Annotated in this window: 55 protein-coding genes and 1 pseudogene (2 of these 56 running past the window's edge); 31 read left to right on the top strand and 25 right to left on the bottom strand. The window is 68.7% G+C overall.

Features of this window, described 5'->3' with window-relative positions:
- Positions 1-864, bottom strand: partial view of a hypothetical protein gene (locus G6N35_RS12745; protein ID WP_163804576.1) — the 5' portion only. The gene continues 246 nt to the left of window position 1, outside the view; the window shows 864 of its 1,110 coding nt (coding positions 1-864); the start codon lies at positions 862-864; the stop codon falls past the left edge of the window.
- 797 nt (positions 865-1,661) lie between these two features.
- Here G6N35_RS12745 and G6N35_RS12740 point away from each other — a divergent pair.
- Together G6N35_RS12740 and purU are read left to right on the top strand one after the other, a co-directional pair.
- Positions 1,662-3,170: a hypothetical protein gene (locus G6N35_RS12740; protein WP_179967353.1), complete on the top strand. Its 1,509-nt coding sequence runs from the start codon at positions 1,662-1,664 to the stop codon at positions 3,168-3,170.
- Between the two features lie 205 nt (positions 3,171-3,375).
- Positions 3,376-4,272, top strand: a complete 897-nt coding sequence (purU, locus tag G6N35_RS12735; RefSeq protein WP_163807650.1) for a formyltetrahydrofolate deformylase — start codon at positions 3,376-3,378, stop codon at positions 4,270-4,272.
- Here purU and G6N35_RS12730 read toward each other — a convergent pair.
- Positions 4,269-5,324 (bottom strand): class I SAM-dependent methyltransferase, encoded by a 1,056-nt coding sequence (locus tag G6N35_RS12730; RefSeq protein ID WP_246224293.1) that lies wholly within the window; start codon positions 5,322-5,324, stop codon positions 4,269-4,271. The genes purU and G6N35_RS12730 overlap by 4 nt on opposite strands.
- A 275-nt stretch (positions 5,325-5,599) precedes the next feature.
- Between G6N35_RS12730 and G6N35_RS12725 the strand changes: the two genes are divergently transcribed.
- Complete coding sequence (locus G6N35_RS12725; RefSeq protein ID WP_163804574.1) at positions 5,600-6,121, top strand: hypothetical protein; 522 nt, start codon at positions 5,600-5,602, stop codon at positions 6,119-6,121.
- A 2-nt stretch (positions 6,122-6,123) separates the two neighbouring features.
- Here G6N35_RS12725 and G6N35_RS12720 read toward each other — a convergent pair whose 3' ends face one another.
- Positions 6,124-7,353, bottom strand: coding sequence for a chloride channel protein (locus G6N35_RS12720; RefSeq protein WP_163804573.1), 1,230 nt, complete (start codon positions 7,351-7,353; stop codon positions 6,124-6,126).
- A 78-nt stretch (positions 7,354-7,431) separates the two neighbouring features.
- Here G6N35_RS12720 and mshB point away from each other — a divergent pair, with 78 nt between their 5' ends.
- Positions 7,432-8,283 (top strand): N-acetyl-1-D-myo-inositol-2-amino-2-deoxy-alpha-D-glucopyranoside deacetylase, encoded by an 852-nt coding sequence (gene mshB / locus G6N35_RS12715; protein ID WP_163807649.1) that lies wholly within the window; start codon positions 7,432-7,434, stop codon positions 8,281-8,283.
- 3 nt (positions 8,284-8,286) lie between these two features.
- Positions 8,287-8,658 (top strand): hypothetical protein, encoded by a 372-nt coding sequence (locus G6N35_RS12710; protein ID WP_163804572.1) that lies wholly within the window; start codon positions 8,287-8,289, stop codon positions 8,656-8,658.
- 7 nt (positions 8,659-8,665) lie between these two features.
- Here G6N35_RS12710 and G6N35_RS12705 read toward each other — a convergent pair whose 3' ends face one another.
- Positions 8,666-9,688, bottom strand: coding sequence for a hypothetical protein (locus tag G6N35_RS12705; RefSeq protein WP_163804571.1), 1,023 nt, complete (start codon positions 9,686-9,688; stop codon positions 8,666-8,668).
- 198 nt (positions 9,689-9,886) lie between these two features.
- Between G6N35_RS12705 and G6N35_RS12700 the strand changes: the two genes are divergently transcribed.
- Together G6N35_RS12700 and G6N35_RS12695 are read left to right on the top strand one after the other, a co-directional pair.
- The gene (locus G6N35_RS12700) at positions 9,887-12,466 is read left to right on the top strand and encodes a bifunctional FO biosynthesis protein CofGH (protein WP_163807648.1); all 2,580 of its coding nucleotides are present in this window, start codon (positions 9,887-9,889) and stop codon (positions 12,464-12,466) included.
- A gap of 22 nt (positions 12,467-12,488) precedes the next feature.
- Complete coding sequence (locus G6N35_RS12695) at positions 12,489-13,103, top strand: hypothetical protein (RefSeq protein ID WP_163804570.1); 615 nt, start codon at positions 12,489-12,491, stop codon at positions 13,101-13,103.
- Here the strand turns inward: G6N35_RS12695 and G6N35_RS12690 are convergent.
- A complete protein-coding gene (locus G6N35_RS12690) occupies positions 13,069-15,093 on the bottom strand; it encodes an NADPH-dependent 2,4-dienoyl-CoA reductase (protein ID WP_163804569.1) in 2,025 nt (674 codons plus the stop codon). The two genes, G6N35_RS12695 and G6N35_RS12690, sit on opposite strands and share 35 nt — an antisense overlap.
- 184 nt (positions 15,094-15,277) lie before the next feature.
- Between G6N35_RS12690 and fdxA the strand changes: the two genes are divergently transcribed.
- Together fdxA and dapC are read left to right on the top strand one after the other, a co-directional pair.
- A complete protein-coding gene (gene fdxA / locus G6N35_RS12685) occupies positions 15,278-15,601 on the top strand; it encodes a ferredoxin (protein ID WP_059017259.1) in 324 nt (107 codons plus the stop codon).
- Between the two features lie 29 nt (positions 15,602-15,630).
- A complete protein-coding gene (gene dapC / locus G6N35_RS12680) occupies positions 15,631-16,719 on the top strand; it encodes a succinyldiaminopimelate transaminase (RefSeq protein ID WP_163804568.1) in 1,089 nt (362 codons plus the stop codon).
- Between the two features lie 48 nt (positions 16,720-16,767).
- Here the strand turns inward: dapC and G6N35_RS12675 are convergent, their stop codons facing one another.
- Both G6N35_RS12675 and G6N35_RS12670 read right to left on the bottom strand, forming a co-directional pair.
- Positions 16,768-17,406 carry a porin MspA gene (locus G6N35_RS12675; RefSeq protein WP_163804567.1) on the bottom strand — a complete coding sequence of 213 codons (639 nt, stop codon included), beginning with the start codon at positions 17,404-17,406 and terminating at the stop codon, positions 16,768-16,770.
- A gap of 212 nt (positions 17,407-17,618) precedes the next feature.
- Complete coding sequence (locus G6N35_RS12670; RefSeq protein ID WP_163804566.1) at positions 17,619-19,175, bottom strand: PucR family transcriptional regulator; 1,557 nt, start codon at positions 19,173-19,175, stop codon at positions 17,619-17,621.
- An 83-nt stretch (positions 19,176-19,258) separates the two neighbouring features.
- On the opposite strand from G6N35_RS12670, the gene pruA reads away from it, so the two are divergent.
- Together pruA and G6N35_RS12660 are read left to right on the top strand one after the other, a co-directional pair.
- On the top strand, positions 19,259-20,893 hold the full coding sequence (gene pruA / locus G6N35_RS12665) for an L-glutamate gamma-semialdehyde dehydrogenase (protein ID WP_163804565.1): 1,635 nt from the start codon (positions 19,259-19,261) through the stop codon (positions 20,891-20,893).
- Positions 20,887-21,867, top strand: coding sequence for a proline dehydrogenase family protein (locus G6N35_RS12660; RefSeq protein WP_179967463.1), 981 nt, complete (start codon positions 20,887-20,889; stop codon positions 21,865-21,867). Before pruA ends, G6N35_RS12660 begins: the two co-directional genes overlap by 7 nt.
- Before the next feature lie 21 nt (positions 21,868-21,888).
- Here G6N35_RS12660 and G6N35_RS12655 read toward each other — a convergent pair whose 3' ends face one another.
- Genes G6N35_RS12655 through G6N35_RS12645 form a run of 3 tightly spaced genes read right to left on the bottom strand, consistent with a single transcriptional unit; the run spans position 21,889 to position 25,663 of the window.
- Positions 21,889-22,368, bottom strand: coding sequence for a hypothetical protein (locus G6N35_RS12655; protein WP_163804563.1), 480 nt, complete (start codon positions 22,366-22,368; stop codon positions 21,889-21,891).
- Positions 22,365-25,184, bottom strand: a complete 2,820-nt coding sequence (locus G6N35_RS12650) for an MMPL/RND family transporter (RefSeq protein WP_163804562.1) — start codon at positions 25,182-25,184, stop codon at positions 22,365-22,367. Before G6N35_RS12650 ends, G6N35_RS12655 begins: the two co-directional genes overlap by 4 nt.
- Before the next feature lie 35 nt (positions 25,185-25,219).
- Complete coding sequence (locus tag G6N35_RS12645) at positions 25,220-25,663, bottom strand: MmpS family transport accessory protein (protein ID WP_163804561.1); 444 nt, start codon at positions 25,661-25,663, stop codon at positions 25,220-25,222.
- A 175-nt stretch (positions 25,664-25,838) separates the two neighbouring features.
- Between G6N35_RS12645 and G6N35_RS12640 the strand changes: the two genes are divergently transcribed.
- Complete coding sequence (locus G6N35_RS12640; protein ID WP_163804560.1) at positions 25,839-26,351, top strand: MarR family winged helix-turn-helix transcriptional regulator; 513 nt, start codon at positions 25,839-25,841, stop codon at positions 26,349-26,351.
- 9 nt (positions 26,352-26,360) lie between these two features.
- On the top strand, positions 26,361-27,119 hold the full coding sequence (locus G6N35_RS12635; protein ID WP_163807647.1) for a sulfite exporter TauE/SafE family protein: 759 nt from the start codon (positions 26,361-26,363) through the stop codon (positions 27,117-27,119).
- Here G6N35_RS12635 and G6N35_RS12630 read toward each other — a convergent pair.
- The 3 genes from G6N35_RS12630 to G6N35_RS12620 all read right to left on the bottom strand — a co-directional run bounded on the left by G6N35_RS12630 (position 27,085) and on the right by G6N35_RS12620 (position 29,484).
- Positions 27,085-28,371, bottom strand: coding sequence for an acyltransferase family protein (locus G6N35_RS12630; protein WP_163804559.1), 1,287 nt, complete (start codon positions 28,369-28,371; stop codon positions 27,085-27,087). The genes G6N35_RS12635 and G6N35_RS12630 overlap by 35 nt on opposite strands.
- A gap of 9 nt (positions 28,372-28,380) precedes the next feature.
- Positions 28,381-28,884, bottom strand: a complete 504-nt coding sequence (locus G6N35_RS12625; protein ID WP_163804558.1) for an Rv2253 family sensor-like surface protein — start codon at positions 28,882-28,884, stop codon at positions 28,381-28,383.
- Positions 28,885-28,995: 111 nt separating this feature from the next.
- Positions 28,996-29,484, bottom strand: coding sequence for an NUDIX domain-containing protein (locus tag G6N35_RS12620; RefSeq protein ID WP_163807646.1), 489 nt, complete (start codon positions 29,482-29,484; stop codon positions 28,996-28,998).
- Positions 29,485-29,558: 74 nt separating this feature from the next.
- Here G6N35_RS12620 and G6N35_RS12615 point away from each other — a divergent pair, with 74 nt between their 5' ends.
- The 4 genes from G6N35_RS12615 (at position 29,559) to G6N35_RS12600 (ending at position 32,181) form a co-directional block, all read left to right on the top strand.
- Positions 29,559-30,965, top strand: a complete 1,407-nt coding sequence (locus tag G6N35_RS12615; RefSeq protein ID WP_163804557.1) for an acyl-CoA synthetase — start codon at positions 29,559-29,561, stop codon at positions 30,963-30,965.
- Positions 30,956-31,303, top strand: coding sequence for a VOC family protein (locus tag G6N35_RS12610; protein ID WP_163804556.1), 348 nt, complete (start codon positions 30,956-30,958; stop codon positions 31,301-31,303). Before G6N35_RS12615 ends, G6N35_RS12610 begins: the two co-directional genes overlap by 10 nt.
- Before the next feature lie 47 nt (positions 31,304-31,350).
- Entirely contained in the window at positions 31,351-31,629 is a 279-nt protein-coding gene (locus G6N35_RS12605; protein WP_163804555.1) for a hypothetical protein, read from the top strand.
- An 81-nt stretch (positions 31,630-31,710) separates the two neighbouring features.
- Complete coding sequence (locus G6N35_RS12600; protein ID WP_163804554.1) at positions 31,711-32,181, top strand: DUF5078 domain-containing protein; 471 nt, start codon at positions 31,711-31,713, stop codon at positions 32,179-32,181.
- Between the two features lie 25 nt (positions 32,182-32,206).
- Here G6N35_RS12600 and dapD read toward each other — a convergent pair whose 3' ends face one another.
- Positions 32,207-33,151, bottom strand: coding sequence for a 2,3,4,5-tetrahydropyridine-2,6-dicarboxylate N-succinyltransferase (dapD, locus tag G6N35_RS12595; protein WP_163804553.1), 945 nt, complete (start codon positions 33,149-33,151; stop codon positions 32,207-32,209).
- 47 nt (positions 33,152-33,198) lie between these two features.
- Between dapD and dapE the strand changes: the two genes are divergently transcribed.
- The gene (gene dapE / locus G6N35_RS12590; protein WP_163804552.1) at positions 33,199-34,272 is read left to right on the top strand and encodes a succinyl-diaminopimelate desuccinylase; all 1,074 of its coding nucleotides are present in this window, start codon (positions 33,199-33,201) and stop codon (positions 34,270-34,272) included.
- Between the two features lie 7 nt (positions 34,273-34,279).
- Here the strand turns inward: dapE and G6N35_RS12585 are convergent.
- Positions 34,280-35,428: pseudogene (locus G6N35_RS12585) on the bottom strand (AAA family ATPase); the annotation flags it as partial.
- A 75-nt stretch (positions 35,429-35,503) separates the two neighbouring features.
- On the opposite strand from G6N35_RS12585, the gene G6N35_RS12580 reads away from it, so the two are divergent.
- From G6N35_RS12580 to G6N35_RS12550, 7 genes are all read left to right on the top strand, one after another.
- The gene (locus tag G6N35_RS12580; protein WP_163804550.1) at positions 35,504-36,073 is read left to right on the top strand and encodes a cytokinin riboside 5'-monophosphate phosphoribohydrolase; all 570 of its coding nucleotides are present in this window, start codon (positions 35,504-35,506) and stop codon (positions 36,071-36,073) included.
- Positions 36,074-36,111: 38 nt separating this feature from the next.
- Complete coding sequence (gene fadD6, locus G6N35_RS12575; protein ID WP_163804549.1) at positions 36,112-37,896, top strand: long-chain-acyl-CoA synthetase FadD6; 1,785 nt, start codon at positions 36,112-36,114, stop codon at positions 37,894-37,896.
- Between the two features lie 93 nt (positions 37,897-37,989).
- The gene (gene folP / locus G6N35_RS12570; protein WP_163804548.1) at positions 37,990-38,865 is read left to right on the top strand and encodes a dihydropteroate synthase; all 876 of its coding nucleotides are present in this window, start codon (positions 37,990-37,992) and stop codon (positions 38,863-38,865) included.
- On the top strand, positions 38,862-39,797 hold the full coding sequence (locus G6N35_RS12565; RefSeq protein ID WP_163804547.1) for a glucosyl-3-phosphoglycerate synthase: 936 nt from the start codon (positions 38,862-38,864) through the stop codon (positions 39,795-39,797). The genes folP and G6N35_RS12565 overlap by 4 nt, the downstream gene beginning before the upstream one ends.
- Before the next feature lie 92 nt (positions 39,798-39,889).
- Positions 39,890-40,234, top strand: coding sequence for a DivIVA domain-containing protein (locus G6N35_RS12560; RefSeq protein ID WP_163804546.1), 345 nt, complete (start codon positions 39,890-39,892; stop codon positions 40,232-40,234).
- Positions 40,231-40,815: a DNA-3-methyladenine glycosylase I gene (locus G6N35_RS12555; protein WP_163804545.1), complete on the top strand. Its 585-nt coding sequence runs from the start codon at positions 40,231-40,233 to the stop codon at positions 40,813-40,815. Before G6N35_RS12560 ends, G6N35_RS12555 begins: the two co-directional genes overlap by 4 nt.
- Before the next feature lie 161 nt (positions 40,816-40,976).
- Positions 40,977-41,144, top strand: coding sequence for a DUF3117 domain-containing protein (locus tag G6N35_RS12550; RefSeq protein ID WP_003931055.1), 168 nt, complete (start codon positions 40,977-40,979; stop codon positions 41,142-41,144).
- Positions 41,145-41,192: 48 nt separating this feature from the next.
- Here G6N35_RS12550 and glgA read toward each other — a convergent pair whose 3' ends face one another.
- Positions 41,193-42,356 carry a glycogen synthase gene (gene glgA / locus G6N35_RS12545; protein ID WP_163804544.1) on the bottom strand — a complete coding sequence of 388 codons (1,164 nt, stop codon included), beginning with the start codon at positions 42,354-42,356 and terminating at the stop codon, positions 41,193-41,195.
- 149 nt (positions 42,357-42,505) lie between these two features.
- On the opposite strand from glgA, the gene glgC reads away from it, so the two are divergent.
- Together glgC and G6N35_RS12535 are read left to right on the top strand one after the other, a co-directional pair.
- Positions 42,506-43,720, top strand: coding sequence for a glucose-1-phosphate adenylyltransferase (gene glgC / locus G6N35_RS12540; protein WP_163804543.1), 1,215 nt, complete (start codon positions 42,506-42,508; stop codon positions 43,718-43,720).
- A 13-nt stretch (positions 43,721-43,733) separates the two neighbouring features.
- Positions 43,734-44,651 carry a DUF732 domain-containing protein gene (locus G6N35_RS12535; RefSeq protein WP_163804542.1) on the top strand — a complete coding sequence of 306 codons (918 nt, stop codon included), beginning with the start codon at positions 43,734-43,736 and terminating at the stop codon, positions 44,649-44,651.
- A 6-nt stretch (positions 44,652-44,657) separates the two neighbouring features.
- Here the strand turns inward: G6N35_RS12535 and G6N35_RS12530 are convergent, their stop codons facing one another.
- The 7 genes from G6N35_RS12530 to G6N35_RS12500 all read right to left on the bottom strand — a co-directional run bounded on the left by G6N35_RS12530 (position 44,658) and on the right by G6N35_RS12500 (position 51,593).
- The gene (locus G6N35_RS12530) at positions 44,658-45,242 is read right to left on the bottom strand and encodes a DUF4126 domain-containing protein (protein WP_163804541.1); all 585 of its coding nucleotides are present in this window, start codon (positions 45,240-45,242) and stop codon (positions 44,658-44,660) included.
- Positions 45,243-45,252: 10 nt separating this feature from the next.
- Positions 45,253-46,881: a CocE/NonD family hydrolase gene (locus G6N35_RS12525; protein ID WP_163807645.1), complete on the bottom strand. Its 1,629-nt coding sequence runs from the start codon at positions 46,879-46,881 to the stop codon at positions 45,253-45,255.
- Positions 46,882-46,954: 73 nt separating this feature from the next.
- Positions 46,955-47,629 carry a methyltransferase family protein gene (locus G6N35_RS12520; protein ID WP_163804540.1) on the bottom strand — a complete coding sequence of 225 codons (675 nt, stop codon included), beginning with the start codon at positions 47,627-47,629 and terminating at the stop codon, positions 46,955-46,957.
- 2 nt (positions 47,630-47,631) lie between these two features.
- Positions 47,632-49,248 carry an ABC transporter permease gene (locus G6N35_RS12515; RefSeq protein WP_163804539.1) on the bottom strand — a complete coding sequence of 539 codons (1,617 nt, stop codon included), beginning with the start codon at positions 49,246-49,248 and terminating at the stop codon, positions 47,632-47,634.
- A complete protein-coding gene (locus G6N35_RS12510) occupies positions 49,245-50,165 on the bottom strand; it encodes an ABC transporter ATP-binding protein (protein ID WP_163804538.1) in 921 nt (306 codons plus the stop codon). The genes G6N35_RS12515 and G6N35_RS12510 overlap by 4 nt, the downstream gene beginning before the upstream one ends.
- Positions 50,134-50,808, bottom strand: coding sequence for a TetR/AcrR family transcriptional regulator (locus G6N35_RS12505; RefSeq protein ID WP_163804537.1), 675 nt, complete (start codon positions 50,806-50,808; stop codon positions 50,134-50,136). The genes G6N35_RS12510 and G6N35_RS12505 overlap by 32 nt, the downstream gene beginning before the upstream one ends.
- A gap of 119 nt (positions 50,809-50,927) precedes the next feature.
- Positions 50,928-51,593, bottom strand: coding sequence for an O-methyltransferase (locus G6N35_RS12500; protein ID WP_163804536.1), 666 nt, complete (start codon positions 51,591-51,593; stop codon positions 50,928-50,930).
- 219 nt (positions 51,594-51,812) lie between these two features.
- Between G6N35_RS12500 and sigE the strand changes: the two genes are divergently transcribed.
- The 4 genes from sigE (at position 51,813) to tatB (ending at position 55,109) form a co-directional block, all read left to right on the top strand.
- Complete coding sequence (gene sigE / locus G6N35_RS12495; protein ID WP_163804535.1) at positions 51,813-52,586, top strand: RNA polymerase sigma factor SigE; 774 nt, start codon at positions 51,813-51,815, stop codon at positions 52,584-52,586.
- Positions 52,587-52,716: 130 nt separating this feature from the next.
- Positions 52,717-53,121, top strand: a complete 405-nt coding sequence (rseA, locus tag G6N35_RS12490) for an anti-sigma E factor RseA (protein ID WP_163804534.1) — start codon at positions 52,717-52,719, stop codon at positions 53,119-53,121.
- A gap of 79 nt (positions 53,122-53,200) precedes the next feature.
- A complete protein-coding gene (htrA, locus tag G6N35_RS12485; RefSeq protein WP_163804533.1) occupies positions 53,201-54,697 on the top strand; it encodes a serine protease HtrA in 1,497 nt (498 codons plus the stop codon).
- 4 nt (positions 54,698-54,701) lie between these two features.
- Entirely contained in the window at positions 54,702-55,109 is a 408-nt protein-coding gene (tatB, locus tag G6N35_RS12480) for a Sec-independent protein translocase protein TatB (RefSeq protein WP_163804532.1), read from the top strand.
- A gap of 55 nt (positions 55,110-55,164) precedes the next feature.
- Here tatB and G6N35_RS12475 read toward each other — a convergent pair whose 3' ends face one another.
- Positions 55,165-56,352: an Mrp/NBP35 family ATP-binding protein gene (locus tag G6N35_RS12475; RefSeq protein WP_179967351.1), complete on the bottom strand. Its 1,188-nt coding sequence runs from the start codon at positions 56,350-56,352 to the stop codon at positions 55,165-55,167.
- On the bottom strand, positions 56,291-56,615 hold the final stretch of the coding sequence (locus tag G6N35_RS12470; RefSeq protein WP_163804530.1) for a VC0807 family protein. It continues 359 nt past the right edge of the window; the window shows 325 of its 684 coding nt (coding positions 360-684); its start codon lies beyond the right edge, outside the window; it ends in the stop codon at positions 56,291-56,293. The genes G6N35_RS12475 and G6N35_RS12470 overlap by 62 nt, the downstream gene beginning before the upstream one ends.

The following is a 56,615-nucleotide window of genomic DNA, read 5'->3' as shown; positions in this document are numbered from 1 at the left end:
CCGGGCGACGACCCGCGGTGTGGTGGCGGCGCGATTGCGGCCGCTCTGGGCGACGCTGGTGGTTGCCGCCGGACCGCTCGGATCGCCGGTGGGAGTGGCCCCGGTGCCGCCGGTGCCCGCGGGGGCGGTACCGGTGTCCGTTCCCGGCGTTCGGCTCGCAGCCGGCGGCGGGGTCGGGGTCAGCGGGATCGACGGCTGACCGGTCAGGCTGTCGATGAAGCCCTGCAGACCGCCGATCAGGATCTGGCCGGGACCGAAGAAGGCCTTGATCGCATCGACGATGGTGTTCAGCGCCGAGACCAGATCGCCCTTGATCAGTGCCACGATGGCCTTGACGATCAGGCTGGGCGTGTTCACCAGGACGTCGACCGCGGCGTAGGCGGCCTCGACGACCTTGCTGCCGAGGTAGGTGGTGTCCTGAACCAAGCTGGTGACGACCTGCTGGACGTCGGCGACGCCCGCAGCCGGGAGCATCGCCGCCGCAGCCGCCGCGGACGGGGTGCCGTTCGGCGGGACGAACGGCGTCTCGGCCGGTGGGGGCGGATAGGCAGCGGCGGTGAGCGCGGCCGGGGGCACCGGGGCCGCCTCGAAGCCGGTGGAGTTGACGTCGTTGCCGATCCGGTCGGCCTCGGCGGCCAGTGCGCCCAGGATTTGGGCCAGCGCCGAGCCGAACGGCGCCGACTGCTGGGAAATCGAATTCAGCAGCGACTTGTCGAAGGGGATGAGGGCCTGGGGGCTGGTGGACAGCTGCGTGGTGGAGATCTGCATGTCCCTGATCGGAGGCGCGACAGGGTTGGCGACCACCACTGCGGCCGCCACCAACGCCACTCCTGTGGTCAGGATTGGCCCCATCGCCTTACGCACGCCGTCTCCTCCCGCTGTCGCGGCCCGGCTAACGGCAACCATACCTGAGAGCAGGCTGATAAGTCCGCAGACTGATCCTGAGAATCTGAACCGGTCTGCGGTGCCTACCCCCCGGCCGTCCGGAGAAAAAGGCCTGACAGTAGCCCTGGTGCCGGCGGATCCGTGGCTGAGCGACTGCTGAGTGATCGCGGCCCACGACGAAGGCTAAGAGTCGGGGCCGCCGACGTGTCCCCGCAGTGCGGGTGGGGGATGGGCTTGGCGTGCTGGTTTGTCGCGATACAAAGGACGGGGCACCGGCTTGGGGGAGGCGCCAGCAACTACCCGAAATTTCCCGCATTAATTGGCGAAAGCGATAGTTTGTCGCAATTGTCAATTTACCAAGACCGGTTTGCCTATCGCTTATGTGGGACTTCTCGCCACGGTGCCGAACGCAACGATTCGGCGCCCGCCGACATGGGCCCGAATCGAATCTCAGCGACGTTTTCTCCCTGAGGAGATGCTGATAAAAGACCACGACGGTTCGCTGCTTTGCCAAGTCGTGCAAGCATGGCAAGCGGTTGACTGAGCTGTAAAAACATTGCAGCAGCTGCCTTTTCGGTCCGAAGCAGCACAGTCTTCAGCGAAATCCCGTTTCTGGTGTGCGATTCTCAGCGGTATTTTGCAGGGGAAACAATCGGCTATTTTCGACCCGAAACTACTTCAGTTTTGGGCGCCGAAAAATATCGCTTCCGGAGAGTCCCCGGTGTTACGTTGCTGCTGCTTGGATTTCGAGCACGATTGAAGGGAGCTCTTCCTACATGTCCATCCATTCAGAAACAGTCACCAGCAAGCGACGCGCTCGCCCGCTGATGGCGACGGCGGCCGCAATCGGCGGCGCCGGAATGATCCTGGGCGCTCCGGCGGCCGGGCTTCTGCTCGCCCCAGCTGCTCAGGCCGCGCCGATCGTGGCGCCGCAGGCTCCGCTGGACAACCTGCTGGGCAGCTTCGGCAGCATCTTCGGAGCCGGCGCCTCGTCGCCGTCCCCGAACGCGCTGCTGGCCGTCGCGGTCGATCCGTTCAATCAGATCTCGAACGGGTTCCTCGACATCGCCGGTGCCATCCCGATCCTGAACATCTTCATCGGGAACGGGGCCGACGGGAACGCCCTGCATCCGAACGGGTACGACGCGGGCTTCTTCGCCGGTAACGGCGGCAACGGGCTCAACGGCAGCTACAACCCGCTCACCCAGACCTCCACCAACGGTGGCAACGGTGGCAACGCCGGTCTCTTCTTCGGAAGCGGCGGCAACGGCGGCAACGGCGTCAGCGGCGGCTACTCGGCCACCGGCAAGGCGGTCGAGGCCACCAACGGTGGCGCCGGTGGCAACGCGTCGTTCTTCATCGGCAGTGGTGGCCAGGGTGGCCAGGGTGGCGCAGGTCGTCCGGGCCTCAACGGCCAGAACCCGAGCGTGCTGGACCTGCCGCCGAATCCGAATGTCTCCAACGGAACGCCGGGCCTCCCCGGCGCGGTGTTGCCGCCCGCCCAGGCTCAGGCCGGTGGCGTCGGTGGGACCGCAGGCGGCAACGGTGGCGACGGCGCTGCCGGGCTACCCGCGCCCACCGGGCAGCAGGGTGGCAACGGTGGCGACGCGACCGCCGGCGGCGGTAACGGCGGCAACGGCGGTGCCGGCGGCATCGGCCTGGTTGGTGTCGGTGGCGCTGGTGGCAACGGTGGCAATGGTGCCGCGTCGACGGCTAATGGCCAGGACGGCGGCAAGGGTGGCAGCGGCGGTGCCGGTGGCACCGGCGGCCTGATCTTCGGCACCGGTGGTAGCGGTGGCAACGGTGGTCAGGGCGGCCAGGGCGGCAACGGCGCCAATGGTGGCAACGGTGGGGCCGGCGGTGCCGGTGGCCTCGGAGTCACGGGTGTCGGTGTCGGCGGTAACGGCGGCAACGGTGGCACCGGCGCCGACGGCGGCAAGGGTGGCGACGGCGGTAACGGTGGTGCACCGGGTGCCGGCGGGTTCCTGCCCTTCTTCACCTCGCCCGGTAACCCGGGCATCGGTGGTGGCGGCGGTGGCGGCGGTGCCGGCGGCAACGGTGGCAGCGGCGGCAAGGGCGGCTCCGGAAGCACCGTTGGCACCGACGGCACTCCGGGCACCGGTGGAACCGGCGGTGCCGGCGGCAAGGGTGGCCTGAGCGGGTCCGGCACGGCCGGCACCTCGGGCGGCACCGGCTCGGCCGGTAGCGCACCGTCGCCGGGATCGACTGCCGGTGGCACCGGTGGAACCGGCGGTAACGGGGGTACGGGCGGCGGCGCTGCCTAACACCGCTCGATCCGGCTGGGATCTGGGAGGAATCTCAGCTGGCTCGGCCCCGGGAGCGTCGGTGTTCCCGGCGCTCCCGGGATGCCCGTAACTGCACTGTCAACAGACACCGGGCCCACTTCGGTGGGCCCGGTGTTCTGTATTCTTCGCCCGACACACGAGGGGAAAGTTGATGATTGCCAACGCTGCCGTCAGCATCAACGGCATGTCGACGCTCGAATACCCGCACGGACCGGACGCGCTGGCGGCCAAGGACGTGGGCCGCCTGCTGCTCCGCTGTGCCGACCGTCCCGGTCTGGTCGCGGCGGTCAGCGCATTCCTGGCCGGCGCAGGAGCCAACATCGTGTCGCTGGATCAGCACGCCACCGCCGCGGCCGGTGGAATATTCATGCAGCGGACCATCTTTCACCTGCCCGGTCTGGCCGCCGCCCGGGATGCGCTCGAACGTGACTTCACCGAGCAGGTCGCGGGGCCGTTCGACATCGACTTCCGGCTCACCGAGGCCAGCAAGCCCAAACGGGTGGCGATCCTGGCCTCCAAAGAAGACCACTGCCTGCTCGACCTGCTGTGGCGCAACCGCAGGGGTGAACTGGACATGTCGGTGGTGATGGTGATCGCCAACCATCCCGACCTGGCCGACCAGGTGCGGCCGTTCGGCGTTCCGTTCATCCACGTCCCGGCCACCAAGGACATCCGCGAAGAGGCCGAACGCCGTCAGCTCGACCTATTGCGCGGCAACGTCGACCTGGTGGTGCTGGCCCGCTACATGCAGATCATCACCCCGGAGTTCCTGACCGAGGTGGGCTGCCCGCTGATCAACATCCACCATTCGTTCCTGCCCGCCTTCATCGGCGCCGCGCCGTACCGGCGCGCCAAGGAGCGCGGCGTCAAACTCGTTGGGGCGACCGCCCACTACGTCACCGATGATCTGGACGAAGGGCCGATCATCGAGCAGGACGTGGTCCGGGTGGATCACCGGCACGGTGTGGAGGACCTGGTTCGGCTGGGTGCCGACGTCGAACGTGCGGTGCTGTCCCGTGCGGTGTCCTGGCATTGCGAGGACCGGATCATCCGCTACGGCAACCAGACCGTGGTGTTCTAGACCGCGATGCGGTTGGGTAACTCGTAAACCAGCCAGCGCATTTCGATGGGCCGGTCTTCCCGGGCGACGTCGAAAACGTCCTGCCCGCTGACCCATTCCGGGTACCACCCGGTGGGTGGCCAGGCGCCGTCGGGCAGATTGGCCCGCTCGTAGTCGTAGACTCCGACGTCGGACACCAGGGTCAGCGGGAAGCCGGCCAGCGCGGCGGCCATGTCCGGTTGGGTGAACAGGGTGCTGTAGCACTGTTGGGCCATCTGGACCGCGGCGGCATCGGGAAGGTAATCCCGGTGGGCGACAAACGCGTTGAACACCAGTCGGCCACCAGGTGCCAGGCAGCGCGATGCCAGTTCGAAGACTGCCCTCAGCTGGTCGGCCGACCGGAAGTCCGACACCACCTCGGAGAGCACGATCAACCGGTAGTCCTGGCGCAGATCGTCGATGGTTGCGAAGATGTCGCGTTCGATGACGTTGACCGGCAATGACTCTCGCTCGGCGTCGGCCCGGATGGCCTGAGCGAACGATGAGGTCATCTCGACGGCGTCGACGGGGTGTCCACGCCGCGCCAGGGCCAGTGCATTACGGCCGGTGCCGGCGCCGAGGTCGAGTATCGGGAACTCGGCGGGATCGGTTGCCTCGCCGGCCAATGTCGACACTCGCGCATCGGGCTCGGAGCCGAACAGGGGAGGCTGGCGGGTGGCGACCCAGTTCTCGTAGGCGCCCTCGACGGTGAACCACTGCCCGTTGACGTGATAGTTGAGCACCGTGCCGACGGGTGCGTTGTAGGTGATCACGATGTTCGACCGGGGCGAGGCGCGGTAGGCCTCGGTCAATTGCCCCTCGAGTACCGAGCGCAGATGGCCCAGCTGGTCTTCGGTGAACGGTCGGCCCACGGCGCCAAAGATCTTGGCGCACATTGCGACATACTCGTCGATGAGTCCGGGGACGGCAGGCAGGGTGATCTCACCGTTGACGGTCGAACGCCGATGCAAACGGCGTGCCATCGCCGCATGAAGCAATGGCGTCTGAATGACTTTGAGCGGTTGAGAGTCCACAGAGTTCTTCTACACGACTGCGGCACTGTTGTCAGGTACGGCCGGAACAACGGCCGCGGTCTTGGCGCCAATCCCGCTGGCGGGCAAAGTATTGTGCGGACGTCGGATGCGGCGCTGAATACCTGATCAGGCCCCGCAGGCGTCGGCAATCTTGCCTGCCAGCAATGCGCAATTAGCGCCGAATGCAATGAAATCGATTGAATGGCAATAATTTTCGCGCGCGCAAATGTGGGTAGATTGTTCAATTCGCGATTACCGGCCGCTATCATCAGCTCATGCCGGATACCACTGAAGATGTCCAAACCCATTCTGCCCCGGTGTACCGGGTCCCGACCGTGTGGCAGCGTGTGTCGCGCTGGGGTGTTCCGGTCGCAATCGTGCTGGGCGTCGTCGCCGTCGCGGTGTCGATCTGGGCGCTGACCGCCGCAGGGTCCAAGGGCTCGACCACCTCCGCGCTGCCGGGAGACCCGAAGATGCGCGTCTGCAACGCCTTCGACACGGTCAGCCGCGGGGTGGCGCTGCAGACCCACAACGACCTGGGGCAGGATCCGGTGGCGCAGGCAGCTGTCGCCGGCAACGCCAGGCTGGCACTCGTCGGAGGTGGCGATTACCTGATGCGCCAGCTTGATTCGTCGACCCCGTCCCAACTTGCCGATGCCGTCAGCGCGTTCGCCCGCGATCTGCAGGACATCGGGATCAACGCGCTGGCCGGTGTGCAGAACAGCGATCCCGGTCAGGCCGCCCGGCTGGCCGAGGGGGATTCGGCCCGCAAGCAGGTGGCCGACCTCTGCAAGTAGGTCTACTCGCTCGCCGTTGCGCCGCGCATCTGCTGGTTCAGCAGGTGCGCGGCGGTCGCTGCGGCCAGGAAGACGATCAATAGCCACAACGGCGGGCGGGCCAGCTCCCAGACGAACAACGCTGCCCACAAGGGTGCCCCCTGGGTGATCGCCAGCACGCCGGCAGCGCACGCCAGTGCGACGGCGGGCACGCTGACGTGCAGCGGCGTCCAGGTGTTGAGTGCCAGTGCCACCACCGATCCCAGCGCGGCTCCGGTGGCCAGTGCCGGGGTGAGCATGCCGCCCACGGCGCCTGCGCGCAGGAAGACCGCCGTCAGCAGGGGTTTGAGGATGACGAGGGCCAGCGCAGAGGTGAGGGTCAGGCTGCTACTCACGCTGATGGCCAGCACGCTCTTGCCGTTGCCCGGAAGTTCTGGCCACTGCCGCGAACACAGACCCACGAGCAGGCCCGCGGTGGCGATGGCCGGGATCAGCACCCACGAGTCGCCGACCGCATGGCCGCGGGCGTAGGCCATCAGCCGGTTGAAGCCCCGCCCGACCGCCACGGCCAGTGGGGCCAGCAGGATGGCGAATGCGGTCAGCAGGTAGGACAGGTCCGGATCGGGCCAGGACAGCGGTGTCTGCAGGTGTGTGATGGGTGCGGCCACCGCGGTGGCCAGTGCCGAGGTGAGCAGTGCCGTGCCGACCGCCCGCAGCTGCCAGGTACGCAGCACGATCTGCACGGCGAACAGCGCACCGCCCATCGGCACGCTGTAGACCGCGGCCAGGCCGGCCCCCGCCGCGCAACCCAGCAGGATCTCCCGATCCTGCGGCGTCAGGGCCCAGCGCGAGGTGCCCAGATCGCCCAGGGCAGCGGCTAATTGGCGGGGGGCGCCCTCGCGGCCCAGTGAGGCGCCGCTGCCGACGAGCAGTACCTGCAGCCCGGCGTCCAGTGACATCGCCAACCGGGGGATCGGCTCGTGACTGAGGATCGCCGTCGTCAGCGACGGGATTCGGGCCCGTCGGCGCAGCAGCCACCAGCCCAGGCCGGCCAGCGCCCCGCCGATCATCGGTCCGAGCACCCGCCGGACCGGGCTGGCCCCGGTCACACCATCCAGCAGCGTGCCGAAACTGTAGTGGTAGGTGAGGTGCTCGATCCAGTGCAGCAGCAGCGTTGTGGCGGCGCCCGCGACCCCGGCCAGCAGGCCGACGAGGACAACCCCGCAGCCGAACTCGAGGGTGCGCCGGTTCACGCGCCGAATGTAGCCGGATTCGGCGCGGCCCGACACCGCTCGATCCCGCGGTGTCCTCGGTAGGGTGGCGCGGTGACCTTGCAGGAGACTCCGCGGCTGCTGTTCGTGCATGCCCACCCCGATGACGAGACGATCAACAACGGGGTGACCATCGCCCGCTATGCCGCCCAGGGCGCCGACGTCACCGTCGTCACCTGCACGTTGGGTGAAGAGGGCGAGATCATCGACGATCGGTGGTTGCGGTTGGCGGTGGATGAGTCCGACCAGCTCGGCGGCTACCGGATCGGCGAACTCACCGCTGCGCTGGGCAAGCTCGGGCTACCTGGTCCCCGCTTCCTGGGCGGTGCCGGCCGCTGGCGTGATTCGGGGATGCCCGGGACCCCGCCGCGCCGGCACGGACGGTTTGTCGACGCCGACGTCGACGAGGCCGTCGGCGAGCTCGTGGCGGTCATCGACGAGCTGCGCCCGCACGTCGTCGTCACCTACGACCCCAACGGAGGCTACGGCCACCCCGACCACATCCAGGCGCACCGCATCACCACCGCGGCGGTGGCAGCCGCCGGGTGGCAGGTGCCCAAGTTCTACTGGACTGTGATGAGCGCCAGGGCTTTTCGGGCCGGTGTCGACGCGCTGGGCGATTCGGATGCGCTGGCGGACTGGATCTGGCCGCCCGCCGAGCTGGAGTTCGGCTTTCCCGACGACGACGTCACCGCGGTCATCGAGGCCCCCGAGCACGTGGCTGCCAAGGTAGCCGCCATCGCCGAGCACGCCACCCAGATGCTCGTCGGACCGACCGGCCGGGCCTTCACGCTGTCCAACAAGATGGTGCTGCCGGTGCTGGCTGCCGAACACTACGTGCTGGTGCGTGGCGAGCCCGGCCCCACCGACGAGCGGGGCAGGGAGACCGACCTGCTGGCCGGGCTGACCTGACCCGTGGAGGATCCCGCCATCCGCACGGTCGTGCTGGCCCTGCTGGCCGTCGACGGTGTGATCTCGGCGCTGGTCGGCGCGCTGCTGCTCCCGATCTACCTGGGGTCGGTGCCGTTTCCGATCAGCGCACTGATCAGTGGTCTTCTCAACGCGGTGCTGGTGTGGGCGGCCACGTACTGGGCTGACTCGACCCGGCTGGCGGCGCTGCCCCTGATCACCTGGTTGTTCACCGTCGCCGCCCTGACCCTCGGCGGGCCCGGGGGAGACATCGTGTTCGGCGGCCCGGGCCTGATGGCCTACAGCGTGTTGCTGTTCCTGGTGCTCGGCGCGGGTCCGCCGGCCTGGTTGCTCTGGCGTCGTACCAGCACCGGCTAGGCCGGAGCTAGTTGTCCGAGGACTTCGACGCCTTCGCCTTGTGCATGGCGCGTCCCGATCCGCCGGTGGCACCCGAGTTCTTGGCGGTGCCGCCGGATGCCGCGCTGCCGCCGTTGTTCGATGAGTTACCGCCGGTCTTCGGCGTATCCGGCGTCGCATCGGACGTGGTGTCCGGCGTGGTGTCGGATGCCGTGGTGGACGTGGTCGTGGAGGTGGAGTCCGGCGTGGTGCTGTCCGGTGTACTGGTAGTCGACGAGCTGGCGGCAACCTGGGCCGAGGAGGCCGCCACCGACGGGGTGTCCTTCACGGCGATGACGCGCGCGGAGTGGCCGGTGGCGGCCGTAGCCGGGGCGGTGGTCTCGGTCTTGGTGTCCGCCGGCTTGCCGCCGGCGGCAGCTGCGGCCGCCGGAGAGGTCAGCGCGGCACCCGGCAGCGGCGGGAAGGGCGGCAGCGGTGGCAGCGGCACCAGGCTGCCGATCCACGCGAGGCCGTAATTGACGAAGTTGACGGCCGCCTGGTTGAGCCCGGCGGCGAGCTCGGGCCCGATCGCGCCCCAGTTGCCGTCGATCAGGTAGGCGAAGCTGTACACCAGGCTCTGCACAACTGGTTCGACGGTGTAGTAGGCGAGGCTGATGCCCGGTGCCAGCCACCACAGCCCGGGTATGAAGCCCAGGGCGTACTGGCCGAGTGCGAAGCCATAGGCAACCCACGGTTCGATGGCGTTGTAGGCATTGATGATCACCGAGCCCGCCGATGTTGCCGACGCCGTCGCGGCCGCCTGTGGCGTCGAGCTGCCCGCGATAGTCGTGGTAGCCGCCGCCGGCTTCGGCTGCACAGGGGCGTCGAGCACGCCGAGCACTGCCGCGGCGGCGGCGGTCGGCTGCACCAACGGCTGCACAGCGGCACTGAGCCGGACCGCGGCGGCCGTGATCGAGGTGGCGGTCGGAACGTGCACCGGCGCGACGACGAGGGCACTGGCTGCCATCGCGGCCATACCGGCGGTCAGGTAGGAACGGACGGACACGGTCATGGTGCAAACTCCCAGAATCTCGGCAGCGAACATCCCTAACTTACGTTCTCGTCAGGCTGTTGTGACAACTTCGGCGGCGAGTCTCGGCGCCCGATCATCGGCGCGCAACCGGGTACTACGCTATGGACATGTCAGCTGCCCGAATTTCAGATAGTGAGACGTGCGGATGATTTCTCTGCTGCCAATGGTTACCGGGGAGTGGCCCTGAACCCGCAGCATCCCAGTCCGCTGCCCACCCCCGTGGTTCCTCCGCGGACTGATACTCCTTCTCCCGCCGCGATCAGACGTGTGCTCCGGCGTGCCCGCGACGGGGTAACCCTCAATGTCGACGAGGCCGCGATCGCGATGACGGCGCGCGGCGAGGACCTGGCCGACCTGTGCGCCAGCGCCGCCCGGGTTCGCGACGCCGGGCTGGAGTCGGCGGGTCGGCGCGGCCCCGGTGGCGGCCTTCCGGTCAGCTACTCGCGCAAGGTCTTCATCCCGGTGACGCACCTGTGCCGGGACACCTGCCACTACTGCACGTTCGTGACGGTGCCCGGCAAGTTGCGCGCCGAGGGTCGTGGGATGTATCTCGAGCCCGACGAGATCCTGGCAATCGCCCGTAACGGGGCCGAACTGGGTTGTAAGGAAGCGTTGTTCACCCTCGGTGACCGCCCGGAGGCGCGGTGGCCGGAGGCGCGCCAGTGGCTCGACGAGCGTGGTTACGACTCGACGCTGGACTACGTGCGGGCCATGTCGATCCGGGTGCTCGAAGAAACCGGACTGCTCCCGCACCTGAACCCCGGGGTGATGAGTTGGACGGAGCTCTCCCGGCTCAAGCCCGTCGCGCCGTCCATGGGCATGATGTTGGAGACCACGTCGCGGCGTCTGTTCGAGACCAAGGGGCTGGCGCACTACGGCAGCCCGGACAAGGATCCGGAGGTCCGGCTGCGGACGCTGACCGATGCGGGTCGGCTGTCCATCCCGTTCACCACCGGACTGCTGGTCGGGATCGGGGAGAACCTGACCGAGCGGGCCGAGACGCTGCACGCGATCCGGCGGCTGCACAAGGAGTTCGGGCACATCCAGGAAGTCATCGTGCAGAACTTCCGGGCCAAGGACCACACCGCGATGGCCGCCGCGCCGGACGCCGAGTTCGACGACTTCGTGGCCACGGTCGCGGTCAGCCGGCTGGTGCTCGGTCCCGGCATGCGCATCCAGGCGCCGCCGAACCTGGTGTCGCGCGCCGAGTGTCTGGCGCTGCTGGGCGCCGGTGTCGACGACTGGGGCGGCGTGTCGCCGCTGACCCCAGACCACGTGAATCCCGAGCGGCCATGGCCGGCGCTGGACGAGCTGGCCGAGGTCACCGCCGAGGGCGGTTTCGAGTTGGTGCAGCGGCTCACCGCCCAGCCGCGCTACGTCCAGGGCGGTGCGGCCTGGATCGACCCGCGGGTGGCCGCACATGTCGCGGCCCTGGCCGACCCGGCGACCGGCTTCGCCCGCGACGTCAATCCGAGCGGACGGCCGTGGCAGGAGCCCGACGAGACCACCGAGTCGCTGGGGCGCACCGATCTGCACACCGCCATCGACAGCGAGGGTCGACGCACCGAGACCCGCAGCGATCTGGGCAGCGCCTTCGGCGACTGGGAATCGATCCGCGCTCAGGTCGGGGAACTGGCCGCCCGCGCCCCGGAACGCATCGACACCGACGTGGCCGCCGCCCTGCGCGCCGCCGAACGCAACCCGGGCGGCTGCACCGACGACGAATATCTCGCGCTGGCCACCGCTGACGGTCCTGCTCTGGATGCCGTTGCAGCACTGGCGGATTCGCTTCGCCGCGACGTCGTGGGCGACGATGTGACCTACGTGGTGAACCGCAACATCAACTTCACCAACATCTGCTACACCGGCTGCCGGTTCTGCGCGTTCGCCCAGCGCAAGGGGGACGCGGACGCGTTCTCGCTGTCCACCCAGGAAGTGGCCGACCGGGCGTGGGAAGCCCACGTCGCCGGTGCCACCGAGGTGTGCATGCAGGGCGGTATCGATCCCGAGCTGCCGGTCACCGGTTACGCGGACCTGGTCCGCGCGGTCAAGGCGCGGGTGCCCTCGATGCATGTGCACGCGTTCTCGCCGATGGAGATCGCCAACGGAGTCACCAAGGCGGGCTTGAGCGTTCGCGACTGGCTGACCGGACTGCGGGAGGCCGGCCTGGACTCCATCCCCGGTACCGCCGCCGAGATCCTCGACGACGAGGTGCGCTGGGTGCTGACCAAGGGCAAGCTGCCCACCTCGCTGTGGATCGAGATCGTCACCACCGCGCACGAGGTGGGACTACGGTCGAGCTCGACGATGATGTACGGCCACGTCGACACCCCACGGCATTGGGTGGGGCACCTCAATGTGCTGCGCGGTATCCAGGACCGCACCGGGGGCTTCACCGAGTTCGTGCCGCTGCCGTTCGTCCACCAGTCCTCGCCGCTGTACCTGGCCGGGGCATCCCGGCCGGGGCCGACCCACCGGGACAACCGTGCGGTGCATGCACTGGCCCGAATCATGTTGCACGGCAGGATCTCCCAGATCCAGACCAGCTGGGTCAAACTGGGCGTCGAGCGCACCCAGGTCATGCTCAACGGGGGCGCCAACGATCTGGGTGGCACCTTGATGGAGGAGACCATCTCCCGGATGGCCGGCTCCGAGCACGGCTCGGCCAAGACCATCGCCGAGCTGACCGCGATCGCCGAAGGCATCGGGCGCCCGGCGCGGCAGCGCACCACGACGTACAGCACGCGTGCTGCCTGAGGGGACGAATCGTCCGCCATTGATGGCGGGGATCGCTTTCGCTGTTCTGTCGATCGCGGCACTGCTGATGGCACCGCCCGGCGGGGCGGTTGACCAGTTGGGCAGCCATGCGTCGGCGATCCGGTTCCAGGCGTTGCTGACCGCGCTGAGTCTGCTGGCCGTGGTGGTGGTGTTCGGTTTCGCCCGCCAGCGCCTGGACGGCCCCGCCGCGCACATCTTCACCGTCGGTGCGGCGGCACTGGTCACTCAGGTCAGCATCCGGCTGTGGTTCACCGCCGGTCTCACACTGCACGGCGGCGGCCTCGAGCCGCCCACCGCGCGCGCCCTGATGGACGTCGTGGCGATGTCGGGACCACTGCTGACGGTCGCCGACCTGATGCTCGCCGGGCCGATCGTCTGGGCGGCCCGGCAGGGCCGATTCCCGCAGTGGCTGGCCGTGATCGCTGCGGTGTTCGCGGTCGAGCATCTCGTCGAACTCGTCACCGTCATCGGTCCGGTGGGGAGTTTTATCGCCCCGGGCGGTCCGATGAACGTCTTCCTCGGTGGGGCGCTGTTGGTGGTATTCGTCGTCGCGCTCGGTGCTGCGATGGCGTTACCGGTGCCTACAGCGCCGCCGCCACCTCGGTCCCCTGCCTGATCGCCCGCTTGGCGTCCACTTCGGCGGCCTGTGCCGCCCCACCGACCACCCTGGGTTCGATACCCCTGGCGCGCAGCGCATCCGCGAGGTCGCACACCGATTCCTGGCCGGCGCAGATCACGATGGAGTCGACCGCCAGCACCTGCGCTCGCCGACGCCTGGCGCCGAAGCTGACGTGTAGACCCCGGTCGTCGATGCGCTCGTAGTTCACCTCGCACAGTTGATGAACACCCTTGCCCCGCAACGATGCCCGATGTACCCAGCCGCTGGTTCTGCCCAGGCCGCTACCCTGCGGGGCTTTCCCGCGCTGCAGCAGCCACACCTCTCGGGCCGGCGGCGCAGGCAGGGGCGCAGCCACCCCGCCGCGTGCCTCGGCGGGGTCGACGACACCCCACTGTGCCTTCCACTGCCCCAGATCCAAGGTCGTCGACGCGACGGTGGTCAGGAGCTCGGTAACGTCGAATCCGATTCCGCCGGCCCCGATCACGGCCGCGCGCGGGCCCACCGGCCTGCTGCCGGTGATCGCCTCGGGATAGCTGAGCACCATCGGGTGGTCGACGCCGGGGATGTCGGGAGTCCGCGGCCGTACCCCGGTGGCCAGCACCACGTCGTCGAATTCGGTGAGGTCGCCGGCGTCGACACGGTGGCCCAGGCGCACCTCGACCCGGTGCTTGGCCAGCATCGTGGTGAAGTAGCGCAGCGTCTGGCCGAACTCCTCCTTGCCGGGGATGCGACGGGCCAGGTCGAATTGGCCGCCGATGGTGTCGGCGGCCTCGAACAACGTCACCCGGTGACCGCGCTGGGCGGCGCCGACGGCCGCGGCCAGACCGGCAGGCCCGGCGCCGACGACCGCCACCGACCGCGCCGCCCTGGTGGGGGAGAGCACCAACCGGGTTTCGTGGCAGGCCCGCGGATTGAGCAGGCAGGACGCCGTGCGGTGCGCGAACACATGATCCAGGCAGGCCTGGTTGCACGCGATGCAGGTGTTGATCTCGTCGGGTCGTCCGGCCCGGGCCTTGGTCACCCAGTCCGGATCGGCCAGCAGCGGGCGTGCCATCGAGATCGCCGAGACCGCGGTGTCGGCGAGGATCGCCTCGGCGGCCTGCGGCATGTTGATCCGGTTGCTGGCGATCACCGGGATCCCGACGTGGCGGGCCACCGCTGCGGAGAGGTCGACGAATGCCGCGCCCGGCACGGAGGTGACGATGGTCGGCACCCGCGCCTCGTGCCAGCCGAAGCCCGAGTTGATCACGTCGGCACCGGCTGCTTCGATTTCGCTTGCCAGCGAGAGGATTTCGGTCCAGTTCTGGCCGTCGGGAACATAGTCGGCCATTGATATCCGGTAGCAGATGACGAAGTCCGCGCCCACGGCCGCACGGGTGCGCCGGATGATCTCGACCGGCAGCCGCCGGCGGTTCTCCGGGGTGCCGCCCCAACGATCGGTGCGCCGGTTGGTGCACGGCGTCAGGAACTGGTTGAGCAGATAGCCCTCACTGCCCATGATCTCGACCCCGTCATAGCCGGCTTCGCGGGCCAGCCGCGCGCAGCGCACGAAGTCCTCGATGGTGCGGCGCACCCCGCGATCGGTCAGCGCCCGCGGCCGAAACGGGTTGATGGGGGCTTTGATCGACGAGGCGCTGACCGACAACGGGTGGTAGGCGTAGCGGCCGGCATGCAGGATCTGCAGCAGGATCCGGCCGCCCGCGTCGTGCACCGCGCCGGTGATCCGCCGGTGCCGACGGGCCTGCGCCGTGCTGGTCAGCTGCGCACCGAACGGCAGCAGCCAGCCGGTGCGGTTGGGCGCGTAACCACCGGTGATGATCAGGCCGACTCCACCGCGGGCCCGCTCGGCGAAGTAGTGCGCCAGCCGGTCGGTGTGTGCGGCGCGGTCTTCCAGCCCGGTGTGCATCGAGCCCATCACCACGCGATTGGGCAGGGTGACCCGGCCCAGCCGTAGCGGGGACATCAGCGTCGGGTACGACTCGCTCATCGGTCCCTACCGTATTCCGCTCGAACTCCGAGACCGGGGATGGCTAATATACGCAACGTCTAGTATCAGTAACGCGCCGAAGTTAGGGCACACTGAGTCAGCATTCGGGGTGCGGACGTCGGATACTGGGCCCTCAGTACCGCGCGAGAGACCTACAGCCACCTGCAGATCGAGGAGAACGTTCGTGACGTACACGATTGCCGAACCCTGCGTCGACATCAAAGACAAGGCATGTATCGAGGAGTGCCCCGTCGACTGCATCTATGAGGGTGCACGCATGCTGTACATCCACCCCGACGAGTGCGTCGACTGTGGTGCCTGCGAGCCGGTCTGCCCGGTCGAGGCGATCTACTACGAGGACGACGTCCCGGATCAGTGGTCGCAGTACACCCAGATCAACGCTGACTTCTTCGCCGAGCTGGGCTCGCCGGGCGGCGCCTCGAAGGTCGGCCAGACCGACAACGACCCGCAGGTGATCAAGGATCTGCCGCCCAAGGAAGAAGACTGACGGCTCACATCCCGTTGCGCGCCCGGCGGGTGTCGGGACGGCTTCCGGTCTTCCCCTGGGACACCCTCGCCGAGGTGACCGCCACCGCCCGGGCCCATCCGGGCGGCATCGTCGACCTCTCGGTCGGCACGCCGGTGGACGAGGTGGCTCCCGTCATCCGCGCGGCCTTGGCCGCCGCCAGCGGCGCACCGGGTTATCCGACGACGGCCGGCACGGCGGCCCTGCGTGCGGCCGCGGTGACTGCACTGCAGCGCCGCTACGGCATCACCGGATTGGCCGAACCGGCCGTGCTCCCGGTGATCGGCACCAAGGAACTGATCGCCTGGTTGCCGACGCTGCTCGGTCTGGGCTCCGATGACCTGGTCGTGGTGCCTGAGCTGGCCTACCCGACCTACGAGGTGGGTGCGCTGCTTGCCGGTGCACAGGTGCTGGCTGCCGACTCGCTGACCCAGCTGGGGCCGCAGTCGCCGACGGTGGTGTTCATCAATTCGCCGAGCAACCCGACGGGCCGGGTGCTTGGCGCCGACCATCTCCGCAAGGTGGTCGAATGGGCGCGCGACCGTGGCGTGCTGGTGGTCTCCGACGAGTGCTATCTGGGTCTTGGCTGGACCGGGCAGCCGGTCTCGGTGTTGCATCCCGACGTCAGCGAGGGCGACCACACCGGTCTGCTGGCGGTGCACTCGCTGTCGAAGAGTTCCTCGCTGGCCGGCTACCGGGCCGGCTTCGTCGCCGGTGACGCCGAGGTGGTGGCCGAGCTGCTCGCGGTGCGCAAGCACGCCGGGATGATGGTGCCCACTCCGGTGCAGGCGGCGATGGTCGCCGCTCTGGACGACGACGAACACGAGCGCGAGCAGCGCGAGCGCTACGCGCGGCGTCGCGAGGTCCTGCTGGCCGCCTTCCGGTCGGCCGGGTTCACCGTCGATCACTCCGAGGCGGGCCTGTATCTGTGGGCCACCCGCGGTGAGCCCTGCCGGGACACCCTGGCCTGGCTTGCGCAGCGCGGCATCCTGGTGGCGCCGGGCGAGTTCTACGGCCCGCGCGGCGCCCACCACGTGCGGGTGGCGTTGACCGCCACCGACGAACGCATCTCCGCCGCGGCGGAGCGGCTGGGCCAGTAGTCGCAGGCCCAACCGCCCCGCGCGAGAAGCGGAGTCAATGCGGTTGTGTCAGTTCATGTTCCAGGGTTCGCCGTAGGTGGTGACGGAGTCACCGGCCTTGGAGATCAGGCGGGCGAACGGACGCAGCAGCACACCGCCGGCCGCACCGGTCACGGTGCCGTGGGCGTTGGCCACGGCGACCGAGCCGTTGGGGCCCGAGACGTCCACCGAGAAGGTGGCTACTTCCTGGATGCCGGGGCCGTTGCCCAGGTCAGCGCTGATCGACACACCCGGGAACAGGTTCGGGGTGATGATCGAACCCAGCGGGTTGAAGCCCGTCGGGGAGATGTTGGCGTCGTCGAGCAGGATGTTGGGGGTGGTGTAGCTGAAGTTGATGCCCACACCCAGTGACCACGGGAAGCCGACCTGGTAGCCCAGCTCCAAGGTGCCCGCGAACTCGTCGGCACCGGGGCCCACGACGCTGTAGACAGCCTTGCCGGAGTGGAACCACTCACGGGTCAGCCGGTTGCGGTCCAGGGGGAACACGCCGTCCAGGAAGGTGTCCCACTGCTGAACCGTCAACGTGCGGCCACCGCCGTCGACCAGACTCAGCTGATTGTCCAGCCCCGCATTCGAGGTGCCGTTTCCGACGAACAGTGCCGCCATGGCGGCGATCAACGCCACCAGCACTCGACCCATGTATTTCATGCTGACCCCTTAGTGCTTCGACGGTGAGTCGGAGGGCCCCGCGTCACCGAGATTTCTGGTTCTGCCCGGACGCGACCATGGACCTGTGGCGCGGATGGACAGCCGCGTGACAGGACTCACAGCCAGTCATGACAACAGCCTCATCGACACCAGTGACCACATCGTTACCACTGCCCGGGAAATTCTCCGCACTGCCCTCGGGGCGGTTCTCCTCAGGCGGTAGCCCGCAGGCTCAGCGCCAACAGCAGCCGGACGTCCGGATCGGCCAGCGAGGTGGCCATCGCCTGCTCGATCCGGCGCACCCGGTAGCGCACGGTATTCGGGTGCACGTGCAGCGCGGCTGCCGCCGCGGCGATATCGCCGAAGCTGTCGAGATAGGCCTCCAACGTGGCGGCGAGCACCGGCTCACGTTCCCGCAGCCGGCGCACCCGCGGGTCGACCAGCCGCTCGTTGGCCCCGACCATGGTGACGATCTCGTCGAGCAACACCGTGGTGCGCGCCTCGGCCAGAGTGGTCACCTGCCCGATCGCCACCGGATGGCGCTCGGCACTGTCGAGCACCCGGTCGATCTCGCGGCGCGCCGCGGCTACCGCGGCCAGCCCGGCGACTGGCGCGGCGATCACCGCCCGCAGTTCCAGCCCGAGTTCGGTGCGCAGGGTGGCGATCGTGCCACGGATCCACGACACCACCGGGCCTGTCCGTCCGGAATCGGGCAGCAGCACGTACACCCGCGACCCGTTCGAACCGACTTGGGCGTCGGGCCGAAAAGCGCTGGCGCTCAATGCCAATACGTCGACAAGTCGAGGGTGTTCGGTGCGGGTGTCGAAGCCGATCACCGCCGCACGGCCCTGCGCCGGCACCGCGAGCTCGCGCGCCAGCTCGGTGACGTCGGTGTCGGTGTCAGCCAGCCCGAGCACCTGCTGCACGGCCAGCAGATGGGCCGACGGGCGGGCCGCCAGCCGGGCCATGATCCGGGCGGCCAGCACCGCTGCGCCGCGCAGTACGTCCTCGGCGTCCTCGGCCAGCGGCCGGGAGCCCTGCTGGACCCAGATGGTGCCCATGAACCGGGCGTCGGACCGGTGGATCCCGATTGCCAGGCGTGGCTGAAGGCCGAGGGCTGGCCGCGCGTCGACGCGCACCACCTCGCTGCCCGCACGCAGGATGTCGAAGATGCCCCACTGGGCGATCCACTGCAGATGCGCCGGTGGCCCGGCCCGGCCCAGGATCGACAGCCGGCGCAGTTCGTCGGCCTCGTCGTTGGACGCCGAATAGGCCAGCACGTGGGACTGGTCGTCCTCGATGCTGACCATCCCGTGTGTCCGGTCGGCGACCGACTGGGCCAGGGCGAACAGGTCGGTGCCCGAATCGGATACCGGGTCGGCGCGGCGCGCTTCGAACACATGGTTGACCAGGCGATACAGCCGTTCCCAGCGGGCCTTGGGGTCGACAGCCACCACGGCGGCGCCCACCGCGGTGGCGCGGGCGACGACGGCGTCCGACGGTTCCTTGACGAAGACGGCTGTCGGGGCGCGGTGCGCAGCGGTCTGTCGGTCGATCCACCGGACGACGTCCGATTCGCCGATCCCGAGCAGGAAGAACACATCGGCCGACCCGGCGCTCACCGACAGGCCCAGCCGGACATCGTCGGCGTCGATCAACGCCGCCGACCGCACCGGCACGTCCAGCCCGCGGGGCGCCTCGATCAGCCGGACCAGCGTCGCGTCCAGCGCCAACACCAGTTGGCCCAGTCCGACACCGGAAGACCGCATGTTGTCCGATTCTACTAGCTCAGGTGGCCATCCTTGGCCGATCAGCCAACAGTTCGGGCGGCTGGCCAGGCGATCCTTGTCGCATGGACGCCCGCACCGATGTTCCCGCCCCGGCCAACGAGCCGGTCCACGACTACGCGCCGCACTCCGCCGAACGCACCCGCCTGTCTGCCGCGCTGCGTGACCTTGCCGCCACCCCGATCGATCTGCCGCACGTCATCGCAGGCCGCCACCTCATGGGGGACGGCGAGCGCATCGACGTGGTCGCGCCGCACCGGCACGCGAAGCGGCTGGGCACCCTGACCAACGGCACTGCTGCCGATGCCGCCGCCGCCGTCGAGGCGGCGATGGCCGCCAAGGCCGACTGGGCGGCGACCTCGTTCGACGACCGCGCAGCGGTATTCCTGCGCTCCGCCGACCTGCTGGCCGGGCCGTGGCGGGAGAAGATCGCCGCGGCCACCATGCTCGGCCAGTCCAAGACCGCCTACCAGGCCGAGATCGACGCGCCCTGCGAGCTCGTCGACTTCTGGCGGTTCAACGTCGCCTTCGCCCGGCAGATCCTGGCCCAGCAGCCGGTCAGCGGCGCCGGGGTCTGGAACCGCACCGACTACCGGCCGCTGGACGGGTTCGTCTACGCCGTCACGCCATTCAACTTCACCGCCATTGCCAGCAACCTGCCGACGGCTCCTGCGCTGATGGGCAACACCGTGGTGTGGAAGCCGTCGATCACCCAGACGTTCGCCGCCTACCTGACCATGCAGCTGCTGGAGGCAGCCGGCCTGCCGCCCGGTGTCATCAACCTTGTGGCCGGCGACGGCTACGCGATCTCCGATGTGGTGCTCGCCGACCGGCGGCTATCCGGTATCCACTTCACCGGGTCGACTGCCACCTTCCAACACCTGTGGCGCGAGGTCGGCGCCCGCATCGCCGACTACGACGGCTATCCGCGGCTGGTCGGCGAAACCGGTGGCAAGGATTTCGTGCTCGCCCACACCTCGGCCGATCCGGAGGTGTTGCGCACCGCGCTGATTCGCGGTGCCTTCGACTACCAGGGCCAGAAATGCTCGGCCGCCTCGCGGGCGTTCATCCCGCGTTCGGTGTGGCAACGGATGGGCGACGACTTCCTGGCCGCCACCGAGGCGCTGTCGTACGGCGACGTGACCGACCTGGCCCACTACGGCGGCGCGGTGATCGACGCCCGTGCCTTCGCCAAGAATGCCCAGGCGATCGACCGTGCGAAGAGTGCGCCGGGAGTCACCGTCGCCGTCGGCGGTGAATGTGACGACAGCGAAGGGTATTTCGTGCGCCCCACCGTGCTGCTCTCCGACGACCCGGGCGACGAAGCCTTCAGCACCGAGTACTTCGGCCCGATCCTGGCCGTGCACGTCTACCCCGACGAGAAGTTCGACGACATCCTCGACGTGGTCGACGGCGGCTCGCGCTACGCACTGACCGGTGCGGTGATCGCCGACGACCGGGCGGCGGTGGCCACCGCCGCGGATCGACTTCGCTTCGCGGCGGGCAACTTCTACGTCAATGACAAGCCCACCGGGGCGGTCGTGGGCCAGCAGCCGTTCGGTGGCTCGCGCGCATCCGGCACCAATGACAAGGCCGGCTCGCCGCTGAACCTACTGCGCTGGACCTCAGCGCGCTCCATCAAGGAGACCTTCGTCCCACCCACCGATCACCGGTATCCGCACATGGAGGTTGAATCGTGAGTGGCCTCTTCAGTCGCACCGCTCGGCCGGCCATCCTGGCAGCCAGTCGGTCACATCGGTTGCGGCACAGCGCCGAACGGATGCCCGTCGCCCGCGACGTCGTCCGCCGGTTCGTGCCGGGGGAGTCCGTCGCCGACGCCCTGTCGGCGGTCGGCGGGTTACGCGACTCCGGCCGGCTGGTCAGCATCGACTATCTCGGCGAGGACGTCACCGACGCCGACACCGCTGACGCGACGGTCGCCGCCTACCTCGATCTGCTCGACGCGCTGGCCGCCGGCTTCGACACCGCCGGGCTCGACACCGGCGGGGTGATCCGCCCCCTGGAGGTGTCGCTGAAACTGTCCGCACTGGGGCAGGCGCTGGGCAAGGACGGCGACAAGATCGCCCACGAGAACGCGCATACGATCTGCGCGCGCGCCGAGCAAGTGGGTGCGTGGGTGACAGTGGATGCCGAAGACCACACCACCACCGACTCGACGCTGTCGATCGTGCGGGACCTGCGCGCCGACTATCCCTGGCTGGGCACCGTGCTGCAGGCCTACCTGCGCCGCACTGAGGGCGACTGCGCCGAGTTCGCCGCGTCCGGCGCCCGAATCCGGCTGTGCAAGGGGGCCTATGACGAGCCGGCCGTGGTGGCCTACCGGGACCCGGTCGGGATCACCGAGTCCTACCTGCGTTGCCTGCGCATCCTGATGGCGGGGTCCGGCTATCCGATGGTGGCCTCGCACGACCCCGCCGTCATCGCTGCGGTGCCGGGCCTGGCCCGCGAATTCGGCAGAGGCACAGACGGATTCGAGTATCAGATGCTGTACGGAATCCGGGACGGCGAGCAGCGCCGGCTCGCAGACACGGGCAATCACGTGCGGGTGTACGTTCCGTTCGGCTCGCAGTGGTACGGCTATTTCGTGCGTCGGCTTGCCGAGCGCCCCGCCAACCTGATGTTCTTCCTGCGAGCATTGGCCCACCGGAACTGATCCCGTCTACGCCCGGGGCGCTCACCCGGTGGGCAACAGCTCCTCGGGCTCCGCAATGGCGGCCTTCGCCAACCGCTTCGTCAAACGTGCGCTCTTGCGCATCTGGATGACGAGGTTGGTCGACGTGACCATCGGAATGACACCGAGAAAGGTGCGCTCCGAGGGGGTGTGTCCGTGCAGATACTCCAAGCTGCCCAGGATGTAGAAGATGCCGATGGTCATGAACGCGGCCGGCACCGAGTAGGCCAACGGAGATCGACGGATGTCGATGATCCGCTCGGCGAGATTCCACTCGTCGGATGACATCGGTTCATTCCTGCGGAGCTTGCGCAGCGCCTTCTGGTAGCTGTTGAGATCGTCGCCGAGCGGCAGGGCCCGCAGCCTCAGCAGGCGCCGGGTGTAGACGAACGCCAGGCTCGCGAACACCACCTCGAAACCCAATGCGATGAACATCAACAGGCCCCACAGGCCCAATCCCGTCGTGTGAGTGCTCAGGTTCATCGCCGCACCCCCACGAAATCCGCTGCCGTGCGCGGTGGCAACGGACGGCTGCGGACCAGGGTCGGCCACCAGAACCATGGGCCGAGCAGCCTGATCAGGGCCGGCACGACGAACGATCGCACGACAAGGGTGTCCAGCAAAAGGCCGATGCAGACGGTGGAACCCACCTGGGCGATCGTCCTGAGGTCGCTGGCCAGCATCGCCAGCATGGTGAACGCGAACACCAGACCGGCTGATGTCACCACCCCACCGGTGCTGCCGAGGGCGCGGATCAAACCGGTGTGCAATCCAGTGGTCTGGTACCCGACCCCGATCTCCTCCTTGACCCTGGCGATCAACAGCAGGTTGTAGTCCGAGCCGACGGCCACCAGGATGACGAACGTGATCGGTAGGACCAGCCAATGCAGGTGGAGCCCGATCAGGTGCTGCCACAACAGGATTGAGAGACCGAACGCCCCGGTGAACGACAGGGCCACCGTTCCGGGGATCACGATTGCGGCCATCAGGCTTCGAGTCAGAACAAGCATGATCAGGAAGATCAGGATGAACGCGGCGATGGCGACGATCTTCAGATCCGATGCCGCGTACTCCTTGATGTCTTTGTTGTTCGAGGCCGCGCCGCCGATGTAGATCTTCGACCCGGCCAGTGAGGTCTCCTTCAGCGCCGCCCGCACCGCGTCCGGGAAGGCGTTGACGTGGTCGATGCCCTCGGGAGCCATGGCGTTGCCCTCGTGGGTGATGACGAACCGCGCCGCCTTCCCGTCCGGCGACATCATCAACTGCATGCCGGTCTTGACGTCGTCGTTGTCGAACGCTTCACGGGGCAGGTAGAAGTAGTCATCGCTGCGAGACGCGTCGAAGTCGTTGCCGACGTTGATCTGGTCCTCGAACGTCTGGTTGATCTGGGTGGCCTGGAGATGCGCAGGGCCGTAGGAGTTCACGATGACCGCACGCAGTGACTGGGTGTTGTCCAGCATCATCTTCAGCTGGGTGATCAACTGCGGCAGCAGTGCGTCGACGGCTTGCAGATCACCGGTGAGGGTGTGGATTTGGCTGTCCAAACCGTCGATCCCGTCCAGGCCGTCGAACAGCGACCGCAGCGACCAGCACAGCGGGATATCGAAACAGTGTGGCTCCCAATAGAAATAATTCTTCAGGGGCCGGATGAAATCGTCGAGGTTGGAAACGTCGTCGTTGATCTGATCGGTCACCTGTTCCAGGTTCTCGGCGGTCAGCACCGTTGCATGCAGGTCGTCGGACATCTTCTGCGTCAGGTCGATCGTCTTGCTCAGCACGGCGAGGGATTCGGTCTGGATCTGCGCCTGTTGGTCGGTGTCGGAGTTTTGCTGCTGTGTGAAGGGCAGCTGTTGGCCGTTCGCGCCGCCCTGGGTGGTGAACAGGTACGGGATGTTCGCGTGATCCAGAGGTCGGCCAAGTGGGCGGGTGATGCTTTGCACCATGGCGACACCGGGCAATCGGATCAGGGCTTTCGCCACGCGGTCCAGTGAGATGAAGTCGGCCGAATTACGCATGTCGTGGTCGGATTCGATCATCATCATCTCGGTGAACAGCTTGCTGGGCGGGAAATGCCGGTCCGAAGCCGTGAACCCCTGGTTGGCCGCGCCGCCGGCCGGCTGGTAGGCCCGATCGTCATAGCTGACGCGATAACCCGGCACGAATATCGTCCCGAGCACCACCACGGCGGTGCTTGCGGCAAGGATCGGCACCGGCCAGCGCACCACACTGGCGCCGATCCGGCGGTACAGCCGTCCGCGCCGCAGCTGCCTGGGATCGAACAGTCCAAACAGGGTGCCCAGTGTGAGCAGCGCCGGAGCCAGCGTCAGCGCGGCGGCGATGGTGAACAGCATGCTGATCGCGACGGCTGGCCCCATGGTGTGGAAGTAGTCCAGGCGCGCGAACGTCAGGCAGAAGCACGAGCCGGCGATCGTCAACCCGGAACCGATGATGATCGGGGCTACACCCCGATACGCGGTGTAGTAGGCGTCCTCGCGGCTTTCGCCCGTCTGCCGGGCTTCGTGATAGCGGCCGAGTAGGAAGATGCCGTAGTCGGTGCCCGCGCCGAGGGTCAGTGAGACGACGATGTTCACCGCGAACGACGACATCGGGATCACCCCGTAGTGCCCGAGCGTGGAGACAATGCCTTTGGCGATGAGGATTTCGAACAGCACGCTGTACATCGGAACGGCGACGTTGGTCAGCGAGCGATACACCAACAGCAGCATCACGAAGATCAGGACGACGGTGACGATCGTGATGTTGTTCAGGCTCGAGTTGGCGATGGACAGGGTGTCCGATGCCATCGGCGCCGAACCGCTGACGTAGACCTTCAGCCCCTGCGGCGGGCTGACGTTCTTGACGATATTCCGGACGGCCTCAACGGATTCGTTGGCCTGGATCTGACCGACGTTGCCGGCAAGCCGCAGTAAGACGTACGTCGCCTTGCCGTCGATGCTCTGGGCGCCCGCCGCCGTGATGGGCTTGCCCCAGAGGTCCATCACGTACTGGACGTGCCGGGTGTCTTGTTCGAGGCGTGTGACGAGGTTGTCGTAGTACTCGTGGTCCTGTTCGTCGAGCGGGTGGTCGGCTTCCAGGACAACCATGGTCAGGCTGGTGGAGTTGGACTCCTCGAATTTCTCACCGATGTGCAGCAGCGCCAACTGCGAGGGCGCGTAGGTGGGAATCTCGGGTCCGGCGAGTTCGGTGGCGACGTCTTCCACCTTCGGCACGAAGGTGTTCGTGACAACCGCCAGCAGTGCCCAGAAGATGATGATCGGAATGGCCAGCAGCCGAACCATTCTCGGGAAGAATGGGCGGTTCGCCTGGTGCGCGCTCACGCGGACTTGACCCTGCAGGTGACGTCGGCATCTTCGCGGCTGGCCGATTGTTCGTCCCGCACAACGTCATTGACCAGCATCCGGCACCCCACATGCGTGCCGTGCACATGCGCCGAGATGCTGCCGGACACCACGGTCAGCGTGGTGGTCTCGGTATGCGTCCACGGCAGTTCGGTGAGATCGACCTCGTGGGGGTGCCCGTCGATGTCGATGTAGTCGAGCATTCCGCCGGAGCCCAGGTCACCGAACAACTCGTAGGTCAGCCGTTTGGGGGTGAACTCGGCGGGCGCTTGCGGCGGGCTGACGGTCAGGACCGGACCCGGCGCCGACGACTGATGCACCTTCCACATGCACAGCCCCCCGATGCTCAGCGCGATCAGCACCACCGCGGGCAGCCATGCGCTGGCCAGTACAGCTCGACCCTTCACGCGGCGCGGCACCGTTGCATCCTATGCAGAATGTAGTTGCTTGATGCAAGCCGAGGAGGGCTCGTGCCACCTTGAGGCTTCCTGTGAGTATTCGAACTGTTGAAGAGCTATCTACAAGCAATTGGGTCTGAACATCGATGACCCGCGAATTATTCCCTATATATCACTTTAGTGATATAAAAATCTGATGGAGCTCACGGTTGCCGACGGCGTTGAGTCGGTCTCGGAGATGCTGGCCCTGGCGACGGACACCATGTGGCGCTACCTGATCAACCGCGACGACCTCAGTGCCAGCGCGGCATTGGTGCTCAACAGGTTGTCCCACGAAGGTCCGATGCGCCTGACGGCGCTGGCAGCGGCCGAGGGTGCCAGCCAGTCGGGCATGACGCAGCTGGTTCAGCGACTGGAACGGCAGGGTCTCCTGGAACGGGTGAGTGACCCTGACGACGGGCGAGCCTCGCGAGTCAGGCTCGGAGAAGCCGGTAAGCGGAATTGGGAAGCGCGTGCCGAATTGCGCAGGCAGCGCATTGCCGACTGGATGCCGTCGGTGTCCGACGATGATCAGGTTGCCCTCTGGCTTGCCTCGAAAGTGATTGTCCGCGTGCTCAGTCACATGCGGGAGGCGCAAGCGGGTAAGCCCGAGGCCACGGCTACTCTCTCTCCAACCCCTGAAACAGGCGAGCCCACCGATCGGAACTGAGAAGGCACCCTGAGCGCACTGGACGCCGTCACCCTGGTGATCGCCGGTGTACTGGGTGGATTGGCAGGCAGCATCGCCGGGTTCGCCTCGGTGGCCACCTATCCGGCGCTGTTGGCAGTCGGACTGCCGCCGGTGGCGGCCAATGTGACCAACACCGTGGCCCTGGTGTTCAACGGGATCGGCTCGGCGTGGGGGTCACGGCCCGAGCTCGCCGGGCAATGGGGCTGGCTGGCCCGCAGTGCCCCGGTGGCCGCACTCGGCGGTGGCGCGGGTGCGACGCTGCTGCTGACCACTCCCGCCGATGCCTTCGAGAAGCTGGTCCCGATCCTGCTCGGCGTGGCGTCGGTGGCGATCGTCATCCCGCGCCGGCCCGGGCCCGCCGGCGGTGCGCGGCGCCGCGGAGCGGTTGCCGCCGAATTCCTCGCGATATTCGGGATCGCGCTCTACGGCGGCTATTTCGGTGCCGCCGCCGGGGTGTTGTTCCTGGCGATGCTGCTGCACCTCGGCTCGGCCAGCCTGGCCCACGCCAACGCCGCCAAGAACGTCCTGCTCGGTCTGGCCAACACCGTGGCCGCCCTGATCTTCGTGGTCCTGGCGCCGATGCACTGGCCACAGATGATCGCCCTCGGTGCCGGGGGACTCCTCGGGGCCCGGCTCGGCCCGATCGTGGTGCGGCACACCCCGGCCACGCCACTGCGCATCCTGATCGGGGTGGCGGGACTGGTGCTGGCGGTCAGACTCGGTCTGCAGGCGTATCGCGCGGGGTGAGCGCGATCAGCGCCACACCCGTGGCGAACCATCCCGCCGTCGCGATCGGCAGCTGCCCGCCGGGTGCGAAACCGTCGATGGCGATCTTCGTCAGCGCCGCGGCCACCGCCATGGTGCCCGTGCCCATCGACACCCAGCCCACCCACGGCGGAACCGGCACGCCCACAGCGGGAACCGGGGCGGCGAAGAACGCCCGCCCCCGCCACAGCAGCAGCAGTTCCACCGCGGCGACCACGGCCAGGATTGCCACCCACGCCAGCCGGAACCACCACCAGGCTGCCGTCCCCGGCTCGGGCTGTGGCAGCAGCCCGGTCGGGTAGCCGACCAGCGCCACGATCACCACCGGAACCATGTGCCACAGGTACAGCGCCATCACATTGTCGTTGGCGACGGCCAGGAACCGTTGCGCCCGAGCCGAATTCAGCGCCCGGTTCACCGTCGGTGCAATCGCCAGCACCAGCCCGGTCTGGGTGAGGCCCAAAGCCAGCAGCGCCAGGTTGGGCGGCGAGGTGTTGTTCAGCGTCTGCCCGGGCACCCCGATCATGCTGATCGGATACGGCCCGACGGTCACCAGCAGCACCAGTGCGACCGCCGACGCAATCGCCAGCGGCACCTCGTGGCGGGCCCGCAGCGCGCCGTCCTGCCAGGCGATGCCGAGCTGGTAGAGCGCTGCCCACGGCAGCAGGTAGTTCAGCCAGTCCAGGTACGGCACGCCGGCGCCGATGGTCGCCGCGTCGACGGCGGCCACCGCGATCACCAAGGCCACCGGCACCCACAGTCCCCACCGGCGGTGCGCGGCCACCGCGACCGGCGTCAGCGCGATCACCAGGACGTAGATGCCCAGGAACCACAGGTGCATGGCCACCGCCCAAGCACCGAAATCCAGTTCGGCCCCGGGCACTCCTACGGCGGCCAGAGCGGCGACGACCAGAAGCACGATCAGCACGTACACCGCCGTCGGCCCCAGTGGCCGGGTCAGCCGGTGCCGGATCCAGGTCTGTCGCGACGGTCCGTCGTCGGCCAGCCGGCCCCACGACACCGCGCTGGCGTAGCCGGCCACCACGAAGAACACCGGAACCACCTGGAACAGCCAGGTGAGCCACTGCGTCCAGGGCAGCTCCACCAGCGGGTTCTGCCGGTAGAACGCACCATCGCGGTAGGTCAGGGCCGCGGTGATCCAGTGCCCGATGACGACCATCACCAGCGCGAGGACCCGGTACAGGTCGGCGGCGTGGTTGCGGGCGCTCGGCATGGTCTCAGGTCAGGCCGGGACCGCCACGACCGGCATCACGACGCTGCCGCGGCACGGGCCCGAGGCGATATCGGTGTGCCAGGTGCCGCGCAGCGATCCGTCGGGCTGCGGTGCGTAGAACGCCCACGATGTCGCCGGGCTCCACTGCTTCTGGTAGCCGTCGCCCAGGAAGCAGTCCCACGCCCAGTCGTAGGTGGTGGTCCACTCCGAGCCGTTCCAGGTGTAGCGGGTCGGCTGCGGGATGGTGGGGTTGCTCGGGGCCGGGCCGTCGACGACGGTGGCCACGCAGGTGCCGCCCGAGCAACTCGTCGACAGTGTGAAGGTGGCGCCGAAGTCGTTCTCCTTCTGGCGCGTCGCCGGGCTGGTGCCGGCCTTCTGCGAGGCGTACGTGGTCATCTGGTAGCGCCCGTTCCAGGCCAGCGGCGCCCCGTGCGCCGATGCCGGGCTGACCAGCCCTGCCGTGCAGGCGGTCGCCACAGCGACAATCGTGACTCCCAACCGGCCGGTCCCCATGTCCCCTCTTACGTCGGCTTCGTCAGGAATCACCCTAGGCGTCAGTAAATGCCGAACCGGTGCTGCGCCAACGGGAGTCGTTGCGATCGTGATCCAACCATGACCGGACCGTTACCGGCCTTCGGCGAGCAGCAGCAGCGCGTAGGCCGCGATGGACTGGGCGTCGGTGACCTCACCGGCGCGGATCATCTCCTCGAACCGCGCCCGGGTGAACCAGTCGAAGTGCATGTCCTGCTCCTCGTGCTCGCGGTCCGGGTCACCCTCGGTGATGTCGGTGGCCAGGAATGCCCACCCGCGCTGACTGCTCATCCCCGCGGCGATGTCCAGGCGGCCCAGCGCCGTCAGCGAGCCGGCCCGCAGTCCGGTCTCCTCGCGCAGTTCGCGGACGGCCAGTTCGGCGGGGTCGAGTTCGGCGCGGCCCGGCGCGGTGCCCTGGGGAAACTCCCAGCGCCGCTCGCCGAGCGGATAGCGGAACTGCTCCACCAGGGCCACCCGATCACCGTCGACCGCGATGATCAGGGCGTAGGACGGCTTGTCGACGACGCCGTAGATACCGGTGGACCCGTCCGGGCGGCGGATGACGTCCTCGCGCACGGTCATCCAGGCGTTGCGGTAGACCTCGCGGGAGGAGATCGCGGTGATCGGCTGCACGGCGCAAGAGTAGCCTCGGCGACGTGCTGCTGGCCTCGCTGAACCCGGCCGCCGTCGCTGCCGGAGCGGATATCGGCGACGCGGTGCGCATCGACGCAATGACCCTGTCCCGCAGCGATCTGGTGGGCGCCGCCACCTCCGTGGCCGAACGGGTCGGCGGTGCGCAGCGGGTCGCGATCCTGGCCACCCCCACTGCCGCGACGGTGCTCGCGATCACCGGCTGCCTGATCGCCGGCGTGCCGTTCGTGCCGGTGCCCGCCGACGTCGGGGTGGCCGAGCGCACCCACATGCTCATCGACTCCGGTGCGCAGGCCTGGCTGGGGGAGGCGCCCGCCGACCCGGGCGGCCTGCCGCACGTGCCGGTGCGCCTGCATGCCCGATCCTGGCATCGTTACCCCGAACCGGCGCCGCAGAGCACCGCGATGGTGATGTACACCTCGGGCACCACCGGGTTGCCCAAGGGTGTGCTGATCAGCCGGGCCGCGGTAGCCGCCGACATCGACGCGTTGGCCCAGGCCTGGCAGTGGAGCCCGGACGACACGCTGGTGCACGGGCTCCCGCTGTTCCACGTGCACGGGCTGGTGCTGGGTCTGCTGGGGTCGTTGCGGGTGGGAAATCGCTTCGTGCACACCGGGAAACCCACGCCGCAGAGCTATGCCGCAGCGGGCGGAACGCTGTACTTCGGGGTGCCGACGGTGTGGTCGCGGGTGGTCTCCGAACCGGCCGCCGCGGCGGCGCTGGCTGGCGCGCGGCTACTGGTCTCCGGATCGGCGGCGCTACCCGTGCCGGTGTTCGATCGGCTCACCGAACTCACCGGGCACGCCCCGGTCGAACGCTACGGCTCCACCGAGTCGCTGATCACCATCTCCACCCGGGCCGACGGGGAACGGCGCCCGGGCTGGGTGGGCCTGCCGCTGACCGGTGTGCAGACCCGGCTGCGCGGCGAGGACGGCTCATCGGTGCCGCACGACGGGGAAACCATTGGCAGCCTTCAGGTTCGGACGCCAACGCTGTTCGACGGCTACCTGAACCGGCCGGATGCCACCGCGGAGGCGTTCGAGTCCGACGGCTGGTATCGCACCGGGGACGCCGCCGTCATCGACTCCGACGGCATGCACCGGATCGTCGGCCGGGAATCGGTGGACCTGATCAAGTCCGGCGGCTACCGGATCGGGGCGGGGGAGATCGAGACGGTGCTGCTGGGCCATCCCGGGGTGTCGGAGACGGCCGTCGTCGGGCTGCCCGATGACGACCTGGGGCAGCGCATCGTTGCGTTCGTGGTCGGCGACGCCGCGCCCGAGGATCTGATTTCCTATGTCGCCGAACAGCTTTCGGTGCACAAGCGACCGCGAGAGGTGCGGCTTGTCGACGCGCTGCCGCGCAACGCCATGGGCAAGGTGGTCAAGAAGGAGCTGATGACATGGGGCTGAGATTCACCGAGGTCTGCATCGACGCCCACGACATCGAGGCGTTGTCGGCGTGGTGGTCGGGTGTGCTGGGCTGGCCCGCCGAGCCGACCGACGACGGCGACGTGGCCCTGCGCGCACCCGTCGGCGCCGGCCCGGACTGGCTGTTCCTGGCGGTCCCCGACGACAAGGTGGTCAAGAACCGCATCCACTTCGACTTCACGCCCACCGATCAGCAGGCCGAGGTCGACCGGGTGGTCGCACTGGGGGCGCGCCGGATCGACATCGGCCAGGGGGAGCAGAGCTGGGTGGTGCTCGCCGACCCCGAGGGCAACGAATTCTGCATCCTGGCCGCGCAATAGCGGGGGCCGCCGTTTGACTGTCATCGCCGCCGGATATGAAATGGGGCATGACCTTCTTCACCCGTGCGCTGTCCGCTGTCGTGGTCGGAGGCGGCCTCGCGGCCGGTCTCCTCGGGCTGGGCGCCGGCCCGGCCGTCGCCGATCCGGCGCCGCCCCCACCGCCCGCGTTGGGCGAAGAACCCCCGGCCTGGGCGCCGCCGAAGCCCGCACAGGTCTGGGACGGCCAACCGGTGGTGTGGACGTCCATGTGGGGCGGACGCTGGGGTGTGTGGATCAACGACGGGTTCATCACGCTGACGTCGAACCCGGTCACCAACGGTGGGTGACCGCGGGACGGGTTGCGCCCGGCGATATAGTGAGCAAGGCTAATCGTTCAAAGGCTGCGGAACGCTGAGGTAGGAGACATCATGACTGGACTTCCGGGTCGCGCGACACGAGCGACTCTCACCCTCGCCGCCGCGGCCATCGCGGGCCTGGCGGCGGCCGGCCCGGCCGCCGCCGACGCCAGCGACGACTATCCGATTCCGCATCGGATGATCATCACGCAGTGCGACGCCGAGCAGTACATGGCCGCAGCCCGGGACACCAGCCCGGTCTACTTCGAGCGGTACATGATCGACCGCAGCAACCGGCCGGCCGACATCCAGCAGATGGCCGAGGACCGTATCCACTGGTTCTTCTCGCTCGACCCGACCGCGCGCCGGCAGTACTCCGAGGACACCGCCACCAACATCTACTACGAACAGGTGGCCACCCACTGGGGCAACTGGGCCAAGCTGTTCTTCAACAACAAGGGCGTGGTGGCCAAGGCCACCGACGTCTGCATGAACTATCCGCGCGGTGACATGTCGGTGTGGGACTGGGCCAGCGCCGGGTAACGACGGCGACTCTGCGCGATGAGCGTCAGTTGGCGTGCAGTGCCTCGTTGAGTGCGATGCCCTGACCGTCGCGGCCCACCACCTCGACTGCGCCGGTGATCGAATTGCGCCGGAACAGAAGGTTGTTCGCGCCGGATAACTCCCGCGCCTTGACGGTCGCGCCGTCCGGTGTGGTGACTTTCGTGCCGGCCGTGACGTAGAGCCCGGCCTCGACGATGCAGTCGTCGCCCAGCGAGATGCCCAGCCCCGAGTTCGCCCCCAGCAGGCAGCGCTTGCCCACCGAGATCACCTCGGTTCCGCCGCCGGACAGGGTGCCCATGATCGAGGCGCCGCCACCGACGTCGGAACCGTCGTCGACCACCACACCCGCCGAGATCCGGCCCTCCACCATGGAGGCGCCCAGCGTGCCGGCGTTGAAGTTCACAAAACCCTCGTGCATCACGGTGGTGCCCGGCGCCAGGTGCGCGCCCAGGCGCACCCGGTCGGCGTCGGCGATCCGCACGCCGGTGGGCACCACGTAGTCGACCAGCCGGGGGAACTTGTCGATGCCGTACACCGTCACCGGTCCGCGGGCGCGCAACCGCAGCCGCGTCTGCTCGAACCCCTCGACGGCGCACGGGCCGTAGTTGGTCCACACCACGTTGGTCAGCGTGCCGAAGATGCCGTCCAGGTTGCAGCCGTGCGGTTCGACCAGCCGGTGCGAGATCAGGTGCAGGCGAAGGTAGCCGTCGTAGGTGTCGGCCGGCTTGTCGTTCAGGTCGGCGATCACCGTGCGCACCGCGATCACCTCGACGCCGCGGTCGGCGTCCGGCCCGCTCAGGGCGGCGAACTCGTCGGGGGCGTCGGCCTCCGACAGCCGGGTGGTGCCCGCCGGGCTGTAGGCGCCCAGCTCGGGGTCCGGGAACCAGGTGTCCAGGACGGTGCCGTCCTCGGTGATGGTGGCCAGTCCGATGCCTGCAGCAGAAGTCACGGTGCTAGAGGGTAGTCCATCGCGACCGCCCGCTAGCCTGGGAAGTTGTGCCGGACGCTTTGGACCTGAGCGCGGATCCGATCGCGCTGACCGCCGCCCTCGTCGACATCCCCAGTGAGTCGCGCGACGAGGCGCGCATCGCCGACGCGGTCGAGGCCGCCCTGCGCGAGCAGGCTGCCGGCTTCGAGGTCATCCGCAACGGTGATGCGGTGCTGGCGCGCACCCACCTCGGCCGCCCGTCACGGGTGCTGCTGGCCGGTCACCTCGACACCGTGCCGATCGCCGACAACGTGCCGTCCCGGGTCGATGGCGACCACCTGTTCGGCTGCGGCACCTCGGACATGAAATCCGGTGACGCGGTCTTCCTGCACCTGGCCGCCACCGTCGCCGACCCGGTGCACGACATCACCCTGGTGATGTACGACTGCGAGGAGATCGAGGCCTCGGCCAACGGCCTGGGCCGCATCGAACGCGAGCTGCCGGACTGGCTGGCCGCCGACGTCGCGATCCTCGGCGAGCCCTCCGGCGGTTACATCGAGGCCGGCTGCCAGGGCACCCTGCGGGTAGTGATCTCGGCGACCGGCACCCGCGCACATTCCGCCCGATCCTGGTTGGGCGACAACGCCATTCACAAACTCGGCGCCGTCCTGGACCGGCTGGCCGGCTACGACGCACGGATCGTCGACATCGACGGCTGCACCTACCGTGAGGGCCTGTCGGCGGTGCGCATCGACGGGGGAGTGGCCGGCAACGTCATCCCGGATGCGGCGTCGGTGACGGTGAACTTCCGGTTCGCCCCGGACCGTTCGCCGCAGGCCGCCCTCGACCATGTCCGCGAGGTGTTCGACGGCCTCGACGTGACACTGGAGCAGACCGACGTGGCCGCCGGCGCGCTGCCCGGGCTGCACCACCCGGCCGCCGCCGCGCTGGTCGACGCCGCCGACGGCATGGTGCGCGCCAAGTACGGCTGGACCGATGTGGCGCGCTTCGCCGCGCTGGGCATCCCGGCGGTGAACTACGGCCCCGGCGACCCGAATCTGGCGCACAAACGCGACGAGCGGGTCGCCGTCGCGCAGATCACCTCGGTCACCCAGGTGTTGCGCGCGTATTTGGGCGGTTAGATCAGAGTTACTGGCCGGCAAGGGCATTCGCTTGCCGGTCGGCGTCGGCGGCGACGCCCACCATCCCGATGCCGGCGAAAGCCGCCGACGCCGCGAGCAGTCCGGCGGCGTCCCGTGCGCGCAGCGCCCTGGCGTAGTCGAGGGTGAGACGTCCGACGACGGTGTCGCTGGCCAGCCGATCCAGCGCCTCGGCGGCCCGGGTGTCACCGAGGCGCACCGCGTCGAGCCACGCGCGCAGCGCCACGGCCGTCTGCCCGCCGCGTTCGGCGGTCTTGGCGGCGGCGCGCGCGGCGCTGATCGCCTCCGCGCCGTCCCTGCGGGCGGCGGCCGTCCACGCCTTCGCCAGCTCCAGTTCCGGCGCGAACAGCATCGATTTCAGGCCGTGCTTGGCCTCGGCACGGGCGAGGATGCGGCCGGCGTCGGCGAGGCGGCCGGCCTGGGCGACCGCGCGGGCCAGCAGCATCCAGGCCAGCGGTCCCCAGGAGTAGCCGGTCGGTGCCAGTGCGGCGGCCGCCTCCCCGAGCAGGTCGGCGGCCGCGGCGGGATCCCCGCGGGCGATCAGCACGTCGGCGAGCAGCACCGTGCCGATCGCGTGTGCGGGTTGCGCGCCATGAGCGTCGTCCACCAGTTGCTGCGCAAGCGCCTGCGCCCGATCCAGCTCACCGGAGAGCACCAGCGCCGTCGTCTGCCCGAAGGCGGAGGTGAATCGCAGCAGCCCCGGATGCCCGGCGGCGATGGCCCGGTCGGCGAGCTCGTCGACGTCGGCGAACGCGCCCATCCGCGCGGTGCACAGCGCGGCCGCCGCGGCCGCCCACCCGACGGCCTGATCGTCGGCGTCGGCGGACGCGAGCACCGCACCGGCCAACTCCATCGCACGGTGCGGACTGCCGGCGTTCATCGCGAACGTGCCCAGCAGGGCGTCGACGGTGGCGACCGACGGACCCGAGGACACCCGGGCGCGCAGGCTGCGCAGGAACGCCGTCGCGCGTTCGGGCTCGTCGAGCATCCAGAACTGGTTGGCCGCCCGCGGCAGCGCCCATGCCATCAGCTCGGACTCGGTGAGCGTGGCCGGATCGACGCCGGCCAGCACGTCGGCCGCCTCCCGGCCGAGGCCCTGCCACGCCAGCTCCTGTGCTTTGGCGAGCGTGGCTTCCAGCGACAGTGACACTGCCGCAGTGTAGGGCGCGGCCACCGGTGGGCACGGCGAAATGCTGCGCGCTAGGTTTCTCGGGTGCAGCCCCACTCTGATTCCGGTTCCGAATGGGCGGTGTGCGTCTACTGCGCCTCCGGCCCGCGTCATCCCGAATTGCTCGACCTGGCTCGCCGGGTGGGTGCGGGGATCGCCGCGCGCGGCTGGACCCTGGTCTCCGGCGGCGGCAACGTCTCGGCGATGGGGGCGGTGGCCGACGGCGCCCGCCACGGCGGCGGCAAGACCGTCGGCGTTATCCCCAAGGCGCTGGTACACCGCGAGTTGGCCGACGTCGACGCCGACGAACTCATCGTCACCGACACCATGCGGCAACGTAAACAGGTGATGGAGGACCGCAGCAACGCGTTCATCACGCTGCCCGGCGGAATCGGCACGCTCGAGGAACTTTTCGAAACCTGGACAGCTGGGTACCTGGGAATGCATGACAAGCCGGTGGTGCTGCTCGACCCCGCCGGCCACTATGACGGCCTGCGGAAATGGCTGGCATCCCTGGTCGACACCGGCTACGTCGCACCTGCGGCGCTCGACCGGCTCCTGGTGGCCGACGACGTCGACACCGCGCTGGATCTCTGCTCCGGCGGCCGCGGCTAGGCTGGCCGGCACCCCCAACCACGAAAGAGGTGGCGCACGTGTCCGGTGACGACGCTGGTTCGCACAAACACTCGGTCGGGCTGCTCGACCTGGCGACCCGGTTGCCATCGGTGGTGATGGACGCCCCCGTGATCGTGCGCGGCGCGCTGACCGGGCTGCTGGCCCTGCCCACCTCGAAGGCCTCGATCGGCAAGGTGTTCCAGGATCGTGCGGCCCGCTACGGCGACCGGGTCTTCATCCGGTTCGGTGCCCAGAAGGTCACCTATCGGGAGGCCAACGCGACCGCCAACCGCTACGCAGCGGTGTTGGCGGACAAGGGAGTTCGCCGCGGCGACGTGGTCGGGATCATGCTGCGCAACTCGCCCGACGCGGTGCTGATGATGCTGGCTGCGGTCAAGTGCGGTGCGGTAGCCGGGATGCTGAACTATCACCAGCGCTCAGATGTGTTGGCGCACAGCATCGGACTGCTCGAGGCCACGGTGGTGGTGGCCGAGTCCGACCTGATCGAGCCGATCACCGACAGCGGCGCGCAGGTCGCCCAGTTGATGACCATCGAGGAGATGCGCGAGCAGGCCACCGGCAAGCCGACCGGTAATCCGGCATCGGCCGCCGAGGTGCAGGCGCGCGACACCGCCTTCTACATCTTCACCTCGGGGACCACCGGGCATCCGAAGGCCAGCGTGATGACGCACCACCGCTGGCTGCGGGCACTGGCCGCGTTCGGCGGGCTGGGCCTGCGGCTCAAGAGCGACGACACCCTGTACTGCCCGCTGCCGCTCTACCACAACAACGCGCTCACGGTCGCGGTGTCGTCGGTGATCAACGCCGGCGGCACCCTGGCGCTGGGCAAGTCGTTCTCGGCATCGCGGTTCTGGGACGAGGTCATCGAGATGGAGGCCACCGCCTTCATCTACATCGGCGAGGTGTGCCGGTATCTGCTCAACCAGCCGGCCAAGGACACCGACCGGGCGCACAAGATCAGGGTGATCGCCGGCAACGGACTGCGCCCGGAGATCTGGGAGGAGTTCACCCGCCGGTTCGGCATCGGCCGGGTGGCCGAGTTCTACGCCGCCAGCGAGGGCAACGCGGCGTTCATCAACATCTTCAACATCCCGAAGACCACCGGCATCAGCCCGCTGCCGCTGGCCTATGTCGAGTACGACGCGGAGACCGGCGAGCCGGTGCGCGACGAGAACGGCCGGGTGCGCAAGGTGCCGGCCGGTAAGCCCGGTCTGCTGCTGAGCCCGGTGACCAAGCTGGCACCGTTCGACGGCTACACCGACAAGGCGGCCAGTGAGAAGAAACTGGTGCGCAACGCCTTCAAGGAGGGCGACGTCTGGTTCAACACCGGCGACGTGATGAACCCGCAGGGCATGGGGCACGCCGCGTTCTCCGACCGGCTCGGGGACACCTTCCGGTGGAAGGGCGAGAACGTCGCCACCACCCAGGTCGAGGGTGCCCTGGGGGAGGACGGGAACGTCGAGGAGGCGACGGTCTTCGGCGTCGAGGTACCCGACACCGGCGGACGGGCCGGGATGGCGGCGGTCAAGCTGCGCGAGGGTGCCCAGTTCGACGGCAAGGCGCTGGCCGCGACGCTGTACGGCACGTTGCCCGGCTACGCGGTGCCGCTGTTCGTGCGGGTGGTGGAGTCCCTGGAGACCACCTCGACGTTCAAGAGCCGCAAGGTGGACCTGCGCAAGCAGGGCTACGGCGAGGATGTCAGCGACCCGTTATACGTGTTGAACGGCCGTGAGGAGGGCTACGTGCCGTTTTACGACTCGTACCCGGCCGAAGTCGCCGCAGGTCAGCGACCTAAGGGCTGACCTGCGGGTTCGCCGAAACGTCGGTTTCGCCGAGGAATCGCGAGTGGGGCACACCATTTCGTCGATCTCGGCGTGACCAGGCACCATGGTGGGGTGAAGTCGACGTTCTGCGGACGGCCGGTGGCCGGTGATCGCGCCCTGATCATGGCGATTCTGAACCGCACCCCCGACTCGTTCTACGACCGGGGCGCGACGTTCACCGACGAGGCCGCCAAGGCCGCTGCCTACCGGGTGATCTCCGAAGGCGCCGACGTCGTGGATGTCGGCGGTGTCAAGGCCGGTCCGGGCACCCTGGTCGACGCCGACGAGGAGGTCGCCCGCGTCGTGCCGTTCATCGAGTGGCTGCGCGCGGAGTTCCCCGACCAGCTGATCAGTGTGGATACCTGGCGCGCCTCGGTGGCCAAGCAGGCCTGCGCGGCCGGCGCGGACCTGATCAACGACACCTGGGCCGGTGCGGACCCAGGCTTGCCCGAGGTGGCCGCCGAGTTCGGGGCCGGGCTGGTGTGCTCGCACACCGGCGGTGCGGTGCCGCGGACGCGGCCGTTCCGGGTCAACTACGGCACGACGGTCACCGGCGTGCTCGACGACGTCATCGCCGAAGTGACCGCGGCCGCCGAACACGCCGTCGCCGTGGGGGTGGCCCGCGACTCGATCCTGATCGACCCGACGCACGATTTCGGCAAGAACACTTACCACGGCCTTACTTTGTTGCGTCATGTGAACGATCTCGTTAAGACCGGATGGCCCGTCCTGATGGCGCTGAGCAACAAGGATTTCGTCGGGGAGACTCTGGGTACGGAGTTGACCGAACGGCTGGAGGGGACACTGGCGGCAACGGCGCTCGCCGCCGCCGACGGTGCCCGGATGTTCCGGGTGCACGAGGTGGGTCCCACCCGCCGTGTTCTGGAGATGGTTGCGTCGATCCGGGGGGATCGTCCACCGACGCGCACGGTGAGGGGACTGCAATGACTGATCTCGCGGCCAATGACACGCTTCCCGGTGATACCTGGCTCGCCGACCACAGCTGGTCGCGCCCGACCTGGACGGTCGAGGAGTTGGTGGTCGCCAAGCGGGGCCGCACCATCTCCGTGGTGCTGCCCGCCCTGAACGAGGAAGAGACCGTCGGATCGGTCATCAAGACCATCAGACCGATGCTGGGCACGCTCGTCGACGAACTCATCGTGCTCGACTCCGGATCCACCGACGACACCGAGATCGTCGCCGTCGCCGCCGGTGCCCGCGTGGTCAGCCGCGAACAAGCCCTCCCCGAGATCGAGTCGCAGCCCGGTAAGGGCGAGGTGCTGTGGCGCTCGCTGGCCGCCGCCACCGGCGACATCATCGTCTTCGTCGACTCCGACCTGATCGACCCAGACCCGATGTTCGTACCCCGGCTGGTCGGCCCCATCCTCACCGGCCGGGGGATTCACCTGGTCAAGGGCTTCTATCGGCGTCCACTGACGGTCGGCAAGGGGGAGGACCCCAACGGCGGGGGCCGGGTCACCGAGCTGGTAGCCCGCCCCCTGCTGGCCGCGCTGCGCCCGGAGCTCGGGTGCGTGCTGCAACCGCTGGGCGGGGAGTACGCCGGGACGCGGGAGTTGCTGACCTCGGTGCCGTTCGCGCCCGGCTACGGGGTGGAGATCGGCATCCTGATCGATACCTACGACCGGTTGGGGTTGGATGCGATCGCCCAGGTCAACCTGGGTGTGCGGGCGCACCGCAACCGTCCGCTGACCGACCTTGGGGCGATGAGCAGGCAGGTGATCGCCACTCTGCTGACCCGCTGCGGGATCGCCGACTCCGGGGTGGGGCTGACCCAGTTCCTGCCCGAGGGTGACGAGTACCTGCCGCGCACCACGCAGGTGTCGCTGGCCGACCGGCCGCCGATGAACACCCTGCGCTGAGATCGACGCGACGCAGCCAAAGTTCGAGTACACGCCTGCGGGAGTTCAATCTCGGTGCGGAACTGTCGGCCGGTTAGGGCAATATCGGTGTCGTGACGTTGATCCTGCTGTACCTGGTGGTGCTGATCCTCATCGGCATCGTCCTGTTCGGGGTGGCCAGCCTGGTCTTCGGCCGGGGCGAGGAGCTGCCCCCGCTACCGGCGGCCACCACCGCGACCGTGCTGCCCGCCTCCGGGGTCACCGCCACTGATGTCGAGGCCGTCAAGTTCACCCAGGTGCTGCGCGGCTATAAGACCAGTGAGGTGGACTGGGTGCTCGACCGCCTGGGCGCCGAGCTCGACCAGCTGCGCGCCGAACTGGCCGCGGTGCGCGCTGTCGCGGGCCTCGACGAGCCCGCGGTGACCCATCACGCCGTCGCCGAGGAGGACGCGGTATGAGCGAACCGGATGACGACGGCCGGATCCGCTGCGGCTGGGCCGGCGGGCAAAGCCAGCTCTACCGCGACTATCACGACCAGGAGTGGGGCCGGGAGCTGCGCGGCAGCGTCGCCCTGTTCGAGCGGATGAGCCTCGAGGCGTTCCAGAGCGGCCTGTCGTGGCTCATCATCCTGCGCAAGCGGGACAATTTCCGGGCCGCGTTCGACGGCTTCGACATCGCGACCGTGGCCCGCTACTCCGACCGGGACGTCAGCCGGCTGATGGCCGATGCCGGGATCGTGCGCAACCGCGCCAAGATCGAGGCCACCATCTCCAATGCGCGCGCAGCTGCCGAACTCGACGTTGACCTGTCCGATCTGCTGTGGTCCTACGCACCCCCGGCCCGCCCCCGCCCCGCGACACTGGCCGATGTTCCCGGGCTGTCACCGGAGTCCCAGGCCTTGGCCAAAGACCTCAAAAAGCGGGGTTTCCGGTTCGTCGGACCCACGACCGCGTACGCGTTGATGCAGGCCACCGGCATGGTCGACGATCACGTCCAGTCCTGCTGGGTGCCGGCTGCGGCCGCCTCGACGCGGCGCTGATCACACTCGCAGGCCCGGGTCTGGCACACGCATCCGCTCGGATAAGGAACAATGGGATGTGAAAACAGGCAGTTCCGTGCCAGGACACAGCAAGCCCGGGTGGTCTGGCACCGATCCGGGTCCGTGTTCACGGGCCGGCTCGACTCTGGAGGGAGTACTCGATGGCGGCGATGAAGCCCCGGACTGGCGACGGTCCGCTGGAAGCAACCAAGGAGGGGCGCGGCATCGTGATGCGGGTACCACTGGAGGGCGGTGGCCGACTCGTCGTCGAGCTCACCCCTGAGGAAGCCGCAGCCCTCGGCGACGAGCTCAAGGGCGTCACCAGCTAACAGATTGGTCCATGAAACCCCGCGTGCGCTCGCGGGGTTTCATACTGCCTACGTCGACACCGTGCGGTAGATCTCCAGCGTCTGCTCGGCGATGTGAGCCCACGAGAATTCGGCGATACAGCGCTGCCGCCCCGCCTGTCCATAGCGCTTGGCCCGCTCCGGATCGCCGACCAGGTCGTTGACCGCCTGAGCGATCCGCTCCTCGAAGCCAGCCGCGTCGTCGGCGGCATAGTGCACCAGCGTGCCGGTCACGCCGTCGTCGACCACCTCGGGGATGCCGCCGACGTCAGAGGCCACTACCGCCGTCCCGCAGGCCATCGCCTCCAGGTTCACGATCCCCAGCGGCTCGTACACCGACGGGCATACGAATGCTGTTGCTGCCGAGAGAATCTCGCGAATCTTGCCGATCGGCAGGAACTCCTGCACCCAGAACACGCCGCTGCGCGCGGCGGCCAGCTCCTGCACCGCGCCGCTGACCTCGGCGGCGATCTCCGGGGTGTCGGGCGCCCCGGCGCACAGCACCAGCTGCACTTCGGGATCGAATTGGTGGGCCGCAGCGATCAAGTGCGGCACTCCCTTCTGCCGGGTGATCCGCCCGACGAAGGCCACCATCGGCCGGGTCGGGTCGACGCCGAGCTCGGCCAGCACCGACTCGCCACGTTCGGGCGGCGCCGGGTACCAGACGTCGGTGTCGATCCCGTTCTTCACCACGTGCACCCGGGCGGGGTCCAGGCCGGGATACACCGACAGGACGTCCTCGCGCATTCCCGAACTCACCGCGATCACCGCATCGGCGGCTTCCACGGCGGTTCGCTCCACCCAGAGTGAAACCCGGTAGCCCCCGCCGAGCTGCTCGGCCTTCCACGGCCGCAGCGGTTCCAGTGAGTGTGCGGTCAGCACATGCGGGATGCCGTGCAGCAGCGCGGCGATGTGCCCCGCCATGCCGGTGTACCAGGTGTGCGAATGCGCCACGGTGGCGCCCGCGGCGGCGTTGGCCATCACCAGGTCGGCCGACAAGGTCGACAGCGCCGGGTTGGCACCTTTGAGGGCGGGGTCGGGCTGATGCACGAAAGCACCTGCCCGCGGCGCTCCCATGCAGTGCACGTCGACCTCGCAGAGCCGGCGTAGCTGCGCGACGAGTTCCGTCACGTGCACACCGGCGCCACCGTAAACCTCGGGTGGGTACTCCCGAGTCATCATCGCCACCCGCATGGCACCGACCGTAGTAGGCCCGGGCCCCGAACGCAGCTTTGTTCCTCAACGTGGTTGAGCGCGAGGAGGAATCTCGTTCGGGCGCGACACCAACCCGCAATAGTGCCGATGGCCTAGCCGACTTCGGCAGCTGCCATTAGGTTTACATCATGAGGGAATTGCCACATGTGCTGGGCATCGTCCTGGCCGGCGGGGAGGGCAAGCGTCTGTACCCGCTGACCGCCGACCGAGCCAAGCCGGCGGTTCCCTTCGGCGGTGCCTACCGCCTGATCGACTTCGTGCTCTCGAATCTGGTCAATGCACGCTATCTCCGCATCTGTGTGCTCACCCAGTACAAGTCGCACTCGCTGGACCGCCACATCTCGCAGAACTGGCGGCTGTCCGGTCTTGCCGGTGAATACATCACCCCGGTCCCCGCCCAGCAGCGTCTCGGACCGCGCTGGTACACCGGCTCGGCCGACGCGATCTACCAGTCGATGAACCTCATCTACGACGAGGACCCCGACTACATCGTGGTTTTCGGTGCCGACCACGTGTACCGGATGGACCCCGAGCAGATGTTGAAGTTCCACATCGAGAGCGGTGCCGGTGCGACCGTGGCCGGCATCCGGGTGCCGCGCGCCGAGGCGCACGCGTTCGGCTGCATCGACGCCGACGAGTCCGGCCGCATCAAGAACTTCGTCGAGAAGCCCGCCGACCCGCCGGGCACCCCCGACGACCCGGATCAGACGTTCGTGTCGATGGGCAACTACATCTTCACCACCAAGGTCCTCATCGACGCCATCCGCGCCGACGCCGACGACGACCACTCCGACCACGACATGGGCGGCGACATCATCCCGCGGCTGGTGTCCGACGGGATGGCCGCGGTCTACGACTTCAACAACAACGAGGTGCCCGGCGCCACCGAACGCGACCACGGCTATTGGCGCGACGTCGGCACGCTGGATGCGTTCTACGACGCCCACATGGATCTGGTGTCGGTGCATCCGGTGTTCAACCTGTACAACAAGCGCTGGCCGATCCGCGGCGAGTCGGAGAACCTGGCCCCGGCCAAGTTCGTCAACGGTGGCTCCGCGCAGGAGTCCGTCGTCGGAGCGGGCAGCATCATCTCGGCTGCCTCGGTGCGCAATTCGGTGCTGTCGAGCAACGTGGTGATCGACGATGGCGCCATTGTCGAGGGTTCGGTGCTGATGCCCGGTGTGCGGGTGGGTCGTGGCGCGGTGGTCCGCAAGGCGATCCTGGACAAGAACGTCGTCGTCGGGCCCGGCGAGATGGTCGGGGTCGATCTGGAGAAGGACCGCGAGCGGTTCGCCGTCAGTTCCGGTGGCGTGGTCGCCGTCGGTAAGGGCGTCTGGATTTAGATCCCGCGAGCCGATGTTCCGCTGGGGCCGCCGCCGTTCGGCCGGTTCCGCACCGGCCACCTGTCCGTACTGTCAGGAGCCCCTGGATAGCGACGGCAGCTGCGCGCGCTGCGGTGCCGCGACACCCGCCGCGCCGCCCACCGGGTGGCGGCCGGACCCGACCGCGCGGTTCGAAGGGCGCTACTACGTCACCGGGCGGCCCACCAACCGGGTGCGCAACGGTCGGGCCGAGAGCACCGATCCGGTTGGCGGCCGGATGCTGCCGGGCTATGTCGAGGTACCGACCAGCCGGTCCGGGATCCGCTCGACCTGGCTGGCGACCGGGGCGACGACGCTGATCCTGGTGATGGTCGGCGCCGTCGAGTGGGTGCTGTGGAGCGAAAGTCACCGCCCGCCGCCCGCCCCGGAGGTCGGCTATCTCGACGCGCTCAAGGGTGCGGACCTGATGAGCCAGTTCAATTCCGAGGCCAACGCGATCGCCCACGGCCGGGCGGTGTGCCGTCAGCTCGAGCAGGGCGGCCCGCAGCAGGGGCTGCCTGCCGACAAGATCGCCGTCGACGCGTTCTGCCCCCAGTTCAACACGGGCTTCCGGATTCTCGAATCCGCCACGGTCCCGGGTGTTTTCGTGCTCACCGACAGCATGGGCGCCGACGCGATCAGCACCGACGGGGGGCATTGTTCGGGGGCGAACGGCTACGCCGACGTGGGTGCCAGCACCGCGGTGACGGTGAAGAACGGCACCGGGCAGATCCTGGCCACCACCCAACTCGGGCCCGGCAAGGGCACCACCGCCAGCTGCACGTTCTCGTTCAGTTTCACCATCACCGAGGGTCAGGACCGCTATGTCGTGTCGGTGGGCAGGCGCGGCGAGTTCAGCTACAGCTTCGGTCAGTTGCGGGCCCAGGGCGTGCAGATCCACCTGGGCATGTGAGCGCGGTCAGGCGGCGCGCTTGCGCCGGCGCCGGCGTCGCAGCAGCGATACCGCGCCCCACACCAGCGCCACCATGAGGACCAGGACCAGGGCAGGCAGCAGGATCGCGATAAAGACCAGCCCGACGCTGGTGACGTCTTCGATGGTGCTCAGCACCGGCGCGGCCACACCGGCGGTGGCGACGTTGGCGGCAGGGCGGACCGCGGTTTTGGTCAGGTGCACGACGAGTGCGGTGACGACACCGATCGCGATCGGCACCCACTGCCCGGTGCGGGCGAACTCGCCGGGGTCGGTGACGGCGGCGGTTTGCGCGGCGGTACCGGAGCCGAAGACGATGCCGCCCGAGGTGGGCCGCACGAAGGTCTGCACGGCGTCGTTGATCGAATCGAGCGCGGGGACTTTGTCGGCGACGATCTCGACGAGCAGCAGCACCGCGACGATCCCGATCACCCAGCCGTTCTCCAGCCAGGCCCAGCCGTGCGGCAGGTGGATCAGGTTGGTGAACCGGCCGAGCAGGCCCATCGCCAGCAGCGGGATGTAGGCGTTCAGACCGGCCGCGCTGGCCAGCCCGAATCCGGTCATCAGCTCCACACCGGCCTCCTCACGATGCGATGACGGGCACCAGCAGGTGCGCGTCGTGGGACGGTCCCCAGAACAGGATGACGCGTCCGCGCTTGGCGGTGGGGTAGGCGGCGGGAAACTGTCCGGTCAGCGGGTTGCGCGGTGCCAGCCAGCGGCCGGCGACCACCAGCCGCAACTGTTCACCGGCGCGGAACTGGGTCGCCGAGTCCACCAGAGCCACGTCGACGGGGACGATCTCGCCGGGCCCGACGGGCTGCGGCTCGGTGCACGACGGCACCGGCCGCCACGGCTGCGACTGCTCGGGATCCAGTGCCCGCAGCGACACCCGCTGCCAGCCGGTGGTGACCCGGTCCCGGCCGTAGCCGTAGGAGCCTTCGAAGTCGACGCGGCGACCGTTGCGCCACTTCTCGACGCCGACGAACAGGTCGGCGTCGGGGGCGTCGCGCACCTGCACCCACAGCCGGGCTGCCATCGGGCCGGTGATCTCGGTGTCCTGCGGCAGTGTCCAGGTGAACGATGCTGCGCGGGAGCGGATGGCGAACTCCACGCTGCCCGGCTGGCCGGGTGCCTCGGTGCTCAGTGTGCCCGGCCCGCTCAGGTACAGGCGGCGCCAGTCGGTGCGCTCCAGTGGCCAGCTCAGTTCCTCGCGCACCGATGTGATGGTGGTGCGGTCCTCGCGGACTTCCAATCGCACTGTGCGGGAGGGTCTTTCAGTGCCTTCGCCGTCGAGTGCGGTACGCAGGAACGCGAGCTGGGCTGCCCGCGCCGCTGCCGAGTAATAGGTGGCCCACTTGCCGCCGCGGTGGGTGTAGAGGTGCGCGATCCGCGAGCTGGTCTGTTCGAAAGCGCGGATCGAGCCGCGGCTGTGCAGGTTGTGGTCGGAGAAGCTGCCGCACACCAGCATCGGGACGGTGATGGCCGACAGATCGGGAACCAGGGACTGCCAGAACTCGTCGCGCAGTGGATGCTGGTCGCCCTTGGCGATGATGTCGTAACTCTGCCGGGTGGTGCGCCGAATCCCGGCGGCCCAGAGCCGGATGAATCCCTTCTCCCGAACGCCGCCGGGGAACGCGAGATCGCGGTAGACGTCGGTGAACCCCTCCCACGGGATGATGGCCTTGAGGGCCGGCGGGCGCAGGGCGGCCACGGCGTACTGGCTGATGGCCAGATACGACACCCCCGACATCGTCACCCGCCCGTCGCTCCACGGTTGGGCGGCGCACCACTGCACGATGTCGTAGGTGTCTTCGGCCTCCTGCCGGGACAGCAGGGCCCCGGTGCCCTCGGCGGTGCCGCAGCCACGCAGGTCGGCGTTGACCACGGTGAATCCCTGGGCCACCCACCATGCCGGATCCGGTGCCTCCCAGGAGGTGTAGGCCGAGAAGCTCACCGGGCTCGGTTGGCGCAGCGCCCGATACTGCGGCGAGAATGTCCACCGTCGGTGTTTGCGGATAGGCAGGTCGTCCTTGCCATAGGGGTGTGCGCACAGCAGGACGGGTCGGGGTTTGTCGCCGGGAGGTCGGAAGATGTTGGCCCGCAGGACCGTTCCGTCGCGGGTCGGTACCGCGACATCGCGGTCGACGACGATGTCGGCCGGTGGGTCGGTGACGGTCACGGGTGGGCGCAGGGCGCTGTGCAGCCGGGCCATCGCATAGCGCACCCTGCCGGGTCGCCGCCACGGTGTGTCCAGAGCCCGCGTCACGACGTTCACCCTAGACCGCTCACCAGATCAGCGGTATCAATCGGTAGCGCACGCCTGCCATGTAGTCGCAGTAGCCGGGCAGTTCCTGGCGCAGCATGGTTTCCTCGTCGACGGTGCGGATCACCAGCAGCAGCAGGGACACGATCGCGGGGATCAGGGCCCAGTACGAGCCCAATGCCAGTGGCATGCCGATGATCATGATCACGCTGCCGGAGTACATCGGGTGCCGCACCATGCCGTAGAGCCCGGTGGTCACCAGCTTTTGCTGATCTTCCACCACGATATTGGCTGCGGCGTAACGGTTCTGGTACACCACCAGCATCGCGATCCCGAGGCCGACGGCCACCATGACGGCGCCGAGCACCGCGAGCCACGCGGGCACCTGCGACCAGCCGAAGCGCCGGTCGAGTCCCGATAGCACCAGGATTCCGGCGAAACAGCCGATGATGCCGATGACCACGACCTTCTGGACAAGCCGTGGTTCGGCGGTGGGACCGCCGTGCATCCGCCGTTCGACCACCGCGGGGTCGATCCGGTTCAGGAACAGGATCGGCACCAGCGAGGCGACCGCGAAGACCGCCAGGAACGTCCAGCCCTGCCAGTAGTCCACGGTGCCCGCCGGCCAGAACAGCAGCGCCACGAACACCGCAAGGCTCACCAGCGACGATAGCGTCACCCGCAGTGCGTTCGACATCGTCAACCCCCTATGTCCCGGCGGCGGTACAGCCAGCCCGCGACCGCGGTGAGACCCACCGCGATCGCCCCCATCACCACCAGAGCCACCGCCGAGATCGACGACGGCGCCTGCGTTCGGCCTACCGGCGAGGACTCGATCAGCCAGCGCGGCAACCGGAGCAGTGCCCCGAGGTAGAGCGCCGCCACCACGAACGTAACGGCCAGCCAGCCCAGCACCGGCCGGCGCAACGCCACACCGAGGGCGGCCACCGCGGCGACCACCGCCATCGCGGGCAGGAATGCCAGCCCCGCCAGGGTGAGGCGCACGATGGTGGGTGGGTCGCCCAGCGTCAGCCCCGCGCCGAGCCCGTTGCCTAACCCTGCGCAGACCAGCAGCACCGTGGCGCCCGTGACAGCGGCCCCGACCGCGGACAGCAGCCACGTCCACCGCGACACCGCACCCGCCAGTACGGCTTCGCCGAGCCCGGACTCCTCGTCGCGGCTCAGGCCGACCACCACGCTCACCACATACGCCGTGGTCGCCGCGGCCAGGAACTGTGTCATCGTCGTATAGACGCCGTCGGTGCCCTGCGCCGACAACACCCGCGCGATCAACGGGTTGCCGCGTGCGGCGTCCAACAGCGACTTGGTCATCGACCCGAAAGCCGCACCGGCGAGCAGCAATCCGACCGACCAGCCGATCGTCAGGCCGCGATGGGTCACCATCTGAAGACCGAACACCCCGCCGACCGGGCGTGCGCCGGGATGCTCACCCGAGGACGCCAGCACGCCCTCGTCGTACTGCCGACTGTCTTCCAGAAGTACTGCCACACAGACCAATCCGGCTGCCAAGAGCAGGATCAGGGCGAGCGGCCACCACCGCAGCGCCACGAAGGCTCGCATCTGCTGGGCCCATGCGATGGGGGAGAACCAGCTCAGCGCGCTACCGGAGTGGTCGATCACATCACCGGTGCCGCGCACCAGAACCGCCACGGCCAGGCCCGCCATCGCGGCCGCAGTCGCGGTCCTGGCCTGCCGCCACAGCTGCGCGGTGACCGCGGACACCGCGCCGAAGACCGTCGCCACCGCGGTGACCCCTAGGGACATGGCGGCGGTGTCGACGACGGCGAAACCTGTTGCCGCCATGGCCGCGGTCATCGTCACGGCCAGGGTGGCGTTGACCGCCGCGACCACGATCAGTGCTGCGGCGGTGCGGGCGTGGCGGCCGACACCGCAGGACAGCATCAGTTCGGCCGCACCGCTTTCCTCCTCGGCGCGGGTGTGGCGGATGACGGTGAGGATGGCCAGGATCGAGGCCGCCACGATCAGGGTGAGCATCAACTCGTTGGCCATCATGACGCCCAAGTCGGTCTCGTCACCGCCGAACATGGGGCCGCCGAGCATGATTCCGGCGGGCGTCTTGAGCAGGTTCACCCGGGCCTGCCGGCGTGCTTCGTCGGGATAGGCGAGCTTGATGCCGTTGGGGGCGTACACCATCATCAGCGTCAGCACCGCGATCCACACCGACAGCCGGACCCGGTCACGGCGCAGGGCGAAGCGAGCCAGAGCCGCCACCCCGGTGACCGCCGACGCCGCCGGTGCCGCCTGATGGCGGGTCGCGGTCGATGCCGGGGTCATCGCCCCGCGCCCTGGTATTCGCGCAGGAAGAGGTCTTCCAGCGAGGCGGGCGTCACGGTCAGGTCGACGATGCCCAGCCGGGTCAGCCGTGTCATCGTCGGTTCCAGCTGTTCGCGTTCCACCGAGAAGCGCACCTGCCCGTCGCGGACCTCGGCGTCGTGCACGCCCGGCCAGCCGCGCACCTCGGCCGCCTCGTTTCGGGTGCGGGCGGTGACCGTGGTGCGCATCAGGTGGCGAAGCTGGGCCAGCGGCCCGGACTGCACCGTGCGCCCGGCGCGGATGATCGTGACCGTGTCACACAGCTTCTCGACCTCGGCCAGGATGTGGCTGGACAGCAGGACCGCCGCGCCGCGGTGTGCGACGTCGTCGACGCAGCGCTGAAAGGCCTTCTCCATCAACGGGTCCAGGCCCGAGGTCGGCTCGTCGAGGATGTAGATGTCGGCGTCGGTGGCGAAGGCGGCGACCAGCGCCACCTTCTGCCGGTTGCCTTTGGAGTAGGTCCGGGCCTTCTTGTGCGGGTCCAGCTCGAACCGGTCGATCAGGTCGTCGCGGCGGCGCGGGTCGGCTCCGCCGCGCAGACCGCACAGGAAGTCGATGGCTTGGGCTCCGGTGAGGTTGGGCCACAGTGCCACGTCGCCGGGAACGTAGGCGACGCGGCGGTGCAGGTCGACGGCATCGCGCCAGGGGTCGCGGCCCATTAGTCGCACCGTGCCGCCCTCGGCGCGCAGCAGGCCCAGCAGCACCCGGATGGTGGTGGATTTGCCGGCCCCGTTCGGGCCGAGGAACCCCGCGACCGAGCCGCGGTGGACGGTCAGGTCCAGGCCGTCCAGTGCCCGGGTATGGCCGAATGTCTTGACCAAGCCCGAGATCTCGACTGCAGCTGCGTCAGAGCGGGCTCTCGCCGGTGTCCTCGTCATGGTGCTCTCCTTCGGTGTCCGCCGGTGGATGTTGTAGGGCGGCAAAGGTTTCCAGCATGGTGGAGTCGGTGAGTAGGCCCTCGGTGAACACTTCGAGGGCGGGTACCATCATGTCTGCGCTGTAGTCGCGCAGAACGGCGCGGATGTCGCTGGGGTTGTCGTGCAGCTGCAGGTAGAGCAGGAACGCGCCACCGCCGGCCAGTGCCAGGTACCTGGCGCGCGCTGCGGGGTCCCGGCTCGGGCGCACGGTGCCGGCCTTGACGCCGTCGTCCATATAGCTTTCGACATTGTGAATCATGCTCTGCCACAGATGCTTTGCTAGTTCGCCACCGGTCTGCATGCTGCGCACCAGGTAGGCCATCATCGGCGCGTAGGACTCGATCTCCGCCACCTGGGCCAGCCAGCTGGCGGCATCGGTGCTGCGGATCGCCTGCGACTTCTCGCTGCGGATCTCCTCGGCGATGTAGTCGTCGCAGGCCTGGCGCAGCCCGTCCTTGGAGCCGAAATGGTGGATCACCAGCCCGGGGCTCACCCCGGCGGCCTCGGCGATCGCGCGGACCCCGACGCCGAACCCGCGGGACCCGAACAGCTCGATGGCCGCAGCCCGGATCCGGGCGGCGGTCGTCAAGTCCGCTGAACGCATGTTTAACATGCTAAACACGCGTTCAATCGACGGTCAAGACTCAGCCCGGCGAGCATGCGCGTCAGGACACGGACACGCCGCAGCAGCGTGCAGTTCATGCACGCTCGATCGGCGGAAAGTCAGTCGCGGGCCGCGACCAGGATGCCGTCACCCAGCGGCACCAGCACCGGGGTGAGCCGCTCGTCCTCGGCGATGAGCCGGGCGGCTTCGCGGACCGCGGCGACTTCGGAGTCGTTGGCCGCCGGGTCGCCGGCGCGACCGCCCAGGGCCGCCCGGTGCAGCACGATCACACCGCCGGAGCGCAGCAACCGCACGCCCTCGACCACGAAATCTGCCTGATCATTCGGTGCGGCGTCGATGAACACCAGGTCATAGGACTCGTCGGCCAGCCTGGTCAGCACCTCCTGCGCGCGGCCGGCGATCAGCCGGGTACGCGACGGGCCGATGCCGCCCTCGGAAAACGCCTGCTTGGCGATGCGCTGATGCTCCGGCTCGATGTCGATCGTGGTGAGCACGCCGTCCTCGCGCATCCCGGACAGCAGCCACAGCCCGCTGACTCCGGCGCCGGTACCGACCTCGACGACGGCTTTGCCGCCGGACAGTCGCGCCAGGACGGACAGCAGGGCGCCCACCGCGGGTGTGACGGCGCCCGCACCCGCGTCGACGGCCCGCTCCCGGGCGGCCGCCATGATGGCGTCCTCGGAGATCGAACCCTCTGCGTGCGCAACGATCCGCTCGGCCCGGCTCGGCTCCCGCTGGCCTGAGTCGTCGTCGGTGGTGGCCATTCTCAGCAGCGTAGAGCCAACTCGATCGGTGCGTGGGCAGGCGCGCCCGGCTGGGGCGACGGTGTGGCGGGAGTCTCCGACACGCTGATGCTGGCCGGGTCACAGGAACCTCGCAGGTGCGGCATCAGCCCAGCACACCAAAGGTAACGAAACTATTTCTCATAGCTAGCTCAGTTTGCTCACATCCTCCCCACACCGCGATGGGGAACGGTAGCGGGCATGGAACGCCGGGAACGCTGGTCGGGGAATACGCCCGAAGGCGCTCGTGTTGTGCCGCTTGATGCATTCGACGGCGCCGAGCCGCTCATGCAGATCAACCAGGAGGACCCCACGACCACCACACTGACGGCCCCGACGAGCATGTCGCATCTGGAGCAGATCAGCGACGCCGAGTGGGTTGAACCGTCCGATGACTTGCAGGGCACCGCGGTGTTCGACGCAACGGGCGACCGGGCGGCAATGCCGTCCTGGGACGAGTTGGTGCGCCAGCACGCCGACCGGGTGTACCGGCTGGCCTACCGGTTGTCCGGCAATCAGCAGGATGCCGAGGACCTGACGCAGGAGACCTTCATCCGGGTGTTCCGCTCGGTCCAGAACTACCAGCCCGGCACCTTCGAGGGCTGGCTGCACCGCATCACCACCAACCTGTTCCTCGACATGGTTCGCCGTCGCGGCCGCATCCGGATGGAGGCGCTGCCCGAGGACTACGACCGGGTGCCGGCCGACGAGCCGAACCCCGAGCAGATCTACCACGACTCCCGACTGGGGCCTGACCTGCAGAATGCGCTGGACTCGCTGCCGCCGGAATTCCGCGCCGCGGTGGTGCTGTGCGATATCGAAGGTCTGTCCTACGAGGAGATCGGCGCCACCCTCGGGGTGAAGCTGGGCACCGTGCGCAGCCGTATCCACCGGGGCCGCCAGGCGCTGCGCGACTACCTGGCCACGCACTCCGGCCAGCGCAGCCTGAGCGACTTCTCCGCCGAATCGGCCTGACCCCCACCGGGCCCGGATCGAGCCGGCTATTGGCCCACGTGTCGGTCTTGCCATGTCCTGCGCAGGTTCGCGCGCTACATTCGACCTAGCGCCGCAGAACTTCGATGCGACCAAGGGAGAGGAGCAGGTGATGGTCGACCCCGGACATGTGTTCCGTCGGGCCTTCTCCTGGCTTCCCGCCCAATTCGCCTCGCAGAGCGATGCGCCGGTCGGTGCGCCGCGTCAGTTCGGCTCCACCGAGCACTTGTCGACGGAGGCGATCGCGGCCTATGTCGACGGCGAACTGCGGATGAAGTCCTATCTGCGCGCCGCGCACCATCTGTCGCTGTGTCCGCAGTGCGCTGCCGAGGTCGACGGCCAGAGCCAGGCCCGCGAAGCGTTGCGGGATTCCTGCCCGATCAGCATGCCGAGCAGTTTGTTGGGTCTGCTGTCGCAGATTCCGCACTCCGCCCCCGAAGAACAGGCAGCCCCGACCGCGGGACTCGCCGAGCAGTTAGCTGACGGCACGCCCCGCGGTCGTCGTAAGCGCCGGTAGGGTGGATGTGACAGCGAGCAGCGACGTGCTCGGTCCCGTAGCGCGCGTTCGTTTCTGAGCGCCTGGATAGAGGTTGAACGTGAGCCCCAATCAGGACAGTTCCGGCAGCAGCCCCCGCCTGGCTCCGCGCCCGATCTCGCGTCCCCCGGTCGACCCGCAAGCCACCAGCACCTTCGGCCGCCCCAAGGGCGTCGACGGCTCCTTCGTTGCCGAGGAACTGCGTCCCGCCAAATACCGCGGCGAGGTCGATTTCACGCCGACGAACAAGCCTGCCGACCCGGTGTTGCAGGAGGCGTTCTCCCGGCCGTTCCCCGGCGGTGAGTCGCTGCAGCGTCATCCGGCTGACGCCGGTGCCCTGGACGCTGACACCGAGGGACCCGAGGAGCCCGACGATCCGTGGCGCGACCCGGCGGCCCCGGCCGCGCTGGGCGCTCCCGCCGTCGACCGGCCCGTTGCGGTGGCCGCATCCGGGCCGACTGGCAAGCTCGGCGTGCGCGATGTGCTCTTCGGCGGCAAGGTCTCCTACGTCGCGCTGGCCATCCTCGGCATCACCGCGCTGTTGATCGGCTTGGTCGGCGGCTGGGTGGGCCGCAAGACGGCCGAGGTCGTCGAGGCGTTCACCACCTCCAAGGTGACGCTGTCCACCGACAGCAACAGTGAGGTGCCTGCCGGGCGTTTCGCCAAGGTGGCCGCCTCGGTGGCCGATTCGGTGGTCACCATCGAGTCGGTCAGTGACGACGAGGGCGCGCAGGGCTCGGGCGTGGTAGTCGACGGCCGCGGTTACATCGTCACCAACAACCACGTCATCTCCGATGCCGCCCAGAACCCCAGCAAGTTCAAGACGACCGTGGTGTTCAACGACGGCAAGGTGGTGCCGGCCAACCTCGTCGGCCGCGACCCCAAGACCGACCTCGCCGTCCTCAAGGTCGACAACGTCGACAACCTCACCGTCGCCAAGTTCGGCGACTCCGACAAGGTCCATGTCGGTGACGAGGTGATCGCCGCCGGTGCCCCGCTGGGCCTGCGCAGCACCGTCACCTCGGGCATCATCAGTGCCCTGCACCGGCCGGTGCCGCTCTCCGGTGAGGGTTCGGACACCGACACCGTCATCGACGCCATCCAGACCGACGCCTCGATCAACCACGGCAACTCCGGTGGCCCGCTGATCAATATGAACTCCGAGGTGATCGGCATCAACACGGCTGGAAAGTCGTTGTCGGACAGCGCAAGTGGCCTCGGCTTCGCGATCCCGGTCAACGAGGTCAAGCAGACCGTCGAGACGCTGATCAAGGACGGCAAGATCTCGCACCCGACGCTGGGCCTGTCGGCGCGCTCGGTGAGCAACGACCTCGCCCAGGGTGCGCAGGTGGCCAACGTCAAGGCCGGTGGCCCCGCCGAGAAGGCCGGCATCCTGGAGAACGACGTGGTGGTCAAGGTCGGCGATCGCAAGGTCGCCGACGCCGACGAATTCGTGGTCGCGGTGCGTCAGCTCAAGATCGGTCAGGACGCCCCCATCGAGGTCATGCGGGACGGCCGCAAGGTCGTGCTGACGGTGAACCCCGCACCGGACAACTGACGCCATGTTCGCCAATGTCGGGTGGGGCGAGATGCTCGTGCTCGTGGTCGTCGGACTCGTCGTCCTGGGCCCCGAGCGGCTGCCCGGCGCCATCCGGTGGACGTCGAACACGCTGAAGCAGGCCCGCGACTACATCAGCGGTGCCACCACCCAGCTGCGCGACGACCTCGGCCCCGAGTTCGACGATCTGCGTCAGCCGCTGTCCGAGCTGCAGAAGCTGCGTGGGATGACGCCCCGGGCGGCGTTGACCAAGCACCTGCTCGACGGCGACGATTCCTGGCTCTCCGAGGCGTTCGCGTCGCCGGAGGAGAAGCCGCACAGCGCGCCGCCGCCGTCAGCGGTCACCCCGCCGCCACCGCCCGAGCCCCTGCCTCCGGGCACCCCCGCGCCCTACGACGCCGACGCCACCTAGCGATTTCGGCGCGCGAATCGTCGCTCGGCGACGGCAAACGCGCCGAAATCACAACTCAGAGGTGGCGGGTGGTGTCCAGACCCAGCGACATCCCGGCCAGCCCGCGGCGGCGTTCGGACAGCTTGTCCGCGATACCGCGCAGCTGCGTGCCGGCTGCCGAGTCCGGCGCCGAGAGCACCAGCGGCACACCGGAATCGCCCGCGGCGACCAGAGCCGGGTCCAGCGGAACCTGGCCCAGCAGAGGCACATCCGCGCCGACCGCACGGGACAGCCGTTCGGCGACCTGACGGCCGCCACCCTCCCCGAAGATCTGCATCGTGGTGCCGTCGGGCAGCAGCAGCCCGGACATGTTCTCCACCACGCCGACGATGCGCTGACGGGTCTGCAGGGCGATCGCCCCGGCCCGCTCGGCCACCTCGGCGGCGGCCAGCTGCGGGGTCGTCACGACGATGATCTCCGCGCCCGGAATCAGCTGGGCCACCGAGATGGCCACGTCGCCGGTGCCCGGCGGCAGGTCCAGCAGCAGCACATCCAGGTCGCCCCAGTACACGTCGGCCAGGAACTGCTGCAGCGCCCGGTGCAACATCGGCCCCCGCCACACCACTGGCGCGTTGCCCTGCGTGAACTGGGCGATGGAGATGACCTTCACGTCGTGGGCGATCGGCGGAACGATCATCGACTCGACCTGGGTGGGCCGGTCGTCGGTGCCCATCATGCGCGGCACGGAGTGGCCGTAGATGTCGGCGTCGAGCAGTCCGACCGACAGGCCGCGGGCGGCCAGCGCCGCCGCCAGGTTCACCGTCACGCTCGACTTGCCCACCCCGCCCTTGCCGGAGGCCACCGCATAGACGCGGGTCAGCGACCCCGGCTGGGCGAACGGGATCACCGGCTCGGCGGCATCACCGCGCAGCATCTTGCGCAGTTCGGTGCGTTGGTCGTCGTTCATCACGTCGAGGGTGACGGTGACGGCGCCGGTGCCGGGCACATCGGCGACGGCCCGGGTGACGGTCTCGGTGATCTCGGTCTTCTTCGGGCAGGCCGAGGTGGTCAGGTAGATCTCGACGTGGACAGCGCCGTCGCCGGCGACCGCGACGCTCTTGACCATGTTGAGCTCGGTGATCGGCTTGCGCAGCTCGGGGTCGATGACTTTGCCCAGTGCGGCGCGGACCTGGGATTGCAGCTCAGTGTTCTCGGACATCAGCGCCGAGTCTAGGCGGCTGGCAGCCGTCGGCCCGCTTCGCATCGGGTTGTCGAGTGCGCCGCGCGACCAGGATCGTCGCCAACACCAGCAGACCCATCACCGCGGAGGTGATCACCGAGTTGACGCCGTTGGCGGCGTCAACGGACAACCTGGCGATCACGGCCAGCCGGATACCTACTTCGGCGAGAAGTCCGATGCCCCACATCGCCGACAGCTGGACATGGATCCGCCTGCGCCGGTCGGCCGCCGCGGTGCCCGGGTCGCCGGCGGTCCGGAATCGGTCCGAGACGACCTGGGTCAGCGGT

It is taken from the genome of Mycolicibacterium anyangense, from assembly GCF_010731855.1.
In the GTDB taxonomy this organism is placed as follows: Bacteria; Actinomycetota; Actinomycetes; order Mycobacteriales; family Mycobacteriaceae; genus Mycobacterium; species Mycobacterium anyangense.
The sequence above is the reverse complement of the archived record's forward strand: the minus strand, read 5'-3'. Positions and strand labels throughout refer to the sequence as shown.

What these genes read in the sequence shown, in the direction of transcription:
- G6N35_RS12705 (WP_163804571.1), bottom strand. Translation starts at nt 9,688, where the DNA reads ATGACCGTGTCCGTCCGTTCCTACCTGACCGCCGGTATGGCCGCGATG.
- G6N35_RS12505 (WP_163804537.1), bottom strand. Translation starts at nt 50,808, where the DNA reads ATGCGTTCAGCGGACTTGACGACCGCCGCCCGGATCCGGGCTGCGGCC.
- G6N35_RS12670 (WP_163804566.1), bottom strand. Translation starts at nt 19,175, where the DNA reads ATGCGGTCTTCCGGTGTCGGACTGGGCCAACTGGTGTTGGCGCTGGAC.
- G6N35_RS12525 (WP_163807645.1), bottom strand. Translation starts at nt 46,881, where the DNA reads ATGGCCCGGCTGCACAGCGCCCTGCGCCCACCCGTGACCGTCACCGAC.
- G6N35_RS12510 (WP_163804538.1), bottom strand. Translation starts at nt 50,165, where the DNA reads ATGACGAGGACACCGGCGAGAGCCCGCTCTGACGCAGCTGCAGTCGAG.
- purU (WP_163807650.1), top strand. Translation starts at nt 3,376, where the DNA reads ATGTCGACGCTCGAATACCCGCACGGACCGGACGCGCTGGCGGCCAAG.
- G6N35_RS12500 (WP_163804536.1), bottom strand. Translation starts at nt 51,593, where the DNA reads ATGGCCACCACCGACGACGACTCAGGCCAGCGGGAGCCGAGCCGGGCC.
- G6N35_RS12550 (WP_003931055.1), top strand. Translation starts at nt 40,977, where the DNA reads ATGGCGGCGATGAAGCCCCGGACTGGCGACGGTCCGCTGGAAGCAACC.
- G6N35_RS12600 (WP_163804554.1), top strand. Translation starts at nt 31,711, where the DNA reads ATGACTGGACTTCCGGGTCGCGCGACACGAGCGACTCTCACCCTCGCC.
- G6N35_RS12690 (WP_163804569.1), bottom strand. Translation starts at nt 15,093, where the DNA reads ATGAGCGAGTCGTACCCGACGCTGATGTCCCCGCTACGGCTGGGCCGG.
- G6N35_RS12535 (WP_163804542.1), top strand. Translation starts at nt 43,734, where the DNA reads ATGTTCCGCTGGGGCCGCCGCCGTTCGGCCGGTTCCGCACCGGCCACC.
- G6N35_RS12640 (WP_163804560.1), top strand. Translation starts at nt 25,839, where the DNA reads ATGGAGCTCACGGTTGCCGACGGCGTTGAGTCGGTCTCGGAGATGCTG.
- G6N35_RS12605 (WP_163804555.1), top strand. Translation starts at nt 31,351, where the DNA reads ATGACCTTCTTCACCCGTGCGCTGTCCGCTGTCGTGGTCGGAGGCGGC.
- sigE (WP_163804535.1), top strand. Translation starts at nt 51,813, where the DNA reads ATGGAACGCCGGGAACGCTGGTCGGGGAATACGCCCGAAGGCGCTCGT.
- G6N35_RS12675 (WP_163804567.1), bottom strand. Translation starts at nt 17,406, where the DNA reads ATGAAATACATGGGTCGAGTGCTGGTGGCGTTGATCGCCGCCATGGCG.
- tatB (WP_163804532.1), top strand. Translation starts at nt 54,702, where the DNA reads ATGTTCGCCAATGTCGGGTGGGGCGAGATGCTCGTGCTCGTGGTCGTC.
- G6N35_RS12620 (WP_163807646.1), bottom strand. Translation starts at nt 29,484, where the DNA reads ATGACCGTGCGCGAGGACGTCATCCGCCGCCCGGACGGGTCCACCGGT.
- G6N35_RS12650 (WP_163804562.1), bottom strand. Translation starts at nt 25,184, where the DNA reads ATGGTTCGGCTGCTGGCCATTCCGATCATCATCTTCTGGGCACTGCTG.
- glgC (WP_163804543.1), top strand. Translation starts at nt 42,506, where the DNA reads ATGAGGGAATTGCCACATGTGCTGGGCATCGTCCTGGCCGGCGGGGAG.
- G6N35_RS12630 (WP_163804559.1), bottom strand. Translation starts at nt 28,371, where the DNA reads ATGCCGAGCGCCCGCAACCACGCCGCCGACCTGTACCGGGTCCTCGCG.
- G6N35_RS12555 (WP_163804545.1), top strand. Translation starts at nt 40,231, where the DNA reads ATGAGCGAACCGGATGACGACGGCCGGATCCGCTGCGGCTGGGCCGGC.
- G6N35_RS12520 (WP_163804540.1), bottom strand. Translation starts at nt 47,629, where the DNA reads ATGTCGAACGCACTGCGGGTGACGCTATCGTCGCTGGTGAGCCTTGCG.
- rseA (WP_163804534.1), top strand. Translation starts at nt 52,717, where the DNA reads ATGGTCGACCCCGGACATGTGTTCCGTCGGGCCTTCTCCTGGCTTCCC.
- G6N35_RS12565 (WP_163804547.1), top strand. Translation starts at nt 38,862, where the DNA reads ATGACTGATCTCGCGGCCAATGACACGCTTCCCGGTGATACCTGGCTC.
- G6N35_RS12610 (WP_163804556.1), top strand. Translation starts at nt 30,956, where the DNA reads ATGGGGCTGAGATTCACCGAGGTCTGCATCGACGCCCACGACATCGAG.
- G6N35_RS12695 (WP_163804570.1), top strand. Translation starts at nt 12,489, where the DNA reads ATGGCGGGGATCGCTTTCGCTGTTCTGTCGATCGCGGCACTGCTGATG.
- G6N35_RS12515 (WP_163804539.1), bottom strand. Translation starts at nt 49,248, where the DNA reads ATGACCCCGGCATCGACCGCGACCCGCCATCAGGCGGCACCGGCGGCG.
- glgA (WP_163804544.1), bottom strand. Translation starts at nt 42,356, where the DNA reads ATGCGGGTGGCGATGATGACTCGGGAGTACCCACCCGAGGTTTACGGT.
- G6N35_RS12625 (WP_163804558.1), bottom strand. Translation starts at nt 28,884, where the DNA reads ATGGGGACCGGCCGGTTGGGAGTCACGATTGTCGCTGTGGCGACCGCC.
- G6N35_RS12740 (WP_179967353.1), top strand. Translation starts at nt 1,662, where the DNA reads ATGTCCATCCATTCAGAAACAGTCACCAGCAAGCGACGCGCTCGCCCG.
- G6N35_RS12725 (WP_163804574.1), top strand. Translation starts at nt 5,600, where the DNA reads ATGCCGGATACCACTGAAGATGTCCAAACCCATTCTGCCCCGGTGTAC.
- G6N35_RS12475 (WP_179967351.1), bottom strand. Translation starts at nt 56,352, where the DNA reads ATGCGAAGCGGGCCGACGGCTGCCAGCCGCCTAGACTCGGCGCTGATG.
- pruA (WP_163804565.1), top strand. Translation starts at nt 19,259, where the DNA reads ATGGACGCCCGCACCGATGTTCCCGCCCCGGCCAACGAGCCGGTCCAC.
- G6N35_RS12655 (WP_163804563.1), bottom strand. Translation starts at nt 22,368, where the DNA reads ATGAACCTGAGCACTCACACGACGGGATTGGGCCTGTGGGGCCTGTTG.